Genomic DNA, 43,687 nt, shown 5'->3' with positions numbered 1-43,687 from the left:
CCTGGGCTACTACAGCTAACTTAAAGCCCAGGGTATAGTCGCACTGAGTACGCTTGCTTTTTTTCTCTTCCCCTTTTTCCATATAAGGTTGTGTTTAGTGTCAACCTATTTCAGGACGGGACATAATAAGAGAAAAGGGACAGCGATCAGATTCGCTGTCCCTTTTTTCTTTTAAGGCATACAAAGCAAAGTCGAAAAGGTATACGCCTTTTCGACTTTGCACATTAGCTGGTAAAATGGAATAGATTTTATACTACCAGGTTAATGATTTTGTTCGGTACGATGATAATTTTCTTCGGGGCCTTACCCTCTGAGAACCTGAGGACCTGCTCGTCCTGCAGTACAGCTTGCTCCATTTCCTCTCGTGGCGTATCTATGGCAAAAGCCATTTTGGTGCGCACCTTTCCGTTAATGGAGACCGGGTATTCAAAAGTGTTCTCGACTAGGTACTCCTCATTCCATTGCGGGTAAGTAGCGAAACTGATACTGTCCTGGTGGTTTAGTTTCTTATGCCATACCTCTTCGGTGATGTGCGGGGCATAAGGCGAAAGAATAATGGTAAGCGGCTCCAAAATTGCGCGCTTGTTGCACTTAAGCTGCGTTAGTTCATTCACACAGATCATAAAGGTTGATACGGAGGTGTTAAAAGAAAAACGCTCTATATCCTCTTCTACCTTGCGGATTGTTTTATGCAGCACTTTCAGTTCTTCCTTGGTAGGAGCTTCCTCAGAAAGTGCGGAATTGCCGTTGTTGTCGTGGAACAGCTTCCAGAATTTTTTGAGGAACTTGAGCACGCCATCCATACCATTGGTATTCCAAGGCTTAAACTGCTCCAGTGGTCCCAGGAACATTTCATACATGCGCAGCGTGTCAGCACCCTGGCGCTCTACAATGTCATCAGGGTTCACCACATTGTACTTCGACTTCGACATCTTCTCAATCTCAACGCCGCAAACGTATTTGCCGTCCTCCAGCACAAATTCAGCGTCTTTGTACTCTGAGCGCCAGTTACGGAATGCCTCAATGTCCAGCAGGTCATTGTCCACGATGTTCACGTCCACGTGCAGGGCGGTGGTATCATATTGCTCCTTCAACCCAAAAGACACGAAAGTGTTGCTATCCTTTACGCGGTACACAAAGTTAGACCGCCCCTGGATCATACCCTGGTTGATCAGCTTCTTGAACGGCTCTTGAGCTGCGACCAACCCAAGGTCATACAAGAATTTGTTCCAGAACCGGGAGTAGAGCAAATGCCCAGTGGCATGCTCAGAGCCGCCTATGTATAAATCCACATCGCGCCAGTATTCAATGGCCTCCTGGCTGGCAAAGGCTTCCTTGTTTTGAGGATCCATGTAGCGGTACCAATACCAACTGGAGCCTGCCCAACCCGGCATGGTACTTAGCTCATACCCATACTGTTCTTCGTATTTCCAATCCACGGCGCGGCCAAGCGGCGGCTCTCCGGTTTCGGTAGGCAGGTAAGCGTCAATTTTAGGAAGCTCCAAGGGCAGTTCACTTTCCTTGATCAGGTGCGGGATGCCGTCTTTGAAGTAAACCGGCACTGGCTCACCCCAGTAGCGCTGACGGCTGAACACCGCATCCCGCATCCTGAAATTCACCTTGGCTTTACCTGCTGCGTTCGCTTCCAGGAACTGCACCAGTTTCGGCATGGCCTCTTCATAGGTCAGGCCGTCAATCATGCCGGAGTTAATGTAACGCCCTTCCTTGGTGGCGTCTGCCTGCGTTTCTATCTCCTTCTGCCCATCCAGAATCTGCACGATTGGCAAGTTAAAATGAGTAGCGAAGTTCCAGTCGCGCTGGTCGCCGGAAGGAACGGCCATAACGGCCCCGGTGCCATACCCTGCCAGCACATAGTCAGCGATATATACCGGTATTTTCTCGTTGCTAAACGGGTTAATAGCGTAGGTGCCGGTAAAAGCGCCCGAGATGGTTTTCACATCTGTCATGCGCTCGCGCTCCGAACGGTTTTTGGCTACCTGCACATAGGCTTCCACGGTATCGCGCTGCTCCGCTGTGGTTATTTTAGTTACCAGCTCGTGCTCAGGGGCCAGCACCAGAAAAGTCACCCCGTACACTGTATCGAGGCGCGTGGTAAATACTTTTATTTTATCAGCCGAATTCTCGACCTGAAAGGCCATCTCAGCGCCGATGGATTTTCCGATCCAGTTGCGCTGCATTTCCTTCACTGGTTCCGGCCAGTCAATGTCTTGCAGGCCTTGTAATAAACGCTCGGCATAGGCCGTGATGCGCATCATCCACTGGCGCATCAGTTTGCGCTCCACCGGATAGCCGCCGCGCTCAGACACGCCGTCTTTCACCTCGTCGTTTGCCAACACAGTTCCTAAGGCAGGGCACCAGTTTACCACGGCTTCAGCCACATAGGTCAGGCGGTACTTCAGCAGCATTTCAGACTGCTGCTGCTCATTCCAGCTATTCCACTCTTCAGCCGAGAAAGCGGGTGTTTCCTCATCGCAGGCAGCTTTGATTGCTGAGTTTCCGCGCTGTGCGAATTCCTCCACCAGGTTGTCGATGGATTCTGCCTTGTCCGTTGCCAGGTTATAATAACTATTAAACAACTGCATGAAGATCCACTGCGTCCACTTGTAGTAGCTTGGGTCAGAGGTGCGTACTTCCAAATCCCAGTCAAAGGAGAAGCCAAGGTTTTTCAGCTGCTCCACATAGCGCCGGATGTTCTCCTCGGTTGTGATAGCCGGGTGCTGCCCTGTCTGAATAGCATACTGCTCGGCTGGCAACCCGAAGGAGTCGAAGCCCATAGGGTGCAGCACGTTATACCCTTTCAGTCGCTTGTAGCGGCTGACAATATCAGAGGCGATATAGCCGAGCGGATGCCCTACATGCAGTCCGGCGCCAGATGGGTATGGGAACATATCCATGGCATAATACTTTGGTTTGCTGCTGTTCGCGGAAGCCTTAAACGTTTTGTTTTCTTCCCAATAGCGCTGCCACTCTTTTTCAATCTGGCTGAAATTATACTCTGACATTGGTTATTGCTGAATTCGGTAGACTTTGTTAAAGCGCTAAGTTAATTAATAATTGGGGATTGTTTAAGCTTCAGCGCCCCCGAATCGAGTAAAAGGTAGGAGAGGGGCTAGCCCGCAGCAAAAAGAAAATAGCCTACCTTTGTGTAAACAAATAAGCAGCGAATGGAAAAGAAGCATGATTTACTGGACGTACTGCACCTGATTTATGTGATGGACCCGATGTGCTCGTGGTGCTATGGGTTTGCCCCGGTCTTTAAGCAACTAATGGAAGCGCAGCAAGACAGGATGCAGTTTAAGCTGGTTTTGGGCGGTTTGCGCCCCGGCACCGAGAAACCCCTAGAAGAGGAGATGAAAGAAAGCATTCGGCACCATTGGCAGGAGGTGGAGAAGATTTCGGGTCAGCCGATTGACTATAGCTTCTTCGGCCGGGAGGGATTCGTGTATGACACCGAGCCATCCTGCCGCGCTGTGGTCACCATGCGCTACCTGAAGCCTGAGGCAGAATTTGAGATGGCCTCGGCCGTTCAAAGCGCCTTCTACGCGAAAAACCAGGATGTGACGAGGGGGGAGGTGCTGGCAGCTGTGGCCTCACAGTTCGGGGTAGCCGAGGATGCATTTCTGGACAGGTTCAACTCTGAAGAGATGAAGGAGAAAACCCGGCAGGATTTTACGATCGCCCGTCATTTGCAGGCCAACGCCTTTCCGAGCCTTTACCTCCTCAACGGTACGAAAATACATTTGCTAAGCCGGGGCTACCGCCCTTACGACGGCATGGCGGCACACCTGCAACTAGCGCTAGAGAAAATAAACGCGCAGCACAACGATTAGCCCCCGGCTTTACAACTACAGAAATTTCTCGTGCAAATGTGATGCATTCGGAGTAACTTAAGGACAATCAAGCTGCCGCCCATGCGAAAACACCTTGTGCAAAATGGCGTGTGCCAGGTTACCAAAAGGCACCTGCCCATGCGGATGCTGGTTCCGGGAACCAGCATCCGTAAAAGTATCCTGGATTTGATTCGGATAGACTACCCCGATTTTGAGGAATCAGGCTATATAAGTCTTGAAAAGCTTAGCCAGTACCGGAAGAAATACCTCGAGCAGCTTTTGGTACGGGAAGTCGGCGAGTTGACTTTGGTGGAAGAAGAGGTACTGAAGAGCATAACGGAACAGGAACTGGTGGCCAGCAACATTGAGGAGTCGATGGCCGAAAATGTACCCTTAGGCGACCGGATGGCTGATCATATTGCCCGTTTTGGAGGTAGCTGGCGCTTTATTCTGATTTTCTTTGGATTTTTACTGCTTTGGATGATCGTTAACGTCATTTTCCTGAGCACCAGGCCATTCGATCCATATCCCTTCATTTTACTCAACCTCATTCTTTCCTGTCTGGCCGCCATACAGGCGCCCATTATTATGATGAGCCAGAACAGGAAGGAGGCCAAGGACCGGCAGCGCTCGGAGCACGACTATAAAGTGAACCTGAAAGCGGAATTGGAAATCAGGCTGCTGCATGAGAAAATCGATCACCTGATCGTGCACCAGAACCAGTATTTGATGGAGATACAGCAGATTCAGTTAGACCTGCTAGAGGAAATCAACAACCGCAGCAATCATCACCATTGAGCCTGCTGTGGCAAAGCCTGGGCTAAAGGGTCATGCCCGTTCCAGGTTCCGGCTGAGCTGATAGGTATAAAACGGGCAAAGAGCTCCTCGCTATACCAGTTCTCAGCCCGGGTTCTTCGCATCACTTCCTGGTGCTGTGGGTCGCGGTAAGCAAACTGCTTCATCGCTTCGACGGATTCCCATACACTGAAGGTCGCCTGCCGGATAAATGGCAACTCCCCTAAACCAATGGAGCAGTACAAGCCCTCAGCCTCAGCCAACGTTTTACTCGTGCGCAAGCCATACCGACAGAACGCCGGAATACGCAGCCAGTTCACGCTGGCCCGCGTGAGCACTGCCAGAGGACCATCTGTGCCTGGCTGAGCCGCTAAAGGGGTAAAGGGTTGCTGGCCGTCCCACAGGCCATGCGCCTGGATCGGCTGGAGATTTACCGTCCAGGTTTCCTGCGCGTGCTGCTGGTAGGTATGTATAAACTGCGAACCTGACAAAAATGCATCCGCCGCTGCTTCTGATGCCCAGGTGCACAAGAGGCCATAGCGCCTTAAATTGGGCATCAGGCTAAAACTTAAGCCTTGCCCAGACCCCAGCATTTTGAAAAACAAAAGCCCAGGCACTTGCTGCAACTGCTTCGGGGCGATGCCCATCTGTGCCAGCCCCCACCGGACTTGCCCGGATTGCAAGCCAAATAGGGTGAGCGTGGTCAGGCGGGCAGCAACTGCGGGTTGTATTGGGGTAGGTTGCAAGGGTATAATCTAAGTTGATTAAATAAATGGTCAGCTGTCGCAAATATAGAATTTAATACAGCGGACCAAATACCGGCGTGGGTATAAAAAAAACACCAGCTAACACAAAATGTTCGACTGGTGCTCTTTAAAAATGGCTTTAATGCAGCTTACATGTTTATCTTTTTGTTTTCACCTGCATCCGGGCTTTCACCCGTGAGGGCGGCTTTTACCATACCGTATAAGTGAATCATGGTGCTGTTAGGAGCATCCCAGTATTCTGCTTTGTCAATGGTTACCTTGATCAGCCCGATATTCGGGTCGTCTTTTCCTTTGGGGAACCAGGTCTTCATCGCCGGATTCCATAGCTCATCTATCTTCTGCTGATCGCGGAGTACCTGCGCCTTTCCTGAGATAGACACATAATGCTCGTCTTCCGGCTCCGCATAGCTCACATTGACATGTGAATCGTGATTAATGTCGTGGGTTTTGCCCGACTGGTAAGCCGTAAAAAACCAGAGCGTACCATCGGGCTTCACTTCCATGGCGCGCATCGGGCGGCTGCGCAGGCAGTTGTCATCGTCCAGGGTGGTGAGCATTGCCGTCTTTATATCCTTGATCAGGCTAATTAGTTTTTCTAAGTTTTCCTTCTTATTTGAGTCGTTATTCATAGCTTTATTAATTCTGTTCAGCTATAAGTTACGCAGGGTATGGCCTAGGGTTTATTCCAATCGCTGCGCAGGTTGGCCTCTGAAAACCGTTTTGAACATTTGGGGCCTGCCCCAGTTTTATTAAATTTAATTATCCTTGAATTTTCTCGCACATATCTTTTTATCCGGCGATGAGGAGGAGCTGTTGGTCGGAAACTTCATTGCAGATGCAGTGAAAGGCAAACAGGTAGACCAGTTTTCTCCCGGCATTGCCCGCGGTATTCGGCTGCACCGCCTGATCGATAGTTATACCGACACACATCCTGTTGTAGCAGAGTCAAAGGCCAGGCTGCGGGGTATCTACCGCAAATATGCCCCTGTAGTAGCAGACATGTATTATGACCATTTCCTGGCCGCTAATTTTAATGTGTATTCCGAGCAGCCGCTTTTGCCGTATACCCAGCAGACCTACGCGGTCATTCAACGATACGAGGCGCACTTGCCAGCGCAGGTGCTGCATATGTTTCGGTACATGCAACGCGACAACTGGCTGCATTCTTATGCCGAACTAAGCGGGATCGGGCAGGCGCTTACAGGGATCAGCCGTCGGGCTTCCTTTGCCAGTGGTATGGAAACAGCAGGGGAGGAGTTACAAAGAAACTATACCCTCTATGCCGCTGAGTTTGAGCGGTTCTTCCCGGAATTGAGGGCCTATGTGGCTGAGGCCAAATCGGCCCTCTAAATTGAAATTTTGCACCAAACAAAAGAGGAGCAGCCTAACCGGTTGCTCCTCTTTTGTTTGGTGTGTTCTTGACTAACTTAGTGCTGATGACCGCCCTCGCCATGCACGTGGCCATGGTCAAGCTCTTCCTGGGTAGCTTCACGCACCTGCTCCACTTTGCCTTTAAAGAAAAGCTCTTTTCCGGCCAGCGGATGGTTGAAGTCCATGGTTACGGTATCCTCTCCAATACTCATTATTTTACCTTGCAGCTGGTTCCCCTCACTATCTGTCATCGGGATGTAGTTGCCCTCTTCCAGCATATTCTCAGGCACAGTGCCTTCTACCTCAAACACGTTTTTTGGGAGGTCAACCACGGCTTCCTCGTTGTAGTCGCCGTACCCGTCCTGCGTGTCAAGTTTAAAGTCGAATATTTCGCCGGTGCTTAACCCATCCAGATTGTCTTCAAACTGGCCTGGCAAACCGCTCATGCCGTAGATGAACACCATAGGTTGTTCCTCGTTGGCAGTCTCGATCAGGCTTGGCTCACCGTTCTCGTCCTGAATGCGCAGCTCGTAGGTGAGCGTGACCACTTTGTTCTTCTCAATCTTCATGTTTTATTTTTTGAGTGGGTTATACAAGTGAATATCTTAAAGATACACTTTATACACTAAATATCCACGCGAAAGCGGCAGAAAAGGCCTCTCCGAAACATGTTGTAAGACTTATTAAGGCATGCATTCCGTTAACTCCCAGGCGCTTCTGTAGGCGTTTATACCCTCCACATAGGTAAGGAAAGCGGCGTAATATGGATGATGACTCAAGGTGGCACTGTCACCCACAATCACCAGTTTCTTCTTGGCACGCGTCATGGCCACGTTCATGCGCCGGATGTCAGCCAGGAAGCCTATTTCCCCTTTTTCATTGCTCCGGGTCATGCTAATGTAGATGATATCCCGCTCCTGGCCCTGGAAGCTGTCCACGGTGCCAACGGAGAGCAGCCGCTTTTGCTTCAGATCATGCAGTTGGTCCATGTGCTCCACGCGGTCTTGCAGGTAGTTGATCTGGGCGCGGTACGGTGCGATCACCCCGATCCGGAGCGGCTCTTGTCCGTCTTTTTCATGGGCGTAGTCGCGGAGGAGCAGGGCCAGGTGGTTCAGGAGCAGGTCTGCCTCATCCGGGTTGGCCGAACTCGAGCTTTCCGGCGTATCCACTTCGTTATAGCCACAGCCTGCAGTATCTATAAACTCCACCGCAAGCCCAGAAGCGAAATGCGGGTCATACTGGTGCAGGTCAGTGCCGTGCACGCTGTGATGCGCCTCCAGGGCCCCCTGATAAAACTGCTGGTTCGAGAACTCCATGATATGGTGGTGCATGCGGTACTGGGTCTTCAGCATCACCGCCACCCCCGGTTGCCGCTCGATGCATTTCTCGAAAAGCGTTTTGGTGAGACCGCCTTTTTCGGCTTCAAACGATTTGACGGTAGGTGGTAACTGGAAATGGTCGCCGGCAAGCACCACGCGCTTAGCCCGGCTAATGGGTATCCAGCAGGCGGGCTCCAGGGCCTGGGCAGCCTCGTCGATAAACACGGTGTCGTACTCCAGGTGGCGGATAGCCTTGTTGGCTGCCCCCACCAGCGTACAGGTGATCACCTGCACATGGTTCAGTAAGTCCTCGGTGATGTATTCTTCCACACGGTCTGCCTCATCGAGCAAACGCTTGCTTTCGGCTTTGAAGAACTGCCGCTGTGCTCGTTCCTCAAACCCAAACTTGCGCTTGTGCTGAAAGGCCATGCGCCTGTACTCTTCCGCGGTCTTTCGGTAGTCTTTCAGGCTCTTATAAGAACGGTGCCCCATAATCTGGGCGTCCAGGGTGTGCTCCAAAAGCACGTCCGATACGCGGGACGGATTTCCGATACGGATCACGTTCACGCCTTCGTTGGCAAGTTTTTCGGTAAGCAGGTCCACCGCAGTGTTGGAGGGCGCGGTGACCAGCAGCCGTTTTTGGGTTTGTAGCGATGTTAAGATGGCCTGCACCAGGGTGGTGGTTTTACCCGTTCCCGGAGGGCCATGTATGATCGCTACATCCCTGGCCTGCACAATTTTGCGCACAGCCTCATTTTGAGAAGGGTTCAGTGTCGGGATGACTTGTACTTCCTCGTCTGTGAAACGTGGCGGCACGTCGCCCAGCAGGATATCGCGCAGTTCTGCTAGCCGGGTTTTATGCGCATCCAGCACCTTCTTCATCGCGATCTCCATCTCGCGGTAGCTCATCTCGTCAAAGGTCAGGTCGATGCCCAGGCGGCCATCGTCGATCCACTCCGGGAGGTCTTCTTTGTTGGTGGCCAACAGCACCTTGTTGCGGCGCAGGCCCACGATCACACCATTCAGGTTCTGGCGCTCGCCGTTGTTGCTGAAAAGTGCCGCCGCCTTGCCCGTCTGGAAAAGGTGCAGCTGGTCGCGGTCTTTGGTGCGCTCCAGTTCCAGCACGACCTTGTTGCCAAAGCCGATTTCTTCTTTTACAATGCTCACCGGGTACCAGCAAAAGCCCATGGCCTTCCGCTCGGTAATGGTGCTTTTCAGGCTTTTGATTTTATACTGTTGCCGGTCCTCTTCTTGCTCCAACTTCAGGAGCTCCTGCACCTGCTTCAGTTCATATAATATCTCGCTCATTTTCTCTCAAAAAGAAAGGCTGGTATAAAACTCCAGCCTTGTCTGAATTAATAATTTATACCTCCCCGGAGGTCCGAATCATCCTTTTGCTGTTACAACAACATAACATAGTGATGGCCCCTAAAGATTCAGTTCAGCACAAACCTGCCAGGCGCTTACTTCGCGGCCTTTTTACGGGGAGCTTTTTTGCTGACATTGTTCAGCCTGATCTGTAGTACCACAGCATACAGCAGCAGGATAAAGGCAGCCACAGCCAGGATCGAGATCACCTTGTCCTTGCCATACCGCAGTTCGGCCGTATCGCTCAATTGCAACTCCAGGTCGTTGATAGTGCGTTCGCGCTTTTTGATGTTCGTCTGCAGCATCTTGATCTGGCTTTGCAGCTCGGCCATCTGCGCTTTGATGATGCGCTGGTCCTCTATCGTGATCTTGCCTTCCCGCTGACTCTCTACGGTGCTCTCGGCTACCTTTTTAATGCTTGCCTCCTTGATGGCGGCTATCAGGTCTGAGTCGGTGTTGATGATCTTTTTGAGGGTCTGGATGATATTGATCAGGTCGTTCTTCGACTTTTTTCCCCAGAAGTTGCTGTTCTGCTGGTTGTAGAACTGATACTCCATCACCAACTGCTCGCGCTCGTTCATCAGGTCGGCCAGCTTATCCGGTTGTTGTGCCTGCGCCCCTGCAAACCACAGGCAGCACAAGGCCAGCATCAAAAGTTTCTTCATGCGCTCTCTCCTAAATTATTCCTTATTAAATGCAAATATCGCCAACCTATTGCAAAAGCGCTGCATTTATTTTCCCCGGGGCCTGTAAAAGGCCAGTATCAGCACAGGCAGGAGGTATAGGTCGGCCACCACGGCAAAGCACAGCGTCAGGCTCACGAACAAGCCTACATAGTAGGTGGCATCGAAAGTGGACAAAACCAGCGTCAGGAAACCGGCAATCAGGATACAGGAGGTAATGATGATGGCCTTCCCCGCAGAGATGAACGTGCGCTTGACGGCGTATGGCAGGGTCTTTCCGGCCATCAGCTCCAGTTTCAGCTTGCTCAGGAAGTGGATGGTGTCATCCACGGCAATACCAAAGGCGATGGTGAAGATGATGGATATCGAGACAGTCAGGTGCACGCCCATAAAGCCCATCAGCCCCCCGATCATCAGGAGCGGAATCATGTTCGGTATAAGGGAGATGATCACCATTTTCAAGGATTTGAAGATCAAACCGACCAATACCGCAATCACAAAAAAGGCAATCAACAGGCCCTGCAGCATGTTGCTGGTCACGTATTCGTTGTTTTTGTCCATCAGCACCGAGCTGCCCGTAATGCGGGTTCGGAGCAACTGAGGATCGATCTGCTGGTTGATAAAGCTGCGCAGGGAGTCGTTTTGGATGGTAGCTGCGGCACTGCCGATGTCGTTCATCTTGCCGGTTAGCCGCCCTTCTGATGCATCCGCTGTCACGAGGCTGCGGAGCTCACTGCGTTTGCGAAAGGCTTGTAGCCGCTGTTTTACCCGCTGCATCTCACGGTTGTCTTTCGGGAGGGTATAGAAATCCTGCAAGCCGCCGTTCTGCGCCCGATGGATGGTTTTCACCACTGTAGCCGGGGAGGAGATGAAGTTCAGCCCGTATGAGTTTGTCAGGTAAGTCTCCAGTTCATCGATCTCTTCCAGCACCTTCAAGTCATACATGGTATGGCCCTCCGCTGCTATCAAGTGCAACTCGAAAGGCCGCACCCCCGAGAAGTTATCCTCAAAATACTGGAAGTCCTTTAAAATAGGGTCATCGTCCCCCAGGTCCTCCAGCAGCGTGGTGTCCACCTTTATCAGGCTGATGCCAACAAGGCTGACAACGGTAATGGCAGCACTCACAGCCAGGATTGCCTTCGGATGAACAAGCACCACCCGGAACATGCGCCGCAGCAAAATGGGCCACGAGAAGTCTACTTTCCTCGCCCGCACAGGGTTTGGTTTTTTGATCAGCAGCAGGATGGCAGGCAACACTGTAAAGGCCAGCACATAGGCCAGGCCGATAGCAATGGCGGTATACAACCCAAAATTACGGATGGGCACAATAGCCGTGGTGAGTAGCGTAAGGAAGCCGATGGCGGTCGTCAACGAGGTCAGGAAAGTGGCTAAGCCTACCTCCCGGATGGTTACCTTCAAAGCGGGCACCTTCTCCATTCCCTGTCCCACCTCGGTGATGTAGCGTGAGAGGATATGGATGACATCTGACATGCCGACTACAAACAGGATGGTGGGCAGGAGTATGGTCATGATGTCGATGGGCTTGTCAAAGAGCCCCATCACGCCCATCGCCCATACCACCGAGAGCAGCACGACCACCAGCGGCACCAGTACGCCCCAGGCGGTCCTGAATGTGATCCAGAGGAAGATAATGACCAGCAGCATCGAGGCGGACATGAACATGGCCAGCTCGACCTTCATCTTCTCCACAAAAACAGATTGCGCCAGGGCCTTTCCGGCAATGTGCGCCTCCGACAGGTCCAGGTCAGCCAGCTTTGTGCTCAGGGCAGCCATCAGGGTGTCACTGGCCTCTTTGCTCAGGTTGTCGGTGGTCTGTACAAATAGCGAGACCGACCGGGCATCCGGTGAGAACAGCGTTCCTACCAATTCCTTAGAACTGTAGATATTGAGGGAGTCCTGGCTATACCGCTCTGGTTCGTCGGGATGCAGGTAGGGGATCTCAAAGTAACCGAACTGCTCAATAACCGGGCTTTTTACGGTGGTAGGAGAGAGCACCGCCTCTACGTGGGGTTGGCGCTGCATAAAGCTGGTCAGGCTATCGACGCGCGTCAGGAAGTCCCGGTCAAAGACGCTCCGCTCGTTTTCCAGCCCGATCAGGATGTAGTCGTTGTCGTTTCCGAATTTATCGCGGTAGCTGAAGAAGTAGGCCAGGTCCGGGTCTCCTTTCGGGAAGAAGTTATCGAAATTGTAATCAAACCGGAGGCGCGAGGCAAAGTATACGCTGCAGGCCGTAAGCACACCGATCAGCAGCAGCAACAGGATACTGGATTTTTTGAGATACAAGGTAAGGCTATAAATTGCAGGTAGTGGAACTATAATTTTAAGCGCAAAGATACAACACGGTTCAAAATGAAATGTTTATACCTTCATCAACCCAACTTGTGCCTGCCAAACACGGCATTTGATTGCGGGTTGGCACTTGACCGTAAGGCAAATCATTTTATCTTTGAGCAAAGAACCTTAGCCATACATACGCCCATGAAGCAATACCTGGATTTGATGCAGCACATTCTGGACCACGGAGTGAAGAAGGAGGATAGAACCGGTACCGGCACGCTGAGTATTTTTGGCCACCAGATGCGCTTCGACCTGGCGGAGGGGTTTCCTATGGTTACTACTAAAAAGGTGCACCTTAAGTCTATCCTGCACGAGCTGCTCTGGTTCCTGAAGGGCGATACCAACATTGCTTACCTAAAGGAAAACGGCGTCAGCATCTGGGATGAGTGGGCTGATGAGAACGGTGACCTGGGCCCGGTATACGGGTCGCAGTGGCGCAGCTGGCCAACCCCGGATGGCCGCCACATCGACCAGATCGAGCAGGTAGTCAATCAACTTAAGACCAACCCTGACTCGCGCCGCATCATTGTCAGTGCCTGGAACGTGGCCGAGATAGCGCACATGAAGTTGCCGCCCTGCCACGCCTTTTACCAGTTCTATGTAGCCGAGGGCAAGCTCTCCTGCCAGCTTTACCAGCGCTCTGCCGACGTGTTTCTGGGCGTGCCCTTCAACATCGCCTCATACGCACTGTTGGTGCTGATGATGGCCCAGGTAACGGGATTGCAGCCCGGTGAATTTATCTGGACAGGCGGTGATACGCACCTTTATCTAAACCACCTGGAGCAGGCGCAACTGCAACTGACCCGGGAGCCGCGGCCGTTGCCACAGATGAGGATCAACCCGGCAGTGCAAGATATCTTTGCGTTCACGTATGCGGATTTTGAATTGGTGAATTACAATCCGCACCCTGGCATAAAAGCTCCGGTGGCCGTTTAGCCCGGAAACCTTTTGTGCGTCTTTTAGTTATGTAGGCTACGACCAATACGAAAACCTATGAAACTAAGAGTAATGGCAACAGCCCTGGCAGCCATGTTTACCATGCAGGCATTTGCGCAACTGGCCACTCCGGACCAAATCAAAACTAACAAAGGAGAACTGACCGTGCAGCCCATCGCGCATGCCACGATGGTGCTGAAATGGGACAACAAAACCATTTACGTGGATCCCACAGGAGGCGCTGAGGCATTTTCAGGCATGGCGAAACCAGACATGATTCTGATCACGGACATTCACGGGGACCATATGGACGCTAAGACGCTGGATGCACTGCCTACTCAAGGGGCAAAACTGGTTGTGCCGCAGGCTGTCGCTGATAAGCTCCCGGAGAAGTATCAGGCTCAGACCGTAATTGTGAGGAACGGAGAAGAAATTACCCTGGCTGGTATCTCAATCAATGGTGTGCCGATGTATAACCTGCCTGAAAGCGCCGACGCGATGCATACTAAAGGGCGTGGAAACGGCTATGTGCTGCGCTTCGGAAACAAGAACGTGTATATATCCGGGGATACGGAAGGCGTGCCGGAAGTGAGGAAACTGAAAAATATTGATGTGGCCTTCCTGTCGATGAACCTGCCTTATACCATGGATGTGGATCAGGCGGCCAGCACCACCCTGGACTTTAAACCGAAAATAATTTACCCATACCACTACCGCGGAAAGAACGGACTGAGCGATGTGGAATCATTCAAAAAGCAGGTAAACGAGAAGAAGAAGAACATTGAGGTCAGGTTGAAAAACTGGTATCCGAACCAGTAAAACATACATGCAAACAAGAACGGCCGGAGTTTATGCTCCGGCCGTTCTTGTTTATACCTGCACTTTTTTGCCTGTGCGGGCAGCCTCGTAAATGGCCATTATGATCTTCACATCCCGCATACCCATTTCACCCGGCACGCGCGTTTGACGGTCGTTTTGGATACAGGCTGCAAAATCGTCCATCTGCAAAGCCTGTTGGTTCACCTGCGGGTAGTCCATGTCGCCCTGGCTGGTCTCGCCATCCAATCCGCCATAAGCATAAGAGGGCCGGAGTTCCCACCAGCCGTTGGCGGCCTCACCGCGTAGGAAGCCTTCGTTTTTGTTATAGCTGGTCGAGCAAGAGGCAGTGGCACCACTCGGGAAATGCATGGTCCAGTCGATGGACTGCTCCACCTCGTCGAAGAACTCAGGGCGCGTGACTTCCCCGAACTTAGCTGTCACGGCCGTGGGCGTTTCGCCGGTGGTATAGCAGGCACCCTGCACGCAGTAAATGCCCATGTCCATTAGCGGGCCGCCGCCTGCCAACTCCTGGTCCAGGCGCCATACATCCGGGTTCCCGATCACAAAGCTGTTGGCAGAGCTGATTGTCTGCACAGGACCGAAGACCTTTTCCTGACCCAACTCCATCACGCGTTGGTTATAGGGCTCGAAGTGCAGGCGGTACCCAATCGAGAGCTTCACGTTGTTCTGGTTACAGGCATCGATCATGCGCTGGCAATCCGCCACTGTCGTAGCCATTGGTTTTTCGCTGATGACATGCTTGCCTGCCTGCGCGGCCCGTACCGTGTATTCGGCGTGCATGCCATTGGGTAACACCACATACACAATGTCGATGTCCGGGTTATTCTTGATGCTATCAAAATTCTGGTAATTGTAGACGTTCTTTTCCGGGATGTTGTACTTCTTCTTCCAGGTTTCCGCCTTAGAGGGGGTGCCTGTCACGATGCCCGCCAGATAGCAATTTTCGGTTTCCTGCAGTGCGGGAGCCAATTGCCCGGTACTGTATCCGCCCAACCCCACCAAGGCTATACCGAGCTTTTTCCGGGGCTGACCGCCTTCTTGCTCTGCTGATGCCTGTGCTGTGTTCTCCGGGTTGGATTGCTGGCAGGAACTAAAGGAGAGGAGCGGCAGGCCGAGTGCGGTGGTGCCCAGGGCCAGTGATATGCCCTTCAGGAATTCCCGGCGGTCTTTGTGCTGTAGCATTGGTTCTTTTTTTGGTTTCATGGGGGGAGGTTATAGCCAATTGTTTTAAAGGTATATATGTTTAAACCAGTAAAAGGTTGGCCTAAAATAAGATAGGTGCTGAAAGAGATGCCACGGAGCTATTTTTCCGCTGAAACGCACTTTTATACGTGCTACCTCTAAATGCTTTCGGGAACAGGTATTTACCCTTTTAATATATGCTGATTTTTCATAGCTTGTAGGGATGTTCAGTCCTTTTAACGTAGAAGACTATTCACAAAAACGCTTCGTTACATTTTGCAGAAAACTATGCTAAAAAACACTTTCCTTACATGCCTTTGCTTTGTTTTGGCGCTTGCCTCCGCCTGTAGCCAGTCCGGGCAATCCGGGCAAACTGATCGGTCTAGCTCAACGAGTCAGTTCAACCCAGGCAAACTCGACCTGGCCATTGAAGTTCTTGAGCACCAGTATCAGCAAAAACCCCAGACGCTCACCCGGATCACTTTTCAAAATAATAGCGAGGCTTCTCTCCCGGCAACCGGGTGGACAATGTATTTCAACGCATCCCCGTCGTTGAAACCAGCCGGCGATAAGCCACAGGTGAAGATTGAGCATGTGAACGGCGACCTGCTGCGCATGACCCCGACGCAAGCCTTCCGGGCGGTTCCTGCCGGTGGTAGCCAATCCATCGACATCGTGTCGCGTGGGCAGTTGATAAATGAGTGGCAGGTACCCGGTGGCTTTTTCCTGGTCTGGGACAGCGCCAATGACAAAGGCCACCCGCTTGGAAAAGTAGCCGTAAAAAAGCCAGCAAAAAACGCCGTAGGCTGGATTGCAGCAGCGGAGATTTTCGAGCAAAACAAAGTAACCCAGGATATTCCGGCCCAAAACCTGACCAAAATATTCCCGACCCCGGCACAGTATACCGAAACGAACAGCAGTTTCACCCTAACGCAGGCAACCCCAATCGTGGTGGAGCCCTTGTTTCAGCGGGAAGCCACCATGCTAGCTGCTTACCTGGGCCAGGTGTTCGGGTCACAGCCCAAAATGCAAAGCACTGGCACAGGCCAGGCCATTCGGTTACAGCAAAAGCAAGGTTTGGCCCCGGAGGCTTACGAGTTGGAGGTTGGACCTCAGGGCATTGTTATTGCCGCTACCACCCCTGCAGGTATGTTTTATGGGGTGCAATCGGTGAAGGTGCTTTTTCCACCTGATGCGCTGGCTTCCCGGCAGCAGTCCGTTACGCTACCCGGCCTCAACGTGAGCGATGCCCCGCGCTTTGGCCACCGCGCCTTTATGATGGACGTGGCACGCAACTTCCAGAAGAAGGAGCAGGTGCTGAAAGTGCTGGACCTGATGGCGCTCTATAAACTCAACGTGTTGCACTTTCACCTGAACGATGATGAAGGGTGGCGCATTGAGATTCCGGGGCTTCCTGAGCTAACCGACCTAAGCAGCAAGCGCGGCCATACCCTCGACGAGAGCGAGAACTTGCAGGCAGCCTTGGGCTCCGGCCCTGCCACGAATGCCTCCAGCGGCAGCGGATATTACTCTAGAGCCGACTATGTTGAGATATTAAAATACGCCACGGACCGCCACATCAGCGTGATCCCTGAAATAGAGACACCCGGCCACGCACGCGCCGCGATCAAAGCCATGGACGCCCGGTATAAGCGATTGATGCAGGAGAACAAGCCGGAAGAGGCCAAGCGCTATCTGTTGCGCGACCTGGAAGACAAATCCGTTTACCGCTCGGTGCAACACTGGAACGACAACGTGATTGACGTGGCCCAGCCATCGACCTATTACTTCCTGGAAAAAGTGACGGACGAACTTCTGGCCATGTACAAGGAGGCTGGAGCACCCATTCAAACTATCCACTTTGGTGGTGACGAGGTGCCACCGGGGGTATGGGAGAAGTCGCCGGCGGTGCAGGCTCTCATGGCTAGCAACAGTAAAGTAAACAGCACGGATGATTTGTGGTACTATTTTTTTGGGAAGCTAAATGACATGCTGAAGCAGCGGAATTTATACCTGTCAGGCTGGGAGGAGATCGGCCTGAAGAAAGTAAAGGAAAACGGCAAGACGGTGTATAAGGCCAACCCTGCGTTTGCTGGTGAGAATTTTCATGTGGATGTATGGAACAACCTGGGCAGTAACATCGACCTGGCTTACCGGATGGCAAACGCGGGGTATAAGGTTGTGCTAACCAATGTCACGAACCTGTACCTGGACCTTGCCTATCAGAAATCATTCGAAGAGCCCGGCCTGAACTGGGGCGGTTACCTGGATGTAGATAAGCCGTTCTACTTTATCCCATTCGATTACACGAAGAACCTGAAGGTGGATACCGATAACAAACCCATTAACCCGGCTGCTTTTGCGGGTATGGAAAAATTAACAGAAGCAGGCAAGAAAAACATTGTCGGGCTGCAGGCACCGCTCTGGAGTGAGACGGTTTTAACACCGGAGCGCCTGGAATACATGCTGCTACCCAAATTGCTGGGCCTGGCTGAGCGTGCCTGGTCACCTGACCCTGCCTGGGCCAGGGAGAATAACCTGGCTAAAAGCGAAGCCTCTTATAACAAGGCCTGGTCGGAGTTCGTGAATGTGTTGGGCAAGCGCGAGCTTCCGCGCCTTTCGTATTATGGAGGCGGCTACGCGTATCGGATTCCGACGGCGGGTGCTAAGGTAGAGAATGGCATGGTGCTGGCCAATGTGCAACTGCCCGGCTTAGTGATCAGGTACACAACCGATGGAAGCGAACCAACTGCTAGTAGTAAACAGTATTCGGCCCCTGTGCCTGCCAACGGCACAGTAAAGCTGAAAGTATTTGATGTAAAAGGCCGTAGTGGCAGAACCACTACAGTGCCTGCGGTAAAATAAAGAACGATGGCAACACCACGCGTAGAAATTAATTACTGTACCCAGTGCCGCTGGCTGATGCGGGCCGCCTGGATGGCGCAGGAACTGTTGACTACCTTCGAGCAGGAGATAGGGGAGGTTGCCCTGCTGCCGGGCACAGGCGGCGTGTTCGATGTACATTTGGATGGCGTGCTGCTATTTTCCAGGAAGGAAGAAGGCCGCTTTCCGGAGTCCAAGGAGCTAAAGCAACTGATCCGTGACCAGATCGCCCCTGACAGACCGCTTGGGCACAGCGATCGAAAATAGGGTATCTATGGCAAAGTAAAAAGGGAAGCGTTCAGTACGCTTCCCTTTTTACTTTACGGGTTTTCCGGATAGCCAGCACACCGCGTTGCCTGCCATCCTACTTAAATTAACCTGAAAACTACTTAAGGATTCGTAGACCACATACCGGCTTCTTTGATAAAGATGCGGCGGTTCAGCTTCAGCTGGCCTACAATATATTCGGCCAGATCTTCTGGTTGCATCACCCGCTCCGGGTCGCCACCAATTAGGTTATTGTCATAGGCCAGTTCGGTCACGACGGTGCTTGGCGTCAGGGCAGTTACGCGGATGTTATGCTTGCGCACTTCTTGCATCAGCGATTCGGTTAGTCCCATCACCCCAAATTTTGAGGCACTGTAAGCGCTGGTGAGTGCTGCGCCGCGTTGCCCCGCCGTAGAGGAGATGTTGATGATGTCGCCGGTGCTGCGTTCAATCATGTCTGGCAATACGGCGCGGGTGGTATAGTATACCCCCAGCAGGTTCACCCGAATTATATTTTCCCACTGTGCTGGCTCCAGCTCCATAAACTTCCCGAAAGACCCTGTACCAGCGTTGTTGATGAGTATATCGACTGGCCCCAACTCTTGTTTAACTTTTGCGGCTGCTTTATTGACCGCGTCCATGTCGGCCACATCGGCTGTAACCACGGAGGCTTTCACACCCAAGGCTCTTATTTCGTTGGCCACTTCTTCCAACTGGCTCTCTGTGCGTGCCATAACGCCTACATGAACACCTTCTTTAGCCAGCGCCACGGCTATGGCCCGCCCTATGCCTTTTCCGGCCCCAGTTACCAGTGCTACTTTTCCTGCTAATGATTCCATGTTATGTATTTTAAATTTTCAGAATACTTGTAGCTACAAATATACGCAAGCCTGTCGAGAATGATACTCTAAACACCAAAAGCAGGGGAGTCTGTTAACCGAGGATCCGCTTAATTTCGTTTGCTTTGGCCATCAGAGCCTTTGTTTTTTCCTCGTCCTGGCTGTCGATAGCGTCTTTGAACTGCTGCAATTGCGCAATATAACCCGCCAGGGCTTCAGACACATGCTGGCGGTTCTGGCTGAAGATAGGCCCCCACATCTGCGGGGAGCTTTTGGCCAGCCGGACAGTAGAGGAGAAGCCGCTACCCGCCATATCGAAGATGTTTTTCTCGTTTTTCTCTTTGTCGAGCACAGTTAAGCCTAAGGCAAAAGAACTTATATGGCTGAGATGGGAAACATAGGCAAAATGCAGGTCATGGGCGGCGGCAGGCATGTAGCGCAAGTGCATGCGCAGGGCCATGCAAAGCTGCTCGGCAAGCTCCAGGGCATGGGCCGATGATTTTTCCTTCTCACAGATGATCATGGTCTTTTCCAGCAATAGGTCCGGCAAGGCGGCTGATGGGCCGGAGTATTCGGTACCGGCAATGGGGTGCATGGCCACGAACTGCTGTCGGCGGGGGTGCCCTTCAACTGCTTTGCATATTTCTTCCTTGGTAGAGCCAAAGTCCATCAGAACGGCGTTTTCCGGTAGAATATCCAGCAGCTGAGGCAGCAGGTTTAGGATCGCGTTTACGGGCGTGGCTAACACCACGACGTCAGCTGAGGCTACCGCTTCTTCTAAAGGCATGACTTGTTCCACCAGTTGCATGGTTAAGGCTTCTTCGGCATGCGCTGTGTTGTTGTCTACTCCGGTGAGTTTAACGGGTATGCCGCTTTGCTTTAACCCAAGGGCAAATGAGCCGCCCAATAGTCCAAGCCCGATGATGCTGATATTCATGAGGATGCTGAAATGTGCCGGCAAAGCATTTTCTGATGCTGCTTCTACCGATGCCTGTGTTAACGATCATCACAAATGTAAACCGAATTACTAAAAGATGACACCTGCACACACCATTTGCGGTGATTAAGCTTTATTTCCTGTTGTCGGCTAAATTTTAATAAACAAAAGGTATTCAAAGCAAAACACCCTCGACGCATAGAGTTTGCCGAGGGTGTTTTGCTTGAGGGTTGTATGAATGCTATTGTTTTATAAATCGCTGCTGCAGGATTTTCTGGCCATCGTGCATTTCCAGCAGGTATATTCCTGCAGGCAGTGCCGATATGTCCAGCTGCGTTCTGCCTGCCTGAACGGATCTTCGCATCAACACGGCTCCGGTCATGCTGCGAATGCTGGCCGTTCCGTTAACCGATGGTGCTGATACCGACAGCGTGCTGCTGGCAGGGTTCGGGTATACCCTCAGCTGCTCTGTAGCTTCATGGCCGAGCGGCGTGCCCTGCTGTGTGCTGGCTGCCGTTGCGCTAGCCGTCAGTGTGTTGGTGATATTCACGCTGTAGTCTTCTACCTCTCCGTAGCCAAACGTCTCGCAGGCTGTTTGCGATGCATTGTATTTCATGGAAACCCGCATGCGCGTTTTACCCAATTTGGCAGTCGATGGGACGGTGAATGTTGCGCTTAGTGTACCACTGCTTGAGGACGAGCCAGAAACAACTTGTTCTCCAGTGTCGCTGAAGTCTCCATCCTGGTTAAAGTCAATGTATACTTTCCAGTACTCGGTATAAGCCGTACTGACAAATCCTGCGCTGATATAAATCGTGTTGGAGCTCCCCAGCACCACGTTGCCCGTTAGGTTGGTGTTGTCTTTATACCCCCCGTCGCTCCCGGAGGTGTTTGTAAATCCGCCAAACTGTACTAGGTCGATCCACTCATAAGATGCATTCGAGCCTTTGGAGGTACAATATACGGGCGAAGTACTTCCTGCAGCGGTGGTAAAAGCATGAGAGGTGCTATAGGCTGAGGACCCGCTGCTGCAGGTGCTGCTTACCTGAAACTCATACCCGGTAGAAGGTGTCAGTCCGGAGGCGGTATAGCTGGCGCTGCTAACACTGTTTGTGGTCCAGGTGGTGGTGCCGGCAGCACGGTAGCGTACACTGTAACTGCTCGCACCCGACACTGCTCCCCACGATAGCGTGGCCGCGGAAGAGGTTACGTTGGATGTTGCCAAGCCCGATGGCGCAGCACAGGCGGTTGTACCCACAAAGTTCACGGTATAATCTTCCACTTCGCCGTAGCTGAATGTCTCGCAAGCTGTCTGCGCACCGTTGTATTTCATGGAAACCCGCATGCGGGTGCTGCCGCTGGCTGTGGCGGAAACCGTGAAGTTTCCCGATACCGCTGTTTTACTTAGCGCACCGGCATCAAACACGAGTTCCCCGGCATCGTCAAAGTCGCCGTCCTTGTTATAGTCGATCCATGCTTTCCAGTACTCATTATAGGCGGTGGCCTTATAACCCGGTGTGAAGGTGAGGGTATAAGCGGCTCCTGTGTTTAAAGAGATGATAGTGCCCGTGAAATCAGAATAGCCTGCTGCCCCCGAAGTATTGGAGAAGCTGCCGACCTGTACTTTTGCGATCCACTCATCGGCGGTGCTGTTGCCCTGTGAGGCGCAATAAGAGATCTCTCCAAATTTGCCGCCTACACCTACCGCGTGCCAGGCATTGGTGGTCTGGATGACCTGGCTGGAACCTGCGCCATAAAGGTCTGTGGCAGATTGTATGGCATACGTGCGGGCATCGTTATACCCTGAGTTAGCCGTGAGGTATACCGTTTCCATGCGGTAAACGATGTTGGCCGCATCAGCTATGCCTATGCCACTCACATTGTAGCTCGCCCCCAGGTCGTTTGTGCCCGATTTGCCTACCGACAGGATGTAGAACCAGTGGTTCAGGACGCCGCTGTTGGTGTGCACGCCTCCATTGTCGCCGGTGCCGGTATACCAGTAGGTTCCTTTATAAGTGTCCGGCTGGTTTTCGGCCTTTGGGTTGCTCATGGAGCGGAGTGAAGGACGCTGCTTGTCGATGTCCTCACCGATCAGCCAGATAGACTTATTTGGTGCGGCAAACTGCTCCACGGCTGCTCCCCATATATCCGAAAGTCCTTCGTTCAGGGCCCCGGATTCGTTGCTGTACACTAGGTTGGCTGTGCTGGAACACACGGCGTGGCCAATCTCATGGGCTCCTACGTCCAGGCTGGTCAGGGCATCGAAGCGGGCGGCACCATCCCCATACGTCATCACAGAACCATTCCAGAAGGCGTTTTCATAGCTCTTGTCATAATGCACGTAGCTTTTGATCTTGGTACCGGCATTGTCGTAGCTGTTACGGTTGTGCCGGTTCTTAAAGTAATCATACGTCATCTGGGCAGCCCAATGCGCATCCAGGCCCGCGTTGTCCTTTGCAGTGTTGTTGTACTCCGCGGCTGTCCAGTTGTTGTCGGCGTCCGTAAAGTCGGTAGCGGTGTTATAGTTCGTGCCTGTTTTGCAGTTGTAGGTTTCGATGCCGCTCCCCCTGGAAAAGTCGCGCAGGCGGTAGCTGCCTGCGTTGCTATCCGTGGTGATGGTTTGGTTGCCACTGTAGCGTGTGGCTGCAGTGGCAGCTACCGCGGCATGCTTGATGATCGCGTCCTGGTGCACCACCTTGCCTGTATGTGCATCTACATACACATAGCTGCGGCTCAAAGGCTCCTGGGCATAAATATTATACTTCCAAGCTAAAACAAAGGGGTTTGACCGGTCTTTGGACGGCTGCAGGTAATTCTCCACGATCACTAACTCGCCTTGCGGGTAAAAAGTGGCTTTAGGGTTCTGCTCCTGTTTCTTTATCCAGGCTTCCTGTTCCGGTACTTCCCACATATAGGTTGTAGCCCCTACAAAATCGAGTGCGCGTTGTAAGGCGGCTCGTTCCTTTAATGCCGGCTGCGTTTCGATGTGACCGATTTTCTTCGCCTCGCCATTGATGGCCTGTACCGTGCCGTTTTTACTGTGGACGTTGTAGACGCCATACTCCACACGGATTCCCTGGTGGTATTGGGCAAAACGCTCATGCACCAACCCCTGAGCATCTCTCTCTTTTCGCTGGGATTTCAGCTCTGATTTTTCAGATAGCTCCAGGTACTTGCTGAGGACAGTACTTGCCTGCTCTGCCCTGAAAGGCGCTTTTTTGTGCTCGCTGAACTGCACAAAGGTAGGCGCAGCTTGCGCGTTTTCTGACCTGCCCCTTACCGGGACTTGCTGCTGTGCAACAGCAGTTTCGTTTAACATCATGCTGCCTATGAACAGGCCAGCACACACGTAAATTTTCCTCATAGAAAACATGTTTAAAGTGAGTAATGAAAAATGAGGTAATCCTGGATGTGTGTGTAGATTGGCAATCAGGCAGCGTGAAAACTAGAAGGTTTTCGCTGAAAGGTATGAGATTTGACGCTGGTGTTAGACCGGCCAAATACTAAGTTATGCAGCTGCACTGCGTGTAACTGATGTAAAACTTCCCCGTTACTGTAATCAAAAAATTGCAGCAGTTCAACATCTGGCGGGTTTCTAACCGCTTTCCTTACTTTACGGAGTCTAATTTTTAAAAGTTAGTACTGCTGCCAAAACAATGCCTCAGTATATTTAGTTAACGCACGATGGAAACCCCTGCTCCCCTCATCCTGACATTGCAACTGGACCCGGAAAGCTTCCAGTTTTTCAATGCCCTCCGGCAGGAACACTTTCCGGCTGCGCGTAATTTCCTGCAGGCTCATTTAACGCTCTTTCACCACCTGCCAGGCGATGACGAAGAGGCCATCCGACAGCTGCTTGTGGATATTTGTGCCCGGCAGCCAACATTAACACTAGCTGTGACAGAGGTAAGGAATATAGGCAGGGGAGTGGCTTATAAAAGAGAATGCGAGGCGCTGCAAAAACTGCATGCCAGCTTACAGCGGCAATGGCTATCCGAACTGACGGCGCAAGACAAACAGAAGTTGTGGCCTCATGTAACGGTGCAAAACAAAGTGCCTGGAGAAGTAGCCAAGCAGTTGCAGCAGGACTTAGCAGCTGACTTTGCGCCCTTCACAGCGTATGGGATTGGGTTTCAGCTATGGGCCTACCAGGGTGGGCCATGGCTACTGAAAGAGAATTTTGCTTTTGCAGGAAGTTAGTTCTTTTCTGCATTGCCAGCTAAAAGCGCTAGCCTCAATTTGTCAAGCAGGGGGTGGGCACTTAGTAAAGTTATTTCTTCCAATTGGGCTATAGCTTTTAGGCCTGTTACGTTGCCCGCAAACACAAGGTCCGCCGTTAGCACTTGCTCCACACCAGCGAGTTCTTCCACAAAAGGCACCCGACTGTGCTGGCACCAGGCAGCTATAGCCCGGCGCATGACACCATGCACACAGCCTGTTGCTAATGCAGGGGTATAAATTTTATCTGATTTTAGCCAGAACAGGTTGGCTGAAATGAGCTCAGAGGCATTTCCGTTCTTATCAAGCAAAATTAAATCGTCGAGTTGCCGGGCTTTTTTCTCCAGGCCTGCCAATATGTAAATTGCCGCCTGTGGGCCTTTAAAGTGTGAAAACGGGGAAAGATAGGTTTGTACTGTCTGGCCTATACCCACCTGCAATGCAACTGTAGGAGCGGAGGTCATTGGTTGCACTGTAGCCAGCCAGTCTACCGTATTGCGCTCGGGAGTATACAGGCCTTTCCCTGCCCGCCATACCTTCAATTTAAGCCTTCCATATTCTGAGGCTCTTTGCTTATGCGCAAGTGCAAGCAAACCATACGGAAAGGAGGGCTGAAAGAAATAGTTTGGCAGCTCTACCTGCAAGGCTGTTGCCGCTTCCTGCATGCGCTGCAGGTGATGCTCCCAAAAACGCAATTTTCCTTCCTGCACGAGAATAGTTTCAAAAAAGCCATCGCCATACTGAAAGGCCCGGTTGCTATCGGGCAATCGAAACACATCTTCAGGGAGCAGTTGGTTGTTGTAAAGCAGCAAGTGGAATCTTTTTGCCAAAGATAATCCGGGTGGACTTCCGCACAAACTAAATCCAGCCAAACAATGTTGTCGTACTATACAATCTCAACGCAACTATGATGAATCTCTATAGGAATTTTTTGCTATTATCCCTTTTTGCCTTCTTTAACGCCTGTACAGAGGCAAGCACAGATCGTGCTTCCCTGCAATATACCAGCGGAACCACGGATGCCATCGATACCACCGGTCTTGCAAAAGCCACTTTTGCCGGAGGGTGCTTTTGGTGCACGGAGGCCTATTTTGAACGTCTGGAAGGGGTAGAGGCTGTTGTTTCAGGTTACTCGGGCGGTAAGCAGGCGAACCCGACGTATAAGCAGGTAAGTGCCGGCATGACCAATCACGCGGAAGGGGTGCAGGTCTACTATGACCCCAAGAAAATTTCTTTTGAGGATTTGGTGGAAGTTTTTTTCGCCACTCACGACCCGACTACCCTGAACCGGCAGGGCCCTGACTATGGCAAACAGTACCGTTCCATTGCCTTTTACCGCACACCCGAGGAGAAGCAGGTGATCGAGGAGTACATCAAAAGCCTCCAAGTCGCCGGAACCTACCGGGACAACATCGTGACAGAGGTACAGCCATTTAATAAGTTCTGGGAAGCTGAGGAATACCACCAGGATTATTATGTCCGAAATCCGAAGGACGCCTATGTACAGGCGGTGGCCCGCCCCAAGGTGATGAAATTTGAGCATAACTACCGGAACAAACTCAAACAAGAGTACAGAGATTAAATTAACTTATCGCTATCTATTTGGCCTGCTTGTCGTAGTAAATCCCTATACTAACATCTAAAAAACTATGGGATTTATTATCAATGTATTGGTAAGCGCAGCCGTGATCATGCTCATGGCTTATGCCTTGTCTAGTGTACACATCAAGAGTTTCGGCACAGCACTTTGGGTGGCCTTTCTGGTGGGCTTGCTCAATGCCACCATTGGCTGGCTACTAAGAGGCATATTCAACCTGGTGTCGTTTTTTCTGCTCGAGGCCATCGTGTCCCTTTTCGTGACAGCCATTGTGATTAAGTTGGTGGACTTGTTTGTCAAAAACTTTAAGATAGACGGATTCCTGCCAGCTTTGCTTATTGCGCTCGTCACTGCCATAGCCCTGGCGCTGGTAGGTTACTTGTTTGGCGGAAACGATCATATCGCTCTTTTCTCGCAACAGCTTTTTATCCCGACGGCTTAAGCTATTGAATATTCTCACCTGTATCCAAGCCCTGCCCAACAGCAGGGCTTTTTTGTCTTCCATGCAACAGGCTCCTAAATGCGAATCAAGGTAGGTATGGCAAATTATTAAAATGGCATTTATACTCTAATATGATTGAAGCCTAAATAATTATTGCTGTCTTATGTTTTATATTTATAAATCATTCTGCTACTTTTATGAATTGCCACAATTGTTAGCCTTGTGATTTCGCACTATTTTAATTGCGGGGTTATTGGTTTTAGGAATTTGGATGACGTTTTAATCTTAATTAAATCAAAGTACGATGAGTGTAACTGATTTTGTAGAAAATGCGACAGAAGCGCATGTAAAATCAATTTTTGTTGAGGAAGATCAAATCCCGGAAGAGTTCAGACTAGGGAATGAAATTCACCAGCGTGAGTTTTTGTCTGACGGTGAGATGAAGCCCTGGGATGGAGATGTCCATACCGTTTATTCTCCGGTTGCTGTAAAAACAGCTGCAGGCTACCAGCGCAAGATAATCGGAACATACCCTGTCTGCACGGAGCAGGAAGCTATGGCATCCTTGGATGCTGCGGTGGCAGCTTATGACAATGGGCGTGGGCAGTGGCCCACCATGAGCGTGCAAGACCGGATTAAATACGTAGAGCAGTTTACCCACAAAATGATAGAGCAGAAGGATATCGTTGTGAAGCTCATCATGTGGGAGATAGGTAAATCCGTGGCTGACTCTGTAAAGGAGTTCGACCGGACCGTGGAATATATTTACGCCACGATTGATGCCTTGAAAGACATAGACCGTGACTCTTCGCGTTTCGAAATAGAGCAGGGGATTGTGGCGCAAATCCGCCGTTCGCCGTTGGGGGTGGTGCTGTGTATGGGGCCATTCAATTACCCACTGAACGAGACGTTCACAACTCTGATCCCCGCCCTCATTATGGGGAACACGCTGCTCTTCAAGCCGCCTAAGCATGGTACCCTTTTGCATTATCCGCTGCTGGAGGCCTTCAGAACCTGTTTCCCGAAAGGTGTGGTAAACACGATCTATGGCCGTGGCCATGCCATTGTGCCAGCGCTCATGCAATCCGGTAAAATAAACGTGCTTACATTAATTGGTTCCAGCAAAGTAGCGGACGAACTGAAGAAGTTGCACCCTAAAGTAAACAGATTGCGCGCCATACTTGGTCTTGACGCGAAGAACGCAGCTATTGTAACGGAGCATGCCGATGTGGACCTGGCCGTTTCCGAAACTGTACTGGGAGCGCTTTCTTTTAACGGACAGCGTTGTACCGCGCTCAAGATTATTTTTGTGCATCGCTCCAAAGTAGATCAGTTTGTGAAGCAATTGAGCGAAGCCGTAGGGAAGCTGAAAATTGGCATGCCATGGGAGAGGGGCGTGGCCCTAACGCCGCTACCCGAGCCTCAAAAACCCGCTTACCTGAAAGACCTTATAGATGATGCCAAAGCGCTTGGTGCAGCTGTTGTTAACAAAGGAGGTGGCGCCACGTTTGAGTCTTTCGTTTACCCGGCAGTGCTTTACCCTGTAAACAAAGACATGAAAGTGTACCGGGAGGAACAATTTGGCCCGGTTATACCTGTTGTGCCATTTGATGATCTGGAGGAACCGATTGAGTATCTAATTGAATCTACGCATGGGCAGCAAGTAAGCATTTTCAGCAACGATGCCGCTGAAACCGCTTCGCTTATTGATCCGCTTGTGAACCAGGTTAGCCGCGTTAACATCAACTGTCAGTGCCAGCGCGGTCCGGATACGTTTCCGTTTACGGGGCGTAAAGACAGTGCCGAAGGCACCTTATCTGTAGTTGATGCGTTGCGTTCGTTTTCTATCAGATCGCTGGTGGCCACTAAATTGAATGAAAATAACAAGCACCTGATCAACGAGATCGTGAACCAGGGTAACTCCAACTTCCTGAGCACGAAGTATATTTTCTAATTCCAATCCAACCATTAAAAATACAAAGAGTCGTCAGGCAGGTATATGCTCGGCGACTCTTTGTATTCACTGGTTATGCATTTGTGGTACAAGCTTGAGTGCCCAGCCTGTCAAAAACGGCTTCTTCTATTTAACATAAAGTATATTATGAGTGACACTTAAATAGATGTTTTACATCGTATATTATAAGTCTTATAATTTATATTATGTTAAGTAGTATTTGGCTATGCCGGTGTATTCTTTATTATAGGTCATTTAATTGACATTCACTCATCATTACTGCTCCTGCTATTTCATACTATAAGGCACAAAAAAAGGGAAACATCGCTGCTTCCCTTTTTTCTGAGTATCGCTATAAGCTTAGTTGTTCAGCTGTGCGCTGATCTTAGCCGCGTCAGACTTACGGTCTAAGCGCGTATAAAGTTTAATTAGGTTTTGCATCGTAGACTGATCCTTTGGTTGGATTTCCAAGGCTTTCTCAAAGTACGGCAATGCCGCTTTATAATGCTTCTTGGCTTCAGCATCCAGTGCTTTACCTCTTTTCTGGTATGTTGCGTAGTCCATTTTAGCAGCCTTGTTGTTAATGTCAGCTCCTTTATTGAACTCCAATACACCTAAATTGTAGTATGCATCGAAATTCGTTGGGTCAATTTCGATTGCTTTCTTGTAAGTAGCTGTAGCGGCTTCCAGATCGTTTTTGCGCTCTAACAGGTTACCTTTTACAGCTAAAAGGCTGGCGTTTTTTGGGTCTGCAGCAATTGCCTTGTCAAGTTTTGCCATTGCCTCATCAGCACGGTCGTTCTTCAAGTAATAGCGCAGTTCCTCCTGCATCATGTACACGCTGTTCGGATGCTCTTTCAAGCCAGCCGCCAAAGTATTCATCACCTCTTCCTCGCTGGCTTCACTAGCCTGCTGCAGCTGGATCTTGTTTTTAAACACATCCTCTGTCTTATGACCGATGCCAATCAGCTGGTCATAAAATCCGATAGCCGCTGGATAGTCTTTGTTGGCTGTTGCCGCATAAGCTGCATATAAAACTGCCGTTGTGTCCGTCGGGTTGATTTTGCTGGCTAACTCATACTTGTCGATGGCCTGGTCCCACTCCTGGTTATTGTGGAATTCAACGGCCTGGTTCAGTACCTGGCCATAAAGCTGCTCCTTGCGGGCAGGCACTTGCTTGCCGAATTCGCCGTCCTTGCCATCCAATTCAATCGTTTTGTCAAACGACTCCAACACCACTAATGGAGTTTTGTCGTCAGCCAACTTGCCGTAAATTGGGTTGCCGATCATATCCTGGTAAATCACACCACGATAGAACCAGGTTTTGCCTTTCTCTTTTGTTTTTTTATGTTCAATTGCCTTCTCGATGTCAGCCTGCGCCTTATCCAGCGTACCATTCTTGTGGTTCATGATGGCACTGTTCACGGCCGAGTTTTGCGCGCTTGCAACCGAAATGCTTGCGGCTGCCAGGGCTGTAAAAAGTATTTTCTTCATACTTATTTGTAAATTGGTTAAGATTGATTGTGTAACGCTAACTAATTAAAAATAATTCGATTATTCCTGATCCTCAGTAGTTTCCGGGTCTGTTAGCTCGTCTGAATTCAGCAAATCCTCTGGTGCCACCTCCGACTGGTCTAAAATCGCTTCCACTACTTCTTCTTCGCCGTCCATCTCAATTTTAGCGACAGAAGAAATCTGGTCAGTTTCGTTTAGTTTGATCAAACGGACACCTTGTGTGGCACGTCCAATCACCCTGATATCTTCAACACGAAGCCTGATGGTAATACCCGAGCGGTTGATGATCATCAAGTCGTCCGTGTCTATCACACCTTTAATGGCAACCAACTTACCGGTTTTGTCGGTTACGTTCAGTGTTTTAACGCCTTTTCCGCCTCTGTTTGTGATTCTGTATTCATCCAGCAGCGAGCGCTTACCAAAGCCGTTTTCAGAAACCACCAGCAGTTCGGTGTTCTCATTCTCTACACAAACCATACCAACAACTTTGTCTTCCGGACCGCCTAGCGTTACGGCGCGCACACCCGAAGCGTTGCGTCCCATCGAGCGCACCTGGCTCTCATTAAAGCGAATGGCCCTACCCGACTCCAGCGCAATGATGATTTCGCTGCTTCCCGTGGTCATCTGCACATCCAGCAGGCGATCACCGTCGTTGATGCTGATGGCATTTATACCGTTGGTACGTGGCCTTGAGTAAGCCTCTAATGCAGTCTTCTTGATCGTGCCTTGCTCTGTGATGAACACCAGGTTGTGGTTTAGCACATAATCCTGGTTTTTCAGGTCATGCACATTCAGTACAGCGCGTACATTATCATCCTTCTCGATCTGAATGAGGTTCTGGATGGCGCGTCCCTTGGTCGTCTTCCCTCCTTCTGGCAGTTCGTATACCTTTAACCAGAACACGCGGCCAGACTCTGTGAAAAACAGCATGTGGTGGTGCGTGTTCGCGATGAAAAGGTGCTCTGTAAAGTCGTTTTCCTTCGAAGCTGCCACCCCCCTGGAGCCTACGCCGCCACGGCTTTGGCTTCGGTACTCGTTCAGGGACGTGCGCTTGATATATCCTTCGTGAGAGATGGTGATCACCATGTTCTCTTCCGGAATCATATCCTCGTAAGAAATATCGCCGGTGCTCGCTTCAATACCAGTGCGTCGGCCATCGCCGTAGCGCTCACGGATCTCAATCAGTTCGTCTTTGATGATCTGCATGCGCAGCCCTTCATCATTGAGTACGCTGTTCAGGTAATCAATTAGTTTCATGATCTCATTGTACTCCTGCTGGATCTTGTCACGCTCCAGGCCGGTGAGGCGCTGCAGACGCATATCCAGAATGGCACGCGCCTGGATTTCAGACAGCGCAAAGCGCTCGATCAGGCCATTTCTGGCAATTTCAGGGTCGCGTGAGGAACGGATCAGGTTGATCACCTCATCCAGGTTGTCCAGTGCAATCAGCAGGCCTTCCAGGATGTGCGCACGTTTCCTGGCTTCATCCAGTTCATACTGCGTTCTGCGGATCACTACCTCGTGGCGATGCTCCACGAAATAATGGATCAGCTCTTTCAGGTTCAGCGTCATCGGGCGGCCTTTTACCAGCGCCACATTGTTCACACCGAAAGAGGACTGTAAGGCAGTGTATTTGTAAAGGTTGTTAAGCACCACGTTTGGAATCGCGTCACGCTTCAGGTCGTACACAATGCGCAGGCCGTCGCGGTCAGACTCATCCCGCAGGTCAGATATTCCCTCTATCTTTTTCTCGTTTACCAAAGCGGCTGTCTTTTCGATCAGGGAAGCCTTGTTCACCATGTATGGAATCTCCGTCACGATGATCTGCTCCTTGCCGGAAGGCAACACCTCAAAGTTGGCGCGTCCACGCATCAACACGCGGCCACGACCAGTTTCAAAAGCAGCCTTTACGCCATCGTAGCCGTGTATGATACCGCCTGTCGGGAAGTCTGGCGCAGTAATGTACTGCATCAGTTCCGCGATGGTGATCTCACGGTTTTCGATGTAGGCGATGGTGCCATTGATAACCTCTGTCAGGTTATGCGGGGCCATGTTGGTGGCCATACCTACCGCGATACCAGAAGTTCCGTTTACCAGCAGGTTCGGGAATTTAGCGGGCATTACGCTTGGCTCTTTCAGGGAGTCGTCGAAGTTAGGAACGAAATCCACTGTGTTCTTCTCCAGGTCAGCCAGCAGTTCGTCGGCAATGCGCTTGAGGCGTGCCTCTGTGTATCGCATCGCAGCCGGAGAGTCTCCGTCTATCGAACCATAGTTACCCTGTCCGTCTACGAGCGGGTAGCGCAACGACCATTCCTGGGCCATACGCACCATGGTGTCGTACACCGATGAGTCGCCGTGCGGGTGGTACTTGCCCAGCACCTCTCCCACAATACGGGCCGATTTTTTGTAGGCTTTGTTATAAGATACCCCCAGTTCAGACATACCGTAAAGCACGCGGCGGTGCACTGGCTTTAGTCCGTCCCGAACATCGGGTAAGGCTCTTGATATAATAACAGACATTGAGTAGTCGATATACGCACCGCGCATTTCGTCTTCAATGTTGATCGGTATAATCCTTTCGCCTTCGATCATGTTTAAAATCTAATTTATAGTAGGTTGCTTGTTGTTTTTTCTGTGTAGCAAGTTAGGCAAAAAATGCCTTATCAGCTATATAGACTAATGCTTATTTCGGCTCTTGTTATTCCGTCTGGCCGCTTTTTCCTGCGAAACCTTGTCCAGCTTCTCCCCCATTTTCGGGTTTTGCTTTTTCCAGAACGGTCGCCCCCTGAATTCCTCTGTGCCATGCGGGTGCACCATGCGCACCTGGCAACTATAAATGGGGCAGGCTGGTTTACAGGAAAATAGGGAAACGGAGATAAACGTGAGGAGAAGGAAGGAAAGCAGTCTTTTGGTTGCCATAAGTAAAAGTTTAGAAGGGCCTGCTGTGGTTGCAGCAGGCCCTTACTAGCTTAGTTACAAAATTAAACATATTTGCGCACATATACCACTTTCAGGAGGCATTGTTTTGAGGTGTATAGCGCTGTGGAAGCGGTTTATTGTGGATGAAATCCGTTGATGGTGAAGCCACCATCCACAGCCAGCACCTGGCCTGTTATGTAGGCCGCCGCCGGCATGCACAGGAACGATACGGCACCTGCCACGTCTTCGGGTTTGCCCACCTGCTGCATCGGTGTCCGGCTTACTACAGCATCATAGAATTCAGGATTTTGCAGCACCGTTTGCGCCAGCGGTGTGCTGATGTACCAGGGAGCTACCGCGTTCACCCGGATGCCGTCTTTGGCCCATTCCGCCGCGAGGTTTTTGGTGAGCTGGTTCATGGCCGCCTTGGTCATCCCGTAAATGCTGCCGGTGCGCACGTGCGTTAAGCTCGCTACCGACGACACGTGGATGATGTTGCCTTGCCCAGCTTGCCGGAGCAGCGGGTATAGCTGCCGGTTCAACTCAAAGGCAGAACGCAGGTTGGTGTTCATCACGAAGTCGTACTCCTCTGCCTGGTAGTCGACGGTGGGCTTGCGGATGTTTGTGCCGACGTTGTTCACCAGTATGTCCAGGCGGCCCCAGAGCTGTTGCACGCGGTCTGTCAGTTGCTGCCGCCCTTCCTCGGTGCTCAGGTCAGCCACCAGCGTGTGCAGCCGCTCAGGGTATTGCTCCTGCTGTTGTTTCAGGTCCTCTTCCTTGCGTGCCACTGACAAAACCTCGGCGCCAAGGGCGATAAAGTCAGCTACTATTGCGGCGCCTATTCCCTTTGAGCCGCCCGTTACCACGGCCTTTTTACCTGTCAGTTGCCATCTGTTTTCTCTCATTGTTTTCTGGTTTGTGAATTGTTCTATGTATCCAGGAAATCAATCCCTGTTTTAAAGCTAATTGTTTGGTGCTTTTTAGTTTTAACTTACAATTTATGCTGAATTATGTTCAAGAGTATTATCTTGCTTATTGATTTCAGCTCTGATCCGTTTTTTTAACACTTTGCAAATGAAGAGAATTGCACTTTTATTTCCTGTGATTTTTGTTTCCCAGGTAGCTTTCGGGCAAACTCCTACCATAACGGGGTTCGATGCGCAACAGAATATCCTGGAATTAGGCGATTCTCCTAATGCCACTTCGGTGCGTCTCTACGATAACCGGTACGAGGGTGTAAAAGGAACGCCTTATTTCTATGAGGATTGGGCTGAAGCTACTATCACATCCAAAAACACTATTTACAAAGACATCCAGGTGAAGTTCAACGTGGTGGAGAATGAGCTATTCTACCGCAATGCTGCCGGCAAAGAGTTTATCCTAAAACCGCAGTATGTAGACAACTTCACGCTGAAAGGCCAAACCGTGGTGCAGCCTGTTACCTTTAAAAAATTTGAGGCGCTTGCCGCCGAGGACCTTAAACTGGCAAGTACGTTTGTAATCCCTATCTATGATGGGAAACAGGTGCAATTGGTGAAGCTACCCCAGAAGCTGCTTGTCAAAGCGAATTTCGAAGGGCCTTATAAATCCGGGAACACCTACGATGAGTTCCGGGATGAGCAGGTGTATTATTTGATAGGTCCCGGAAAGGGAGTCAGTAAAGTGAAGCTCAACAAAAGGGCGCTTTTGAAAGCACTTCCCGGAAACCAGCAAGACAAACTGGAGAACTACATCAAAGCCAGGCAGCTTGATGTGAATGCGGAAGCTGGCTGGGCTAAAGTGCTGGCTTATTACGAGTCACTCCACTAGAGAAATCAAGCAGCAGCGCCTACACAGGCGCTGCTCTATTTATTGCCCAATATCCTGGACCAGTATCGTTTGAGGTATGCCTGGTCCACCTTTGGCCTGTTGTTGATCTCCTCTACCTGTAGCTTTCCGTTTTTAGTTAGCCATACCCTGTACACAAAAACGTAGTCGCCCCCGCTCTCCTGCCAGCCGTCAAACTTTCCGAAGCGCAGGTCTTTGACAAGTATACCGCCTTCTTCCGCCTTGGCAATTGCGTAATAGCCCTTTGTGATTTCCAGGAGGCGTTCCATTTGCGCATAGCCCCGGTAGGGTTGCAGCAGGTGTTTGTTCTGTGGGTCGTATTCGTACCTGATGCTGGTATCCTCATCAAGCAAAGAATAGAACCCGTTGTAAAAGCCGTCTGCGGTCTTTGCCGTCACCGACCAGAAGATGGTATTGAGCGGGGTGGGTTTGCTGATATAGGAGGTATAGCTGATTTGCTGCTGCACCAGGCTGTCCTCAAATATGGCATTGGCCGTGGCTTTTGCCCCAAACGAAAAGGCGATGTATGCGGAGCTCAGCGCCAGGCCCAGGTAATTCCAGTTTCTTCTGCGGGTACTCTGCTGTGCATAAAATGCCGCTACAACCACCCCAGTCAGCAATGGCAGCGTGTAGAGCGGGTCGATGACAAAAATGTTGTAAAAGGCTACCCCGTAGGTGCTGAATGGCCAGAAGAGTTGGGTGCCCCAGGTGGTGCAGCTATCGAGCAGGGCATGCGTGGTAAAGCCCAGGAAAAAAAGCAGGCTCCAGTCACGCAGCGTGGCCTTTTCTTTTTTATATACCCGATTTAACAGCCAACCCAGCACCGGCGACACCAGCAGCGCAAACAGAAACGAGTGCGTGACAGACCGATGAAAGCTCAGCTGCTGCACCGTGTCCAGCCACGGGTTCAGCAGCACATCCAGGTCAGGGATGGTGCCGGCGATAGCGCCCCACAGCATGGCCTTGTTTCCGATTTTTCTGCCGGCCACTGCCTCGCCCACTGCAGCGCCCAATACCAGTTGCGTTAATGAATCCATTGATATGCTTATGGGCCGATGGCCGGGTTGGTACCCGCTCTGGCAACTCGTTTTAGCCAGTACGGGTATAACGTACAAATTCAGTATATAAATTTCCTAATTCTCTTCCCTATGGATCAAACCATCTACTTCGTCATTGGCGTTGTGATCGTTGTCTTCACGTGCGTAGATTTAATTTATACCACGCTTGCCCCACGTGGGGCTGGTTTCATCAGTGGCCCGGTGTCTGTTGCCGTCTGGAAGGTGTTCCGTGCCATCAGCCGCTTCACCCACAATAAAAAGTCATTGACGGGCGCGGGTATTCTTATTGTCGTTACCGTCCTGCTGACCTGGGTGCTGTTGCTGTGGGCCGGAAACGTGTTTATTTACCTGGCAGATAAAAATGCTGTCGTGAACAGTACCACCCAAATACCAGCCACTAACCAGGAGCGGATTTACTTTACGGGGTATACACTCTCCACCCTCGGGAATGGGGACTTTAAGGCTGGCTCCAGTGGTTGGCAAATTTATACCGCTTTTATCTCGTTTACGGGACTTATGCTGATTACCATCGCCATCACCTACATGGTTCCGATCCTTTCGGCCGTAACGCAGCGGCGGGCGCTCAGTATCCAGATTTCGGCGATCGGTAGCAGCCCGCAGCGTATACTGCTTAACAACTGGAACGGCAAGGACTTTAAGAAGCTGGAAGAGCAGTTTCAGAGCCTGACGCAGGAAATCACGCACCAGGGGCAAATGCACCTTTCTTACCCGGTGCTGCATTACTTCCAGCACGGCGAAAAACAGGCTTCCCTCCTGCCCAACCTGGCAGCCCTGGATGAAGCTGTGACCCTGCTGTTGCTGTACATTCCTGAGGATCGTCACCCTGCCGGTGAATACCTGGTGCCACTGCGCAAAGCCATTACCTCTTTTATCGGCTCGCTCACTTCTCTATATGTAACGCCCGATAAAAGTGAAGTGCCGCCCTACTTCACTGAAGAGTTAAAGAAAGCAGCTATACCCATGCATACCCCTGACCTGGAAAAGATCAGTCACCTTAGCAAGCGGCGGCGGGCCCTGCGGGCCATGGTAGAGTATAACGGCTGGGACTGGGAAGACATCTCAGCCCCTGTGGCCGATACCGAAATGGACTTGCCGCTGTTCTGCTAGCGGATTATGGGCATGCGCTTAAACTCTTTTGTCCGGTCGAAAAGGTAGCGGTACGTATGGTGGGTTTTGTAAATACGGCTACCCACGCGCTCTACCACCTTCATCATCTTTGGGTTAAAATCGCCGATCCAGTTCATCTGTATCTCCCTGTAAGGGATTTTTGGGTTGTTGATGATCAGGTTGCCCGCCGCCGTTACCATGGCAGCCTCTACCCCTTTCTGCTGCTGCTCCGGTGCAATGCCGAAAACAATGCCGTACATACTGGTGTTAGCGCCACGCCAGCGGTGGAATACAAATTTTAGCTTGCCCCATAGGTCCATTTTGCCGTTGGCATACCGGAAAAGCTGATTCAACTCAGGTATGGCGATGAAAAAGCCCACGGGCTGGCCCTCGAAGTAGGTGAACCACATGATGCGCTCATCCAGAATCGGTTTCAGCGTGTTCATGATCGTGATCGCCTGCCCCTCCGACATTTCCTTCACTCCCTCATGCTTTGCCCAGCCCTTGTTGTATACTATCCTAAAATCCTCGGCATACTTCTTCAGGTTGGTTTTATCGAGGTGCACGCAGCTGTAGCGCTCATCTGACAGGATGCGCTGCGCCTTCTCCTTGTATTCTTCCGGGAGGTCGTCATGCACCTTGCGGTAGTAGGTATACTGCTTGAAATAGAGTTGAAACCCGTAGTTTTCCAGCAGGTCCACATAGTAAGGGTAGTTGTATGGCATGCAGTAGGTGGGCGCGTGAAAGCCGTCGGCCAGTACACCCCACCACTTGTCGCGGTCTCCGAAGTTTATCGGGCCATCCATGGCCTCCATCCCGCGCGCCTGCAGCCACTCCCGGCAGGCATCCAGGAGCATGTTGGCAGCCTCCTGATCGTTTATACAATCAAAAAAGCCCATACCCCCTGTCGGCTGCTCAAATGTATGGGCTGTTTTCTTGTTGATGAAAGCGGCCACTCGGCCAATGTATTTGCCCTTGTCGTCCTGTAGCAACCAGCGGATGGCCTCGCCGTCGCGGAGGAGCTTGTTCTTTTTAGGGTCAAAAACCTGGTTTACGTCCTTGTCTAAGGGCCGGATATAATTGCGGTCTTTCTTATATAGTCGCACCTGCACCATGAGAAACTCATGGGCAAGCTCAGGTGTGTTTACCTCTATCAGTTGCATAGTGTGTCTTTAGCAAATCGGACCGCTAAGTAAGGCATTATCTTCCTGAAATGGAAGTGCCGCGCCTACCATACCGTGAGCAGGCCGGTCAGGATGGCGATCCCAAAGCTCATCAGGGTGCCGATCAGGATGTATTCTGTCAGTTGCATGTCGTGCTTCCCGCGCAGGTCGCCAAACCTGAACACGGACTTTGCCGCCAGCAGAAAGCCAATCGCTTCCCAATGGCTGATCAGGATAAAGGTGAGCACCAGCAGGCGCTCGATCATCCCGATCCACATGCCTGCGTCGGCAAGCGTCGTTTTGGCTTCGGCCGGGTTGGTTTCGGTGGGTGAAAGGTGCAATAGGGGATTAGGCTTCCAGTGACTGATCAGCACCCGGATGACGATGGCTGCAGGCTTCGTGACAAACAGGTATGCCGTGATATGTCGCCAGGGCAACTCTACCTGGCGCAACTGCTGCCATATGGATACCTGGCTATACAGTACAGTGGCAACGCCCAGCACCAGCAAGTGCAGTACTTGGTCGGCAGCAAACCAAAGCTTCGTGTGCCGTGGCCAACGGTTCTGGACAGTGATCTTTAGCAGGTCGATCAAAAAGTGCGAACCAGCGATGGCGGCGGCAAAGGGCCAGAAACGGAACTGCCACACCATGGCCCATACCAGCAGACCATGTATGAGTGCGTGGGCATAAAGCAGCGGAGCGCGCCAGCTTTTCTGTTCTTTCTGTGCGACCCATTTTCCTGTCTGCAGCACAAAGTCGCCTATGAGGTGGGCGAAGACAAGTTTAAAGAAAATTTCCTGGCTATCGGGCATCATGCAGTTTGGTTACCTGTGCGCTAAAGTACCTTTCAAAATTAAGGATCAGATCGATGTGGGATTTGCTGAGTCGCCAATTGATGGTAGGCTGCGTGACAGCCATCTTCTCGGCAAGGGCCGTTTGTGTAAGCTCGGGATACATCAGGTGATAGTATACGGCCTCGTTGATGGGCTGTGTCCAGCTTGTCATCAGGGTTTCAAGCAGCGGCAGGCTTGCCTCCAGGCTTGCGTTGAGCTCCGGCCATGCTGTTTTCACGCGCAGCCGCTGGGAGGTATGGGTCAGCTCATCCAGTGTCAGCCCGGAAAGCTGGAATGCCTCTCCGTCCGACTCGCTGACCACCTCGCCCTCATACCCTTCAGCACCAATGCCAATCGCTAACCGAACATCCACTTTCTGCGCATACAGCTCTGGCAGTGCCCTTAACCCAGCACGCAGCAGCAACGCCGCATATAATGCATGGCTCGGCCCGCTCCAGGTGCACTGGAAACTGTCTCCACGGTAAATGTCCCACTTCAGGTTGCTGGCTTCGAATGCGGGATTTTGCTGTATATGGTGAAAGATGACCTTTATGCGCCCGAGCCATACAGCCTTGTCCTTTACCTTGCGTGAGTGCACAATATCACCTGTTAGAACTGCGATCATACCTGGTTTGCTTAGATGCCAGCCTCAATATACGTAATTTATAGATACATGAATCTATAAATGTATAAAATAGGTGTTTAAGTCTATAATATGAACGAATGGATAGAAAGGAAAAAAGCCCTTAGATTTCTCTAAAGGCTTTTTTGGGAGAGCCCCCTGCCGGGATCGAACCAGCGACCTACTGATTACAAGTCAGTTGCTCTACCAGCTGAGCTAAGGAGGCTTGTACTTTATGTTTGACTAAAAAAGCAGAAGAAGTACAAACATTCTGCTTTTTGTAAGTGAGCCCCCTGCCGGGATCGAACCAGCGACCTACTGATTACAAGTCAGTTGCTCTACCAGCTGAGCTAAGGAGGCTTACACTTTTTGGTGTGCTTTATGGTGATAAAGCGTTGCAAAAGTAGGGTGAAGATTTATACCATGCAACAGCTATTATAAAATAATTCGGAGCTTTTCGGTAAGCGTTTGATGTTCAGGGAGAAATTTTTACTCCCTGAAAGCCTGCATCTGATGATTCAGCTGGTCGATACGCTTTTGGGCATCGACAATTCTGCTTTCATACTCCTGGCGTAATTTGTCAGCATTCTTCGACCGACCGAAAAACTCGATGTTGGTGCGAAGCGTCTGAATATCGTTTTGCAGCTGGGTAATTTCCCGCTTCAACGCCTGCTCGCGCTGGTGCAGCTTCTGGCCAGCATCCGGGCTGTGCTTGATACGCTCTACCTGCAGTTTTACCAACAACTCATCGCGCTGTTGCAGGCTTAACGATGGCACACACTCCAGGTACTTCTCCATCAGGGCCAGGAACTTCTCCTCTGCTTTGGCGCTGCTGCGCTTGTTGTCCTTGTCCAGGGCACGCCATTTCGAGACATACTGCTCAAATTCTTCCAGCGACCCCACCGTTGAGGGTATGGCCAACTGCTCGGCCAGGGTGTCGCAGAGTTCCAGCTTTTCAGCAGACAGCTTCTCGACCTCTGCCACATGGCTCTGTTCGGTAGCCTGTTTTCTGTCGAAGAACTCGTTGCAAGCCGCCCGGAAGCGCTGCCAGATCTTATCAGAGTGCTTGTCGGGTACCCGGCCGATGGTTTTCCATTTCTTCTGCAGCTGAATAAGCTTTTCCTTGGTGCTGTTCCAGTCTGTGCTTTCCTTCAGGCTTTCGGCTTCTTCGCAGAGTTCTGTTTTCAGGCGCAGGTTCTGCATTTTCTGCTCGTCCAGCGTCTTGAAGAAATGGTTTTTATGCTGGAAGAAAGCCTTGTAATTGCCCCAGAAGTTCTTGTTCACTTCCTCGGCATATGCCTTTGGCACCAGGCCGGCAGCATCCCACTCTTCTTTCAGTTTCTGGATCTCGTCAGTCTTGTCGCGCCACTCATTGATGCGGTCGGTATCGAAATTGGTAAAGGCCTGCAGGCGATCGAGCAGAGCCCGTTTTTTGGTGAGGTTCTCCAACTCCCGCTTGTTGCGATCGTCCTGGTAGGCGCGCCGATGGTTGTGCACCACTTCAGAGGCCTGTATAAACCGTTCCCAGATAGGGTCGCGCTGATCGTTTGGAACAGGACCGATGTTTTTCCATTCCTCGTGCAGGTGCCGCAGCTCCTGCAGGGCCTTGTTGAGGCTAGGCTCGTCTTTCAGGGCCTCCGCACGTTCTACCAGCTGCAGTTTAGCATCCAGGTTTCGCTTGCGGTCCAGCTCCTTCATCTCGAAGAAAAGGCTGCGGTTGTTGTAGAAGATGTCGAGCAGGGCATGATAGGAATCCCAGAGTTCCTGCGCTTCACCTGCCGGTACCGGTCCAGTCGATTTCCAGTCTGCCTGCAGCTTCTTTACCTCATCGCCGCTATTCTTGGTCTCAGCCGATTCCACTAATTCACGCAACTGGGCCAGCAGTCTTTTCTTGTGCTCTAGGTTTTGCTGGCGCTGCTGCTCCATGTTCTGGCGCTGCTTGTGGCGCGAGTCTTTATAGGCTATCAGGAGCCCTTCCAGGTCCTGGTGCTCACGGGAGGTATGGTAATCGAAGTCATCGGCGGTGCCGCCCTCCTGCTTAAATCTTTCCAGGGCCTCTCCGCGCTCCGCCTGAAACAGCTGGTCATACAGCCGGTATACCTCCATGATGGTGGCATTGCGCTTGCCCGCATCGGCGCTGCGCAGGGCAGTGGTTAAGTGCCGCCGCAGTTCATCTATCGACAGCTGGGAATAATCAATGCCATCGTGCTCCTCTTCCTCTTCCTCATCAGCATGATGCTCGGTGGGGACTGGGGCCGAGGCCGCAGCGGCAGGTTGCACTTGAGCTGAACCCTCAGGGTCTGCTAAGCCTGCGGAAGAGGTCTCAGGGTCCTTTACGTCCGTGTTGGCTTCCACGAAAGCATCGGTGATTTGTTCTGTCTCTTTATTTTCAGTCGCATCCGAAGTAATGCCGGGTTGAATCTCCGGCTGTTCTTCCTTGGGCACCTCACCGCCGGAAGCAGCTTTGCCTTCCGCAGGTGCACCTGGTTGCACGGGGTGCTGGTCTGGCGCATTGCCAGAGGCAGGTGCCGTATGGTTGCCTTGCTCGTTTACATTGTTCTGATGCTCGAGGTTGTTTGCCTCTGATCCGGGAGTGCCCATGTGTTTACTGTCGATAGTCATGTCGATGGTCTTTAGTATCAGTCGGCCCCAGGTTAGTTTAGCCTTGGATCGACAGGATAGTTAGAGAGCACTTTAAATTTGCCCCCCATCTCGCGGAGCACGCTGCTCCACAGGTTATCCGCATCCAAATTAAATAATTTATTGGCAGCATTGTTATTTACGATCCAAACATTTTTGTCGATCTCTTCCTGCAGTTGGCCAGCGGTCCAACCTGAATAGCCTAAGAAAAATTTAATATCATCTTTGTTTATTAATCCTGTGCTGATCATGGTGCGCAAAAGCTCAAAGTCGCCCCCCCAAAACAGGCCGTCATCCAATTTCACGGCCTGCGGCAGGTCTGGCAAACGGTGCACATAGTGCAGGGTGTTATATTGCACAGGGCCGCCAACGCCTAGGTCCACGTCAAAGCTTTCCTGGTCAATGTCCAGCACATCGGATAGTTTGAGGTTCGACACGCGGTTCAGCACGAGGCCAAACGACCCCTCGGCCTCCGAATGGTTGCAAAGCAGAATCACGGTGCGTTCAAAATTAGGGTCACCCAAAAAGGGCTCTGAAATAAGTAAACTGCCGTTTTGCGGCTTTATCGTGGTTTTATCTTCCATTTTTCCTCCTGCACGCTTTAGGTTTAAATGAGGGGAACAGCAGTGGGCTAAAGGCCCAAATTGGTTCCACAACGAACTTTATCATTCTTACGCAAAGCAATGAATATGGTAACAGATATGAAAATTTGGGTTTTTCGGGGCAGTGGCATTTATACCCTCAGCAGGGAAATATGGCGGCCTTATCGAACCAAAAAGGGGGTATAATGGTAAGTAGCAGCAGATATTTTCCTAATTTTGATCAAAATACACATCGCTTATGGCCCTGACGCAGAACATTGCCGACATCCGGAAAAACTATTCCCGCAAATCACTTACCGAGGAAGCCGTCCTGCCCGATCCGGTCAGTCAGTTTAAGGTATGGCTGGAGGAGGCATTGCAGGCAAAGGTGGAAGAACCTACCGCCCTGGTACTGTCTACGGTGAGCCCGGAAGGGCGGCCCTCGGCACGCGTGCTATTACTAAAGGACGTAGCAGCGGAAGGTTTCACTTTTTTCACGAATTACGACAGTCGCAAGGGCAATGAGCTGGCGCAGAACGCCTATGCCGCCCTTACCTTCTTCTGGCCCGCGCTGGAGCGCCAGGTGCGCATCCAGGGCAAGGTGGTGAAAGTGCCCGCCGAGGTATCCGATAAGTATTTCCAGAGCCGACCGAAGGCCAGCCAGATCGGGGCATGGGCATCACCGCAAAGCAAGGAGATTGCGAGCCGCAAGGTGCTGGAGGAAGCCGACGAAAAGCTATCGGCGCAATACGCCGCGGAGGCTGTGGTGCCGAGACCCGACAACTGGGGTGGCT

36 protein-coding genes and 2 tRNA genes (1 of these 38 cut by a window edge) are annotated in these 43,687 nt (G+C 51.2%); 14 read left to right on the top strand and 24 right to left on the bottom strand.

Features of this window, described 5'->3' with window-relative positions:
• Nucleotides 1-248 precede the first annotated feature (248 nt).
• Nucleotides 249-3,023 carry a leucine--tRNA ligase gene (gene leuS, locus ACXYMU_RS08325; RefSeq protein ID WP_458985904.1) on the bottom strand — a complete coding sequence of 925 codons (2,775 nt, stop codon included), beginning with the start codon at nt 3,021-3,023 and terminating at the stop codon, nt 249-251.
• A gap of 162 nt (nt 3,024-3,185) precedes the next feature.
• On the opposite strand from leuS, the gene ACXYMU_RS08320 reads away from it, so the two are divergent.
• Both ACXYMU_RS08320 and ACXYMU_RS08315 read left to right on the top strand, forming a co-directional pair.
• Nucleotides 3,186-3,851: a DsbA family protein gene (locus ACXYMU_RS08320; RefSeq protein WP_458985903.1), complete on the top strand. Its 666-nt coding sequence runs from the start codon at nt 3,186-3,188 to the stop codon at nt 3,849-3,851.
• An 81-nt stretch (nt 3,852-3,932) separates the two neighbouring features.
• Nucleotides 3,933-4,649, top strand: coding sequence for a DUF1003 domain-containing protein (locus tag ACXYMU_RS08315; protein ID WP_458985902.1), 717 nt, complete (start codon nt 3,933-3,935; stop codon nt 4,647-4,649).
• On the opposite strand, the gene ACXYMU_RS08310 is transcribed toward ACXYMU_RS08315, so the two are convergent.
• Together ACXYMU_RS08310 and ACXYMU_RS08305 are read right to left on the bottom strand one after the other, a co-directional pair.
• Complete coding sequence (locus ACXYMU_RS08310) at nt 4,640-5,392, bottom strand: DUF3291 domain-containing protein (protein WP_458985901.1); 753 nt, start codon at nt 5,390-5,392, stop codon at nt 4,640-4,642. The two genes, ACXYMU_RS08315 and ACXYMU_RS08310, sit on opposite strands and share 10 nt — an antisense overlap.
• A gap of 149 nt (nt 5,393-5,541) precedes the next feature.
• Complete coding sequence (locus ACXYMU_RS08305) at nt 5,542-6,042, bottom strand: pyridoxamine 5'-phosphate oxidase family protein (protein ID WP_458985900.1); 501 nt, start codon at nt 6,040-6,042, stop codon at nt 5,542-5,544.
• A 136-nt stretch (nt 6,043-6,178) separates the two neighbouring features.
• Here ACXYMU_RS08305 and ACXYMU_RS08300 point away from each other — a divergent pair, with 136 nt between their 5' ends.
• A complete protein-coding gene (locus tag ACXYMU_RS08300) occupies nt 6,179-6,763 on the top strand; it encodes an acyl carrier protein phosphodiesterase (RefSeq protein WP_458985899.1) in 585 nt (194 codons plus the stop codon).
• 77 nt (nt 6,764-6,840) lie between these two features.
• Here ACXYMU_RS08300 and ACXYMU_RS08295 read toward each other — a convergent pair whose 3' ends face one another.
• From ACXYMU_RS08295 to ACXYMU_RS08280, 4 genes are all read right to left on the bottom strand, one after another.
• Nucleotides 6,841-7,353 carry an FKBP-type peptidyl-prolyl cis-trans isomerase gene (locus ACXYMU_RS08295; RefSeq protein WP_458985898.1) on the bottom strand — a complete coding sequence of 171 codons (513 nt, stop codon included), beginning with the start codon at nt 7,351-7,353 and terminating at the stop codon, nt 6,841-6,843.
• A 114-nt stretch (nt 7,354-7,467) separates the two neighbouring features.
• Nucleotides 7,468-9,411 carry an AAA domain-containing protein gene (locus tag ACXYMU_RS08290; RefSeq protein WP_458985897.1) on the bottom strand — a complete coding sequence of 648 codons (1,944 nt, stop codon included), beginning with the start codon at nt 9,409-9,411 and terminating at the stop codon, nt 7,468-7,470.
• 155 nt (nt 9,412-9,566) lie between these two features.
• Entirely contained in the window at nt 9,567-10,136 is a 570-nt protein-coding gene (locus ACXYMU_RS08285) for a hypothetical protein (protein ID WP_458985896.1), read from the bottom strand.
• A 66-nt stretch (nt 10,137-10,202) separates the two neighbouring features.
• Nucleotides 10,203-12,458 (bottom strand): efflux RND transporter permease subunit, encoded by a 2,256-nt coding sequence (locus ACXYMU_RS08280; RefSeq protein WP_458985895.1) that lies wholly within the window; start codon nt 12,456-12,458, stop codon nt 10,203-10,205.
• Between the two features lie 195 nt (nt 12,459-12,653).
• Between ACXYMU_RS08280 and ACXYMU_RS08275 the strand changes: the two genes are divergently transcribed.
• Complete coding sequence (locus ACXYMU_RS08275; RefSeq protein ID WP_458985894.1) at nt 12,654-13,448, top strand: thymidylate synthase; 795 nt, start codon at nt 12,654-12,656, stop codon at nt 13,446-13,448.
• Nucleotides 13,449-13,505: 57 nt separating this feature from the next.
• Complete coding sequence (locus ACXYMU_RS08270) at nt 13,506-14,267, top strand: MBL fold metallo-hydrolase (protein ID WP_458985893.1); 762 nt, start codon at nt 13,506-13,508, stop codon at nt 14,265-14,267.
• Nucleotides 14,268-14,318: 51 nt separating this feature from the next.
• Here the strand turns inward: ACXYMU_RS08270 and ACXYMU_RS08265 are convergent, their stop codons facing one another.
• The gene (locus ACXYMU_RS08265; RefSeq protein WP_458985892.1) at nt 14,319-15,491 is read right to left on the bottom strand and encodes a Gfo/Idh/MocA family protein; all 1,173 of its coding nucleotides are present in this window, start codon (nt 15,489-15,491) and stop codon (nt 14,319-14,321) included.
• A gap of 267 nt (nt 15,492-15,758) precedes the next feature.
• Here ACXYMU_RS08265 and ACXYMU_RS08260 point away from each other — a divergent pair, with 267 nt between their 5' ends.
• Together ACXYMU_RS08260 and ACXYMU_RS08255 are read left to right on the top strand one after the other, a co-directional pair.
• Nucleotides 15,759-18,335, top strand: coding sequence for a family 20 glycosylhydrolase (locus ACXYMU_RS08260; RefSeq protein WP_458985891.1), 2,577 nt, complete (start codon nt 15,759-15,761; stop codon nt 18,333-18,335).
• Between the two features lie 6 nt (nt 18,336-18,341).
• Entirely contained in the window at nt 18,342-18,620 is a 279-nt protein-coding gene (locus tag ACXYMU_RS08255) for an Rdx family protein (RefSeq protein WP_458985890.1), read from the top strand.
• A 122-nt stretch (nt 18,621-18,742) separates the two neighbouring features.
• Here ACXYMU_RS08255 and ACXYMU_RS08250 read toward each other — a convergent pair whose 3' ends face one another.
• The 3 genes from ACXYMU_RS08250 to ACXYMU_RS08240 all read right to left on the bottom strand — a co-directional run bounded on the left by ACXYMU_RS08250 (nt 18,743) and on the right by ACXYMU_RS08240 (nt 23,760).
• The gene (locus ACXYMU_RS08250) at nt 18,743-19,459 is read right to left on the bottom strand and encodes a 3-ketoacyl-ACP reductase (protein ID WP_458985889.1); all 717 of its coding nucleotides are present in this window, start codon (nt 19,457-19,459) and stop codon (nt 18,743-18,745) included.
• A 94-nt stretch (nt 19,460-19,553) separates the two neighbouring features.
• Nucleotides 19,554-20,396, bottom strand: a complete 843-nt coding sequence (locus tag ACXYMU_RS08245; RefSeq protein WP_458985888.1) for a prephenate dehydrogenase — start codon at nt 20,394-20,396, stop codon at nt 19,554-19,556.
• A 241-nt stretch (nt 20,397-20,637) separates the two neighbouring features.
• On the bottom strand, nt 20,638-23,760 hold the full coding sequence (locus ACXYMU_RS08240; protein WP_458985887.1) for a M4 family metallopeptidase: 3,123 nt from the start codon (nt 23,758-23,760) through the stop codon (nt 20,638-20,640).
• A 320-nt stretch (nt 23,761-24,080) separates the two neighbouring features.
• Here ACXYMU_RS08240 and ACXYMU_RS08235 point away from each other — a divergent pair, with 320 nt between their 5' ends.
• Entirely contained in the window at nt 24,081-24,596 is a 516-nt protein-coding gene (locus ACXYMU_RS08235; protein WP_458985886.1) for a 2'-5' RNA ligase family protein, read from the top strand.
• On the opposite strand, the gene ACXYMU_RS08230 is transcribed toward ACXYMU_RS08235, so the two are convergent.
• The gene (locus ACXYMU_RS08230; RefSeq protein ID WP_458985885.1) at nt 24,593-25,444 is read right to left on the bottom strand and encodes an aminotransferase class IV; all 852 of its coding nucleotides are present in this window, start codon (nt 25,442-25,444) and stop codon (nt 24,593-24,595) included. The genes ACXYMU_RS08235 and ACXYMU_RS08230 overlap by 4 nt on opposite strands.
• A gap of 101 nt (nt 25,445-25,545) precedes the next feature.
• Between ACXYMU_RS08230 and msrA the strand changes: the two genes are divergently transcribed.
• From msrA to ACXYMU_RS08215, 3 genes are all read left to right on the top strand, one after another.
• Complete coding sequence (msrA, locus tag ACXYMU_RS08225; protein WP_458985884.1) at nt 25,546-26,196, top strand: peptide-methionine (S)-S-oxide reductase MsrA; 651 nt, start codon at nt 25,546-25,548, stop codon at nt 26,194-26,196.
• A gap of 67 nt (nt 26,197-26,263) precedes the next feature.
• Nucleotides 26,264-26,653 (top strand): phage holin family protein, encoded by a 390-nt coding sequence (locus ACXYMU_RS08220; RefSeq protein ID WP_458985883.1) that lies wholly within the window; start codon nt 26,264-26,266, stop codon nt 26,651-26,653.
• 304 nt (nt 26,654-26,957) lie between these two features.
• On the top strand, nt 26,958-28,607 hold the full coding sequence (locus tag ACXYMU_RS08215) for an NADP-dependent glyceraldehyde-3-phosphate dehydrogenase (protein ID WP_458985882.1): 1,650 nt from the start codon (nt 26,958-26,960) through the stop codon (nt 28,605-28,607).
• A gap of 360 nt (nt 28,608-28,967) precedes the next feature.
• Here ACXYMU_RS08215 and ACXYMU_RS08210 read toward each other — a convergent pair whose 3' ends face one another.
• The 4 genes from ACXYMU_RS08210 to ACXYMU_RS08195 all read right to left on the bottom strand — a co-directional run bounded on the left by ACXYMU_RS08210 (nt 28,968) and on the right by ACXYMU_RS08195 (nt 33,946).
• A complete protein-coding gene (locus ACXYMU_RS08210) occupies nt 28,968-30,101 on the bottom strand; it encodes a tetratricopeptide repeat protein (RefSeq protein WP_458985881.1) in 1,134 nt (377 codons plus the stop codon).
• Nucleotides 30,102-30,161: 60 nt separating this feature from the next.
• Nucleotides 30,162-32,714 carry a DNA gyrase subunit A gene (gene gyrA, locus ACXYMU_RS08205; RefSeq protein ID WP_458985880.1) on the bottom strand — a complete coding sequence of 851 codons (2,553 nt, stop codon included), beginning with the start codon at nt 32,712-32,714 and terminating at the stop codon, nt 30,162-30,164.
• Between the two features lie 84 nt (nt 32,715-32,798).
• Entirely contained in the window at nt 32,799-33,041 is a 243-nt protein-coding gene (locus ACXYMU_RS08200; protein WP_458985879.1) for a hypothetical protein, read from the bottom strand.
• 134 nt (nt 33,042-33,175) lie between these two features.
• A complete protein-coding gene (locus tag ACXYMU_RS08195) occupies nt 33,176-33,946 on the bottom strand; it encodes an SDR family oxidoreductase (RefSeq protein ID WP_458985878.1) in 771 nt (256 codons plus the stop codon).
• Between the two features lie 169 nt (nt 33,947-34,115).
• On the opposite strand from ACXYMU_RS08195, the gene ACXYMU_RS08190 reads away from it, so the two are divergent.
• Nucleotides 34,116-34,850, top strand: a complete 735-nt coding sequence (locus ACXYMU_RS08190; protein WP_458985877.1) for a hypothetical protein — start codon at nt 34,116-34,118, stop codon at nt 34,848-34,850.
• 35 nt (nt 34,851-34,885) lie between these two features.
• On the opposite strand, the gene ACXYMU_RS08185 is transcribed toward ACXYMU_RS08190, so the two are convergent.
• Nucleotides 34,886-35,905, bottom strand: coding sequence for a metal-dependent hydrolase (locus ACXYMU_RS08185; protein ID WP_458985876.1), 1,020 nt, complete (start codon nt 35,903-35,905; stop codon nt 34,886-34,888).
• A 111-nt stretch (nt 35,906-36,016) separates the two neighbouring features.
• Here ACXYMU_RS08185 and ACXYMU_RS08180 point away from each other — a divergent pair, with 111 nt between their 5' ends.
• On the top strand, nt 36,017-37,054 hold the full coding sequence (locus tag ACXYMU_RS08180; protein ID WP_458985875.1) for an ion channel: 1,038 nt from the start codon (nt 36,017-36,019) through the stop codon (nt 37,052-37,054).
• Here ACXYMU_RS08180 and ACXYMU_RS08175 read toward each other — a convergent pair.
• The 7 genes from ACXYMU_RS08175 to ACXYMU_RS08145 form a co-directional block, all read right to left on the bottom strand.
• Nucleotides 37,051-38,217, bottom strand: coding sequence for a hypothetical protein (locus tag ACXYMU_RS08175; protein ID WP_458985874.1), 1,167 nt, complete (start codon nt 38,215-38,217; stop codon nt 37,051-37,053). The two genes, ACXYMU_RS08180 and ACXYMU_RS08175, sit on opposite strands and share 4 nt — an antisense overlap.
• A gap of 65 nt (nt 38,218-38,282) precedes the next feature.
• Complete coding sequence (locus tag ACXYMU_RS08170; RefSeq protein ID WP_458985873.1) at nt 38,283-39,032, bottom strand: DUF3307 domain-containing protein; 750 nt, start codon at nt 39,030-39,032, stop codon at nt 38,283-38,285.
• The gene (locus ACXYMU_RS08165; RefSeq protein WP_458985872.1) at nt 39,019-39,675 is read right to left on the bottom strand and encodes a hypothetical protein; all 657 of its coding nucleotides are present in this window, start codon (nt 39,673-39,675) and stop codon (nt 39,019-39,021) included. Before ACXYMU_RS08165 ends, ACXYMU_RS08170 begins: the two co-directional genes overlap by 14 nt.
• 150 nt (nt 39,676-39,825) lie before the next feature.
• Nucleotides 39,826-39,898, bottom strand: a tRNA-Thr gene (locus ACXYMU_RS08160).
• 61 nt (nt 39,899-39,959) lie between these two features.
• Nucleotides 39,960-40,032, bottom strand: a tRNA-Thr gene (locus tag ACXYMU_RS08155).
• A gap of 129 nt (nt 40,033-40,161) precedes the next feature.
• Entirely contained in the window at nt 40,162-42,294 is a 2,133-nt protein-coding gene (locus ACXYMU_RS08150) for a DUF349 domain-containing protein (protein WP_458985871.1), read from the bottom strand.
• A 32-nt stretch (nt 42,295-42,326) separates the two neighbouring features.
• On the bottom strand, nt 42,327-42,896 hold the full coding sequence (locus ACXYMU_RS08145; RefSeq protein WP_458985870.1) for a YqgE/AlgH family protein: 570 nt from the start codon (nt 42,894-42,896) through the stop codon (nt 42,327-42,329).
• Between the two features lie 256 nt (nt 42,897-43,152).
• On the opposite strand from ACXYMU_RS08145, the gene pdxH reads away from it, so the two are divergent.
• On the top strand, nt 43,153-43,687 hold the 5' portion of the coding sequence (pdxH, locus tag ACXYMU_RS08140; RefSeq protein WP_458985869.1) for a pyridoxamine 5'-phosphate oxidase. The gene runs 119 nt beyond the window's last position; the window shows 535 of its 654 coding nt (coding positions 1-535); it begins with the start codon at nt 43,153-43,155; its stop codon lies beyond the right edge, outside the window.

The sequence above is a fragment of the Pontibacter sp. CAU 1760 genome (assembly GCF_054482735.1).
The sequence above is the reverse complement of the archived record's forward strand: the minus strand, read 5'-3'. Positions and strand labels throughout refer to the sequence as shown.

What these genes read in the sequence shown, in the direction of transcription:
- ACXYMU_RS08175 (WP_458985874.1), bottom strand. Translation starts at nt 38,217, where the DNA reads ATGCAACTGATAGAGGTAAACACACCTGAGCTTGCCCATGAGTTTCTC.
- ACXYMU_RS08260 (WP_458985891.1), top strand. Translation starts at nt 15,759, where the DNA reads ATGCTAAAAAACACTTTCCTTACATGCCTTTGCTTTGTTTTGGCGCTT.
- ACXYMU_RS08170 (WP_458985873.1), bottom strand. Translation starts at nt 39,032, where the DNA reads ATGATGCCCGATAGCCAGGAAATTTTCTTTAAACTTGTCTTCGCCCAC.
- ACXYMU_RS08220 (WP_458985883.1), top strand. Translation starts at nt 26,264, where the DNA reads ATGGGATTTATTATCAATGTATTGGTAAGCGCAGCCGTGATCATGCTC.
- ACXYMU_RS08315 (WP_458985902.1), top strand. Translation starts at nt 3,933, where the DNA reads ATGCGAAAACACCTTGTGCAAAATGGCGTGTGCCAGGTTACCAAAAGG.
- ACXYMU_RS08185 (WP_458985876.1), bottom strand. Translation starts at nt 35,905, where the DNA reads ATGGATTCATTAACGCAACTGGTATTGGGCGCTGCAGTGGGCGAGGCA.
- ACXYMU_RS08240 (WP_458985887.1), bottom strand. Translation starts at nt 23,760, where the DNA reads ATGAGGAAAATTTACGTGTGTGCTGGCCTGTTCATAGGCAGCATGATG.
- ACXYMU_RS08180 (WP_458985875.1), top strand. Translation starts at nt 36,017, where the DNA reads ATGGATCAAACCATCTACTTCGTCATTGGCGTTGTGATCGTTGTCTTC.
- ACXYMU_RS08150 (WP_458985871.1), bottom strand. Translation starts at nt 42,294, where the DNA reads ATGACTATCGACAGTAAACACATGGGCACTCCCGGATCAGAGGCAAAC.
- ACXYMU_RS08250 (WP_458985889.1), bottom strand. Translation starts at nt 19,459, where the DNA reads ATGGAATCATTAGCAGGAAAAGTAGCACTGGTAACTGGGGCCGGAAAA.
- ACXYMU_RS08245 (WP_458985888.1), bottom strand. Translation starts at nt 20,396, where the DNA reads ATGAATATCAGCATCATCGGGCTTGGACTATTGGGCGGCTCATTTGCC.
- ACXYMU_RS08320 (WP_458985903.1), top strand. Translation starts at nt 3,186, where the DNA reads ATGGAAAAGAAGCATGATTTACTGGACGTACTGCACCTGATTTATGTG.
- ACXYMU_RS08295 (WP_458985898.1), bottom strand. Translation starts at nt 7,353, where the DNA reads ATGAAGATTGAGAAGAACAAAGTGGTCACGCTCACCTACGAGCTGCGC.
- ACXYMU_RS08215 (WP_458985882.1), top strand. Translation starts at nt 26,958, where the DNA reads ATGAGTGTAACTGATTTTGTAGAAAATGCGACAGAAGCGCATGTAAAA.
- ACXYMU_RS08210 (WP_458985881.1), bottom strand. Translation starts at nt 30,101, where the DNA reads ATGAAGAAAATACTTTTTACAGCCCTGGCAGCCGCAAGCATTTCGGTT.
- ACXYMU_RS08265 (WP_458985892.1), bottom strand. Translation starts at nt 15,491, where the DNA reads ATGAAACCAAAAAAAGAACCAATGCTACAGCACAAAGACCGCCGGGAA.
- ACXYMU_RS08195 (WP_458985878.1), bottom strand. Translation starts at nt 33,946, where the DNA reads ATGAGAGAAAACAGATGGCAACTGACAGGTAAAAAGGCCGTGGTAACG.
- gyrA (WP_458985880.1), bottom strand. Translation starts at nt 32,714, where the DNA reads ATGATCGAAGGCGAAAGGATTATACCGATCAACATTGAAGACGAAATG.
- ACXYMU_RS08285 (WP_458985896.1), bottom strand. Translation starts at nt 10,136, where the DNA reads ATGAAGAAACTTTTGATGCTGGCCTTGTGCTGCCTGTGGTTTGCAGGG.
- ACXYMU_RS08190 (WP_458985877.1), top strand. Translation starts at nt 34,116, where the DNA reads ATGAAGAGAATTGCACTTTTATTTCCTGTGATTTTTGTTTCCCAGGTA.
- ACXYMU_RS08305 (WP_458985900.1), bottom strand. Translation starts at nt 6,042, where the DNA reads ATGAATAACGACTCAAATAAGAAGGAAAACTTAGAAAAACTAATTAGC.
- ACXYMU_RS08235 (WP_458985886.1), top strand. Translation starts at nt 24,081, where the DNA reads ATGGAAACCCCTGCTCCCCTCATCCTGACATTGCAACTGGACCCGGAA.
- ACXYMU_RS08290 (WP_458985897.1), bottom strand. Translation starts at nt 9,411, where the DNA reads ATGAGCGAGATATTATATGAACTGAAGCAGGTGCAGGAGCTCCTGAAG.
- ACXYMU_RS08165 (WP_458985872.1), bottom strand. Translation starts at nt 39,675, where the DNA reads ATGATCGCAGTTCTAACAGGTGATATTGTGCACTCACGCAAGGTAAAG.
- leuS (WP_458985904.1), bottom strand. Translation starts at nt 3,023, where the DNA reads ATGTCAGAGTATAATTTCAGCCAGATTGAAAAAGAGTGGCAGCGCTAT.
- ACXYMU_RS08145 (WP_458985870.1), bottom strand. Translation starts at nt 42,896, where the DNA reads ATGGAAGATAAAACCACGATAAAGCCGCAAAACGGCAGTTTACTTATT.
- ACXYMU_RS08255 (WP_458985890.1), top strand. Translation starts at nt 18,342, where the DNA reads ATGGCAACACCACGCGTAGAAATTAATTACTGTACCCAGTGCCGCTGG.
- ACXYMU_RS08270 (WP_458985893.1), top strand. Translation starts at nt 13,506, where the DNA reads ATGAAACTAAGAGTAATGGCAACAGCCCTGGCAGCCATGTTTACCATG.
- ACXYMU_RS08275 (WP_458985894.1), top strand. Translation starts at nt 12,654, where the DNA reads ATGAAGCAATACCTGGATTTGATGCAGCACATTCTGGACCACGGAGTG.
- ACXYMU_RS08200 (WP_458985879.1), bottom strand. Translation starts at nt 33,041, where the DNA reads ATGGCAACCAAAAGACTGCTTTCCTTCCTTCTCCTCACGTTTATCTCC.